This is a genomic window from Anaerolinea thermolimosa (assembly GCF_001050195.2).
In the GTDB taxonomy this organism is placed as follows: domain Bacteria; phylum Chloroflexota; class Anaerolineae; order Anaerolineales; family Anaerolineaceae; genus Anaerolinea; species Anaerolinea thermolimosa.
The window spans coordinates 1971480-2027862 of the sequence record NZ_DF967965.1; the positions used below are offsets into that span (position 1 = coordinate 1971480).

60 protein-coding genes (1 of these 60 running past the window's edge) are annotated in these 56383 nt (G+C 52.6%); 36 read left to right on the top strand and 24 right to left on the bottom strand.

What is annotated here, in order from left to right; genetic code table 11:
- On the top strand, positions 1 to 970 hold a 970-nt coding region (locus tag ATHL_RS08895; RefSeq protein WP_062192399.1), incomplete at its 5' end, for a TolB family protein.
- A gap of 26 nt (positions 971 to 996) precedes the next feature.
- On the opposite strand, the gene ATHL_RS08900 is transcribed toward ATHL_RS08895, so the two are convergent.
- The 8 genes from ATHL_RS08900 to ATHL_RS08935 form a co-directional block, all read right to left on the bottom strand.
- Positions 997 to 2070 (bottom strand): lipid II:glycine glycyltransferase FemX, encoded by a 1074-nt coding sequence (locus ATHL_RS08900; protein WP_162787648.1) that lies wholly within the window; start codon positions 2068 to 2070, stop codon positions 997 to 999.
- Positions 2071 to 2114: 44 nt separating this feature from the next.
- On the bottom strand, positions 2115 to 3104 hold the full coding sequence (locus ATHL_RS08905) for a lipid II:glycine glycyltransferase FemX (protein WP_084001307.1): 990 nt from the start codon (positions 3102 to 3104) through the stop codon (positions 2115 to 2117).
- Positions 3101 to 5008: a nucleoside-diphosphate sugar epimerase/dehydratase gene (locus tag ATHL_RS08910; protein ID WP_062192407.1), complete on the bottom strand. Its 1908-nt coding sequence runs from the start codon at positions 5006 to 5008 to the stop codon at positions 3101 to 3103. Before ATHL_RS08910 ends, ATHL_RS08905 begins: the two co-directional genes overlap by 4 nt.
- 10 nt (positions 5009 to 5018) lie before the next feature.
- Positions 5019 to 6428: a sugar transferase gene (locus tag ATHL_RS08915; RefSeq protein ID WP_062192410.1), complete on the bottom strand. Its 1410-nt coding sequence runs from the start codon at positions 6426 to 6428 to the stop codon at positions 5019 to 5021.
- A gap of 3 nt (positions 6429 to 6431) precedes the next feature.
- Positions 6432 to 7424, bottom strand: a complete 993-nt coding sequence (locus ATHL_RS08920) for a glycosyltransferase family 2 protein (protein ID WP_062192412.1) — start codon at positions 7422 to 7424, stop codon at positions 6432 to 6434.
- Between the two features lie 24 nt (positions 7425 to 7448).
- The gene (locus tag ATHL_RS08925) at positions 7449 to 7877 is read right to left on the bottom strand and encodes a RidA family protein (RefSeq protein WP_062192415.1); all 429 of its coding nucleotides are present in this window, start codon (positions 7875 to 7877) and stop codon (positions 7449 to 7451) included.
- Between the two features lie 228 nt (positions 7878 to 8105).
- Positions 8106 to 9119 carry a cytochrome d ubiquinol oxidase subunit II gene (gene cydB, locus ATHL_RS08930; RefSeq protein ID WP_062192422.1) on the bottom strand — a complete coding sequence of 338 codons (1014 nt, stop codon included), beginning with the start codon at positions 9117 to 9119 and terminating at the stop codon, positions 8106 to 8108.
- A 9-nt stretch (positions 9120 to 9128) separates the two neighbouring features.
- Positions 9129 to 10508: a cytochrome ubiquinol oxidase subunit I gene (locus tag ATHL_RS08935; RefSeq protein ID WP_062192425.1), complete on the bottom strand. Its 1380-nt coding sequence runs from the start codon at positions 10506 to 10508 to the stop codon at positions 9129 to 9131.
- A 195-nt stretch (positions 10509 to 10703) separates the two neighbouring features.
- On the opposite strand from ATHL_RS08935, the gene ATHL_RS08940 reads away from it, so the two are divergent.
- Positions 10704 to 11270, top strand: a complete 567-nt coding sequence (locus tag ATHL_RS08940; RefSeq protein WP_062192428.1) for an FKBP-type peptidyl-prolyl cis-trans isomerase — start codon at positions 10704 to 10706, stop codon at positions 11268 to 11270.
- Positions 11271 to 11365: 95 nt separating this feature from the next.
- Here ATHL_RS08940 and ATHL_RS08945 read toward each other — a convergent pair whose 3' ends face one another.
- Entirely contained in the window at positions 11366 to 12604 is a 1239-nt protein-coding gene (locus ATHL_RS08945; RefSeq protein WP_236822357.1) for an MFS transporter, read from the bottom strand.
- A gap of 347 nt (positions 12605 to 12951) precedes the next feature.
- On the opposite strand from ATHL_RS08945, the gene ATHL_RS08950 reads away from it, so the two are divergent.
- The 3 genes from ATHL_RS08950 (at position 12952) to ATHL_RS08960 (ending at position 14129) form a co-directional block, all read left to right on the top strand.
- Positions 12952 to 13443: a DUF4395 domain-containing protein gene (locus tag ATHL_RS08950; protein WP_062192431.1), complete on the top strand. Its 492-nt coding sequence runs from the start codon at positions 12952 to 12954 to the stop codon at positions 13441 to 13443.
- Positions 13436 to 13846, top strand: a complete 411-nt coding sequence (locus tag ATHL_RS08955) for a thioredoxin family protein (protein WP_062192444.1) — start codon at positions 13436 to 13438, stop codon at positions 13844 to 13846. Before ATHL_RS08950 ends, ATHL_RS08955 begins: the two co-directional genes overlap by 8 nt.
- A gap of 100 nt (positions 13847 to 13946) precedes the next feature.
- Entirely contained in the window at positions 13947 to 14129 is a 183-nt protein-coding gene (locus ATHL_RS08960) for a hypothetical protein (protein ID WP_062192448.1), read from the top strand.
- 6 nt (positions 14130 to 14135) lie between these two features.
- Here the strand turns inward: ATHL_RS08960 and ATHL_RS08965 are convergent, their stop codons facing one another.
- Positions 14136 to 14924 (bottom strand): GNAT family N-acetyltransferase, encoded by a 789-nt coding sequence (locus ATHL_RS08965; RefSeq protein WP_062192451.1) that lies wholly within the window; start codon positions 14922 to 14924, stop codon positions 14136 to 14138.
- A 123-nt stretch (positions 14925 to 15047) separates the two neighbouring features.
- On the opposite strand from ATHL_RS08965, the gene ATHL_RS08970 reads away from it, so the two are divergent.
- Positions 15048 to 15608, top strand: coding sequence for an ECF transporter S component (locus ATHL_RS08970; protein WP_062192995.1), 561 nt, complete (start codon positions 15048 to 15050; stop codon positions 15606 to 15608).
- 8 nt (positions 15609 to 15616) lie between these two features.
- Here the strand turns inward: ATHL_RS08970 and ATHL_RS08975 are convergent, their stop codons facing one another.
- Genes ATHL_RS08975 through ATHL_RS08985 form a run of 3 tightly spaced genes read right to left on the bottom strand, consistent with a single transcriptional unit; the run spans position 15617 to position 19129 of the window.
- Positions 15617 to 16438: an energy-coupling factor transporter transmembrane component T family protein gene (locus ATHL_RS08975; protein ID WP_062192453.1), complete on the bottom strand. Its 822-nt coding sequence runs from the start codon at positions 16436 to 16438 to the stop codon at positions 15617 to 15619.
- Positions 16425 to 18176 carry an energy-coupling factor transporter ATPase gene (locus ATHL_RS08980; RefSeq protein WP_062192456.1) on the bottom strand — a complete coding sequence of 584 codons (1752 nt, stop codon included), beginning with the start codon at positions 18174 to 18176 and terminating at the stop codon, positions 16425 to 16427. The genes ATHL_RS08975 and ATHL_RS08980 overlap by 14 nt, the downstream gene beginning before the upstream one ends.
- Before the next feature lie 44 nt (positions 18177 to 18220).
- Positions 18221 to 19129, bottom strand: a complete 909-nt coding sequence (locus ATHL_RS08985; protein WP_162787650.1) for a hypothetical protein — start codon at positions 19127 to 19129, stop codon at positions 18221 to 18223.
- A 114-nt stretch (positions 19130 to 19243) separates the two neighbouring features.
- Between ATHL_RS08985 and ATHL_RS08990 the strand changes: the two genes are divergently transcribed.
- The 3 genes from ATHL_RS08990 to ATHL_RS09000 are packed head-to-tail and all read left to right on the top strand — an operon-like array spanning position 19244 to position 22428.
- Positions 19244 to 20677 (top strand): aspartate kinase, encoded by a 1434-nt coding sequence (locus tag ATHL_RS08990; RefSeq protein WP_062192461.1) that lies wholly within the window; start codon positions 19244 to 19246, stop codon positions 20675 to 20677.
- Entirely contained in the window at positions 20674 to 21729 is a 1056-nt protein-coding gene (gene asd / locus ATHL_RS08995) for an aspartate-semialdehyde dehydrogenase (protein ID WP_062192464.1), read from the top strand. The genes ATHL_RS08990 and asd overlap by 4 nt, the downstream gene beginning before the upstream one ends.
- Positions 21730 to 21771: 42 nt before the next feature.
- Entirely contained in the window at positions 21772 to 22428 is a 657-nt protein-coding gene (locus tag ATHL_RS09000; RefSeq protein WP_062192466.1) for a hypothetical protein, read from the top strand.
- Between the two features lie 47 nt (positions 22429 to 22475).
- On the opposite strand, the gene ATHL_RS09005 is transcribed toward ATHL_RS09000, so the two are convergent.
- Complete coding sequence (locus ATHL_RS09005) at positions 22476 to 23171, bottom strand: TFIIB-type zinc ribbon-containing protein (protein WP_062192469.1); 696 nt, start codon at positions 23169 to 23171, stop codon at positions 22476 to 22478.
- A gap of 104 nt (positions 23172 to 23275) precedes the next feature.
- Between ATHL_RS09005 and ATHL_RS09010 the strand changes: the two genes are divergently transcribed.
- The 8 genes from ATHL_RS09010 to ATHL_RS09040 are packed head-to-tail and all read left to right on the top strand — an operon-like array spanning position 23276 to position 30068.
- Complete coding sequence (locus tag ATHL_RS09010) at positions 23276 to 24868, top strand: DUF5597 domain-containing protein (protein ID WP_062192472.1); 1593 nt, start codon at positions 23276 to 23278, stop codon at positions 24866 to 24868.
- A 32-nt stretch (positions 24869 to 24900) separates the two neighbouring features.
- Positions 24901 to 25029, top strand: coding sequence for a hypothetical protein (locus ATHL_RS19510; protein ID WP_272897349.1), 129 nt, complete (start codon positions 24901 to 24903; stop codon positions 25027 to 25029).
- Positions 25030 to 25077: 48 nt separating this feature from the next.
- Positions 25078 to 25788, top strand: a complete 711-nt coding sequence (locus ATHL_RS09015) for a DUF4129 domain-containing protein (RefSeq protein WP_162787651.1) — start codon at positions 25078 to 25080, stop codon at positions 25786 to 25788.
- The gene (locus ATHL_RS09020; protein WP_062192477.1) at positions 25785 to 26456 is read left to right on the top strand and encodes a hypothetical protein; all 672 of its coding nucleotides are present in this window, start codon (positions 25785 to 25787) and stop codon (positions 26454 to 26456) included. Before ATHL_RS09015 ends, ATHL_RS09020 begins: the two co-directional genes overlap by 4 nt.
- Entirely contained in the window at positions 26440 to 27411 is a 972-nt protein-coding gene (locus ATHL_RS09025; RefSeq protein WP_236822358.1) for an AAA family ATPase, read from the top strand. Before ATHL_RS09020 ends, ATHL_RS09025 begins: the two co-directional genes overlap by 17 nt.
- Entirely contained in the window at positions 27411 to 28697 is a 1287-nt protein-coding gene (locus ATHL_RS09030; protein WP_062192480.1) for a DUF58 domain-containing protein, read from the top strand. Before ATHL_RS09025 ends, ATHL_RS09030 begins: the two co-directional genes overlap by 1 nt.
- Positions 28694 to 29212 carry a hypothetical protein gene (locus tag ATHL_RS09035; protein ID WP_062192482.1) on the top strand — a complete coding sequence of 173 codons (519 nt, stop codon included), beginning with the start codon at positions 28694 to 28696 and terminating at the stop codon, positions 29210 to 29212. Before ATHL_RS09030 ends, ATHL_RS09035 begins: the two co-directional genes overlap by 4 nt.
- Positions 29213 to 29234: 22 nt before the next feature.
- Complete coding sequence (locus ATHL_RS09040; RefSeq protein ID WP_062192486.1) at positions 29235 to 30068, top strand: sugar phosphate isomerase/epimerase family protein; 834 nt, start codon at positions 29235 to 29237, stop codon at positions 30066 to 30068.
- A gap of 1 nt (position 30069) precedes the next feature.
- On the opposite strand, the gene ATHL_RS09045 is transcribed toward ATHL_RS09040, so the two are convergent.
- The gene (locus ATHL_RS09045) at positions 30070 to 31005 is read right to left on the bottom strand and encodes an SMP-30/gluconolactonase/LRE family protein (protein WP_162787652.1); all 936 of its coding nucleotides are present in this window, start codon (positions 31003 to 31005) and stop codon (positions 30070 to 30072) included.
- An 84-nt stretch (positions 31006 to 31089) separates the two neighbouring features.
- Here ATHL_RS09045 and ATHL_RS09050 point away from each other — a divergent pair, with 84 nt between their 5' ends.
- The 3 genes from ATHL_RS09050 to ATHL_RS09060 are packed head-to-tail and all read left to right on the top strand — an operon-like array spanning position 31090 to position 32395.
- Positions 31090 to 31797 (top strand): AzlC family ABC transporter permease, encoded by a 708-nt coding sequence (locus ATHL_RS09050; RefSeq protein WP_062192491.1) that lies wholly within the window; start codon positions 31090 to 31092, stop codon positions 31795 to 31797.
- Positions 31794 to 32111, top strand: coding sequence for an AzlD domain-containing protein (locus ATHL_RS09055; RefSeq protein ID WP_084001308.1), 318 nt, complete (start codon positions 31794 to 31796; stop codon positions 32109 to 32111). Before ATHL_RS09050 ends, ATHL_RS09055 begins: the two co-directional genes overlap by 4 nt.
- A gap of 5 nt (positions 32112 to 32116) precedes the next feature.
- A complete protein-coding gene (locus ATHL_RS09060) occupies positions 32117 to 32395 on the top strand; it encodes a hypothetical protein (RefSeq protein ID WP_062192496.1) in 279 nt (92 codons plus the stop codon).
- Between the two features lie 34 nt (positions 32396 to 32429).
- Here the strand turns inward: ATHL_RS09060 and ATHL_RS09065 are convergent, their stop codons facing one another.
- The gene (locus tag ATHL_RS09065; protein ID WP_162787653.1) at positions 32430 to 32861 is read right to left on the bottom strand and encodes a DUF4870 domain-containing protein; all 432 of its coding nucleotides are present in this window, start codon (positions 32859 to 32861) and stop codon (positions 32430 to 32432) included.
- A 145-nt stretch (positions 32862 to 33006) separates the two neighbouring features.
- On the opposite strand from ATHL_RS09065, the gene ATHL_RS09070 reads away from it, so the two are divergent.
- On the top strand, positions 33007 to 33897 hold the full coding sequence (locus ATHL_RS09070) for an RraA family protein (protein WP_062192501.1): 891 nt from the start codon (positions 33007 to 33009) through the stop codon (positions 33895 to 33897).
- Between the two features lie 41 nt (positions 33898 to 33938).
- On the opposite strand, the gene ATHL_RS09075 is transcribed toward ATHL_RS09070, so the two are convergent.
- A complete protein-coding gene (locus ATHL_RS09075; RefSeq protein ID WP_062192504.1) occupies positions 33939 to 34844 on the bottom strand; it encodes a LysR family transcriptional regulator in 906 nt (301 codons plus the stop codon).
- A 133-nt stretch (positions 34845 to 34977) separates the two neighbouring features.
- Here ATHL_RS09075 and ATHL_RS09080 point away from each other — a divergent pair, with 133 nt between their 5' ends.
- From ATHL_RS09080 to ATHL_RS09105, 6 genes are all read left to right on the top strand, one after another.
- Positions 34978 to 36495 carry a catalase gene (locus ATHL_RS09080; protein ID WP_062192507.1) on the top strand — a complete coding sequence of 506 codons (1518 nt, stop codon included), beginning with the start codon at positions 34978 to 34980 and terminating at the stop codon, positions 36493 to 36495.
- Between the two features lie 247 nt (positions 36496 to 36742).
- The gene (locus ATHL_RS09085; protein ID WP_062192509.1) at positions 36743 to 37552 is read left to right on the top strand and encodes a sulfite exporter TauE/SafE family protein; all 810 of its coding nucleotides are present in this window, start codon (positions 36743 to 36745) and stop codon (positions 37550 to 37552) included.
- Between the two features lie 115 nt (positions 37553 to 37667).
- On the top strand, positions 37668 to 38624 hold the full coding sequence (locus tag ATHL_RS09090) for an AAA family ATPase (protein WP_062192512.1): 957 nt from the start codon (positions 37668 to 37670) through the stop codon (positions 38622 to 38624).
- A 74-nt stretch (positions 38625 to 38698) separates the two neighbouring features.
- Complete coding sequence (locus ATHL_RS09095; protein ID WP_062192513.1) at positions 38699 to 40075, top strand: vWA domain-containing protein; 1377 nt, start codon at positions 38699 to 38701, stop codon at positions 40073 to 40075.
- 155 nt (positions 40076 to 40230) lie between these two features.
- The gene (locus ATHL_RS09100) at positions 40231 to 40686 is read left to right on the top strand and encodes a hypothetical protein (protein ID WP_062192516.1); all 456 of its coding nucleotides are present in this window, start codon (positions 40231 to 40233) and stop codon (positions 40684 to 40686) included.
- A 69-nt stretch (positions 40687 to 40755) separates the two neighbouring features.
- On the top strand, positions 40756 to 41055 hold the full coding sequence (locus ATHL_RS09105) for a YtxH domain-containing protein (RefSeq protein WP_062192518.1): 300 nt from the start codon (positions 40756 to 40758) through the stop codon (positions 41053 to 41055).
- Between the two features lie 97 nt (positions 41056 to 41152).
- Here ATHL_RS09105 and ATHL_RS09110 read toward each other — a convergent pair whose 3' ends face one another.
- Positions 41153 to 42769 carry a bifunctional ADP-dependent NAD(P)H-hydrate dehydratase/NAD(P)H-hydrate epimerase gene (locus ATHL_RS09110; protein ID WP_062192521.1) on the bottom strand — a complete coding sequence of 539 codons (1617 nt, stop codon included), beginning with the start codon at positions 42767 to 42769 and terminating at the stop codon, positions 41153 to 41155.
- Positions 42770 to 42816: 47 nt separating this feature from the next.
- On the opposite strand from ATHL_RS09110, the gene ATHL_RS09115 reads away from it, so the two are divergent.
- Positions 42817 to 43371 (top strand): peroxiredoxin family protein, encoded by a 555-nt coding sequence (locus ATHL_RS09115; protein WP_062192524.1) that lies wholly within the window; start codon positions 42817 to 42819, stop codon positions 43369 to 43371.
- Positions 43371 to 44129 (top strand): prolipoprotein diacylglyceryl transferase, encoded by a 759-nt coding sequence (locus ATHL_RS09120; RefSeq protein WP_062192526.1) that lies wholly within the window; start codon positions 43371 to 43373, stop codon positions 44127 to 44129. Before ATHL_RS09115 ends, ATHL_RS09120 begins: the two co-directional genes overlap by 1 nt.
- On the opposite strand, the gene ATHL_RS09125 is transcribed toward ATHL_RS09120, so the two are convergent.
- Together ATHL_RS09125 and fni are read right to left on the bottom strand one after the other, a co-directional pair.
- A complete protein-coding gene (locus ATHL_RS09125; RefSeq protein WP_062192528.1) occupies positions 44126 to 45139 on the bottom strand; it encodes a polyprenyl synthetase family protein in 1014 nt (337 codons plus the stop codon). The two genes, ATHL_RS09120 and ATHL_RS09125, sit on opposite strands and share 4 nt — an antisense overlap.
- A gap of 3 nt (positions 45140 to 45142) precedes the next feature.
- A complete protein-coding gene (gene fni / locus ATHL_RS09130) occupies positions 45143 to 46180 on the bottom strand; it encodes a type 2 isopentenyl-diphosphate Delta-isomerase (protein ID WP_062192531.1) in 1038 nt (345 codons plus the stop codon).
- Positions 46181 to 46362: 182 nt separating this feature from the next.
- Between fni and acpP the strand changes: the two genes are divergently transcribed.
- Positions 46363 to 46599 carry an acyl carrier protein gene (gene acpP, locus ATHL_RS09135; protein WP_062192533.1) on the top strand — a complete coding sequence of 79 codons (237 nt, stop codon included), beginning with the start codon at positions 46363 to 46365 and terminating at the stop codon, positions 46597 to 46599.
- A 62-nt stretch (positions 46600 to 46661) separates the two neighbouring features.
- Here acpP and sucD read toward each other — a convergent pair whose 3' ends face one another.
- The 4 genes from sucD to ATHL_RS09155 all read right to left on the bottom strand — a co-directional run bounded on the left by sucD (position 46662) and on the right by ATHL_RS09155 (position 50438).
- The gene (sucD, locus tag ATHL_RS09140; protein WP_062192536.1) at positions 46662 to 47531 is read right to left on the bottom strand and encodes a succinate--CoA ligase subunit alpha; all 870 of its coding nucleotides are present in this window, start codon (positions 47529 to 47531) and stop codon (positions 46662 to 46664) included.
- 2 nt (positions 47532 to 47533) lie between these two features.
- Positions 47534 to 48670, bottom strand: coding sequence for an ADP-forming succinate--CoA ligase subunit beta (gene sucC / locus ATHL_RS09145; RefSeq protein WP_062192538.1), 1137 nt, complete (start codon positions 48668 to 48670; stop codon positions 47534 to 47536).
- Between the two features lie 152 nt (positions 48671 to 48822).
- A complete protein-coding gene (locus ATHL_RS09150) occupies positions 48823 to 49866 on the bottom strand; it encodes an SPFH domain-containing protein (RefSeq protein ID WP_062192541.1) in 1044 nt (347 codons plus the stop codon).
- A gap of 38 nt (positions 49867 to 49904) precedes the next feature.
- Positions 49905 to 50438, bottom strand: a complete 534-nt coding sequence (locus ATHL_RS09155) for a hypothetical protein (protein ID WP_162787654.1) — start codon at positions 50436 to 50438, stop codon at positions 49905 to 49907.
- Between the two features lie 205 nt (positions 50439 to 50643).
- Here ATHL_RS09155 and ATHL_RS09160 point away from each other — a divergent pair, with 205 nt between their 5' ends.
- From ATHL_RS09160 to ATHL_RS09185, 6 genes are all read left to right on the top strand, one after another.
- The gene (locus ATHL_RS09160; protein ID WP_236822359.1) at positions 50644 to 50823 is read left to right on the top strand and encodes a Flp family type IVb pilin; all 180 of its coding nucleotides are present in this window, start codon (positions 50644 to 50646) and stop codon (positions 50821 to 50823) included.
- 229 nt (positions 50824 to 51052) lie between these two features.
- On the top strand, positions 51053 to 52180 hold the full coding sequence (gene cpaB / locus ATHL_RS09165) for a Flp pilus assembly protein CpaB (RefSeq protein WP_062192549.1): 1128 nt from the start codon (positions 51053 to 51055) through the stop codon (positions 52178 to 52180).
- Positions 52181 to 52278: 98 nt separating this feature from the next.
- Positions 52279 to 53514 (top strand): CpaE/TadZ family protein, encoded by a 1236-nt coding sequence (locus ATHL_RS09170; protein ID WP_062192552.1) that lies wholly within the window; start codon positions 52279 to 52281, stop codon positions 53512 to 53514.
- 31 nt (positions 53515 to 53545) lie between these two features.
- On the top strand, positions 53546 to 54958 hold the full coding sequence (locus tag ATHL_RS09175; RefSeq protein WP_062192554.1) for a TadA family conjugal transfer-associated ATPase: 1413 nt from the start codon (positions 53546 to 53548) through the stop codon (positions 54956 to 54958).
- A gap of 57 nt (positions 54959 to 55015) precedes the next feature.
- A complete protein-coding gene (locus ATHL_RS09180) occupies positions 55016 to 55981 on the top strand; it encodes a type II secretion system F family protein (RefSeq protein WP_162787655.1) in 966 nt (321 codons plus the stop codon).
- A 24-nt stretch (positions 55982 to 56005) separates the two neighbouring features.
- Positions 56006 to 56383, top strand: partial view of a type II secretion system F family protein gene (locus tag ATHL_RS09185; protein ID WP_062192560.1) — the 5' end (the start) only. 582 nt of this gene lie beyond the right edge of the window; 378 of the gene's 960 nt are visible here — the first part of the coding sequence; the start codon lies at positions 56006 to 56008; the stop codon falls past the right edge of the window.

Consider the following 56383-nt stretch of genomic DNA (forward strand, 5'->3'; position numbering starts at 1 on the left):
TTGCCCGCCCACACCGGAACCTACCCTGACGGCCACAGTGGTAACCATGGACGATCAGGACAGCTCTCCCGGGATAATCCTTTCTTCCACCTCAACCCGCGTTCCAACAGATACCCCTGTGCTTACTCCAACCTCTCCTCCCCAATTCAATCCAACGCCGGAAAAAGAACCGGAGCTGGCCTTTGTTTCAGATCGTACCGGAATCCCCCAAATATGGATCATTCGTTCTGATGGAAGTGACCTTCGGCAAATCACCCATCTTCCAGAAGGTGCCTGCCAGCCCGATTGGCATCCCGGAAGCAACCGGCTGGTATTTGTCTCGCCATGCCGTGACACCTCCGATGAACACCCGGGGGCTGGTCTTTTTATCATCAACGCAGATGGCACCGGTCTGACACCCCTGCCAACCCTGCCCGGCGGTGATTTCGACCCCGCATGGTCACCGGATGGTCAGATCATCGCCTTCTCTTCCATTCGTAATGGGCGCCCTAACATTTTCCTGATCCATCTTCCCGATTTCAACCTGCAACAGCTCTCCAGTCCGGTAAATTCCGAGAGGCATCCTTCATGGTCACCCGATGGTAAGTTTTTAGCCTATGAAACGACCCGCAGTGGGTTCAGGCAGGTGTGGATCATGCAATCCGACGGGAAAAATGCCAGAGCGTTCACCGAGAACCGGGGAGCATTGCCCACATGGACTCCGGATGGCCTGCGTTTGGCTTTCCTTCGCGGAACCTCAGCTCTTGTGGTTGTGGAGAAGCCTTTCAACGAACCCCTGGGCGAAGAAAATCCGTTAACAGAACCCGTAGTTAACCTTTCCAATCCGGCTTTTTCTTCTGATGGTGCCTGGTTGGCCCTCGACCGAATTGTGGATGGAAATCGAGACCTGTATCTTTTCAACCGCGACAGGCAAGAATGGATTCGGCTGACCGATGATCCGGCTGCCGATTTCGATCCTGTCTGGCGCTGATGGCGGAGAATGCCCCTGTGAAGCCTCTAGACCCCAACATCGCGTCGAGTACGCGCCTTGCCACGCCGACGCATCCATTCCAATACACGGGGAAGAATTTGAGTATACATCCGGTAAGAAAGTGGACGGGCGGTATAATCCCAGGCCCCAAGGGTCCGCACCACCCTGGCGCCTAATCCTTCTTTGAAACGAAATACCCCCCACATAGAGTCGCTTTCATTAAAAACATCCGGCGCCCCCCATAAATCATAGGATGAGGCTCCCTTCGCACAGGCCAGACGCATGGCTTCCCATTGTAAAAGGTAATTCGGCATCTTTTCCCGGTGCAGATCGCGTGACATGCCATAAAGATACCAGGCTCTGCCGGCAAACACGAATAGCACCAGCCCTGCTACCGCCTCGCCCGATACCTCTGCGATCAATGGAAAACACATTCCCCTCCGGGAAAAAGTATTCCAGACCATCCGATAATATTCAAGAGGTCGGATGACAAACCCATCTCGCACAGCGGTTTCGGCATACATCCGATAAAGCAAGTCGAAGTCATCCTCCCCTCCCAACCGCACGGTTACTCCCTTGCGCTGCGCAAGCCGCAGGTTATACCGGGCCTTGGGTTTCATCCTTCCCAGCCAGTCCGCCTCGTCTCCTAATAAATCCAACACAGCAGTGTTTCGAAACTGAATTTGTTCCTTCGAGAATATCCAGCCCCGCTCGTTCAACTCATTCCGAAGCGCTGCACCAGCCTCAACTTCAACGGCACCTTCAGTACCGGGTACCCCATACCCTAAAGGTACCTCTGGATCGATCTTCAGGAAAATTACTCCCCGTTGCCGCGCCAGAGCTTCAAGAGTATTGATTACTTTCTGCCTGTGGCCAGGGTGCGTCCAGTCCAGCAAAGGGCCACGTGGCACATACAGCACGCTCCAACCTCCAGCCATTCCCGGAAACCGCACCCGCCTGGAGAGGATCATCGCCGCGGCAAATATTTCTCCCCGTTCATTTCTCCAAACCTGCGGACAGGCTTCCCACCCGTATTTTCCTTTAAGCTCAGCCCATTCCCGTGTTTGCAAGATGTTCGCACCCGGGAGTTTAGCAATCATTTCGTTCCACGAATTGAGATCCACCGATAGCAAAGGCCGCGCTCCTATTCCATGCTTCGCTTACGCGCCCACCAGCGATACAACCAGAAAAATGGGGCGAGCAGGGGTTTCTCATAGGTCGCATGAGCACGCTTTAAAACCCCTCCAAAACCGCGTTTAAAGCGGTAAACTCCCCACAAACCATCCTTTCGCCGCTCGAAATCCGCTTCCAGAACGGCCTCATCTTCATCAGGCACCCCCCAGAGGTCATAAGAAGTACACCCTCTCGCCGATGCCCACAACATCGCCTTCCATTGTAAAAGATAGGTGGGCATTCGGTTACGTTCCTCTTCAGTTGAAGCCCCGTAAAAATACCAGGCCCGGCTCCCCCTGGTGAATACCATCAACCCGGCCAGCGGCCGTTCCTCGTATTCCGCCATGAGTAACTCAACCGCCTGCTGGGGATATAATAAGTCATACGCCTTTTGATAATACTCCAGGCTATGCACACCGAACCCGTCGCGTTTCCCGGTTTGTAGCATCATCCGGTAAAAGGTCTCAACATCTGAAGAAGGCCTTACTGTAACCCCTTTCTTCTCAGCCAGGCGAATGTTATACCGGGTCTTCTGTTTCATCCGTTCGAGCCATGCATCCGGAGCGCCCTGCAGGGACACTACCAGTGTGCGGCGGGGTTGTACGGAGATGCCATCACAACGGAAACCGGTAAGCGCTCCTTCAGGGATGCTCTCTTCTTCCCAGCCATCCGGTTCAACTTTTAACAGGATGGCATGCTTTTCGCGGCATACTTTTTCGACCTCTGGCCACAGGGAGTCCCATGCCGGTCCAACCGGTCCTTTGGGAATATAGGCCAGTGTCAACCCCCCGGGCAACTGACGAAAGAGAACCTGTGCTCCAGTTACCCCAACGCATATCCGCTCCACAGTCCAGCCAAACGAACGCTTTAATTCGCCCCAGGCCGCACTCTGCAACACGTGCGTATCTGGATAAGCCCTTAAAAATGACTCCCATTCCGAAGCCGAAAGTCGCGCCATCATTCGATCGCTGTAAGTTCAGGGGGTGGAGTACGCCGGATAGACGCAAACGGGATCAGTTCATCAAGCAGCGTTATAATGGCCTGCGATTCCCCCTCTCGAGCCAGGCGAACCAGCTCCTCCACCATCGAATGTAACGCTTCGCTATCCATATCTTGAACCTGACCCTCAATCTTAAAGATATCCGGGTGGCTGGTCTTCTGGTACAGGTTTCCTTCATCCCAGAGATCTTCACTGAGTTTTTCGCCAGGACGAATCCCCGTGAATACAATTTCAATGTCCTTACCCGGTTCCAATCCCGAAAGGCGGATCAAATCCTCTGCCAGATCCAGAATACGCACCTGCTCACCCATGTTCAACATAAAGGTTTCGCCGCCTTTACCCATCGCCGCGACCTGCAATACCAGATGAACCGCCTCAGGAATAGTCATAAAATAACGACGCATTTCTGGATGAGTCACCGTCACTGGCCCGCCGCGGGCAATCTGGCTTTTAAAAAGAGGAACTACACTTCCCCGGCTTCCCAGAACATTTCCAAACCTGACGACCGAATAAGCCCTTCCCGACCGATCCGCAGCATCCAGGACGATCATTTCTGCCACCCGCTTGGTAGCGCCCATTACATTGGCAGGCCGAATGGCCTTATCCGTGGAGATCATCACCAGCCGGTTGACATCAGCCTCTAATGCTGCACTGACCACATTCATGGTTCCAAGAATATTATTCGTTACCGCCTCTTCAACGTTGGACTCCATGAGAGGGACATGTTTATGCGCTGCTGCATGGAACACAATATCTGGCCGGTGCCGGTTGAAGATTGAACGAATACGCGGATAATCCCGAACATCCGCAATGACCGGCCTCACCAGCAAAAGGGAAAAATTCTCCCGCAGCTCCAGCATGGTTTCAAAAATGCTATTTTCCCCATGCCCTAGCACAATCAATTCAGAAGGCCCCCACCGGGCAATTTGACGGCACAATTCTCGGCCAATCGAACCGCCTGCACCGGTTACCAGCACCACCCGTCCACCCAGTGTTGCGCCAACCAGTTCTTCCTCAATGTGAGCCGGTTCACGCCGAAGCAAATCGGAAATATCTACTTCACGCAACCGGCTGACACTCACCTTTCCCCCCAGCAGTTCATAAATGCCCGGCATCGTGCGGAAAGGAATACCCTTGGGGCGGCACGCTTCTGCAACCAGACGAACCACACGCCCCGGCGCCGATGGAATGGCAATAATCACCTGATCTGCACCGGTCTGGTCGATCACTTTAGACAGGTCACTCAAAGTACCAATGACCGGCACGCCGTAAATCTGCTGTTTAAGCTTGGATGGGTTATCATCCAGAAAGCCCACCGGCGTCAAATAAAGCTGCGGATTTTTCTGAAGCTCACGCACCACAAGTGCCCCGGCATCTCCAGCACCCACGATGAGCACTTTCTGCGTCCGGCGTCGATCCAGCCCTGAATATAAAACCTGATTGACGCGATTCTCGGCAAGTAGACGAAGCACAAAGCGTAATCCGCCAGCCAAAACTACGGAGAGGAAAAAATCAAAAACCAGAACCGGGCGGGGAAAACCAATAAATAAACGAAGGGAAGCCAATGCCACCATCACCGCAGAAAGAATGACCGATGAGGTAGCCACCGCCGAAACGATCAACACCACCTCTCTCGTGCTGGCGTAAATCCACATTCTGCGGTACATACCAAAAAAATAATAGACAAGCGGCTTAATGATTAAAGCCGCACCTGCCATCCAGTATGCAGAAGGAAGATAGAAAAAAAACAGGTTTCCCAGCTCAAAGCGTAACGCGTAGCTCCCCATGACCGATAAAACAATCAGGATCAGATCGCCCAGCAAGAGGTAACGATTGCGAATATTCGGCACCGGCTTGGATTTCATGGCTACACCTTCACTGTCCCTTCAACCCGAGAACCGTTCCCACCGTGCGTAAAAGGATCAATAAATCCAGAGCCAGATTACGATGTTTGATGTAATACAGGTCATATTCCAATTTAATGCCGGTGTCTTCTACCGTCGCCGCATAACCAAAATTGACCTGCGCCCAGCCGGTAATCCCCGGTTTTACCAGCAACCGGGCGCGGTAAAAAGGCACCTTGGTCTGTAATTCTTCAACCAGTTCGTTGCGCTCAGCCCTCGGGCCGATCAGACTCATCTCACCGCGTAACACATTAATAAACTGAGGAAGCTCATCTAAATGGCTCTTCCTTAAAAAACGCCCGACACGGGTAATCCGTTCATCGTTTTCCAGAGTGACCCGTGCCTTGCCATCGTTTTCAGAATTGTTCCGCATGGTCCGGAATTTAATAATAGTATATTGTTTTCCACTTAGACCAAGGCGATTTTGGGTAAACAGCACCGGCCGACCATTATCCACCACAATGGCCAGTGCAATAAAGGGGAACACGACCAGCGTTATCAGAGTCCCGATCAACCCCCCCACGATATCCATCAATCGTTTCACCAGCTCATACAGCCCGCTGGCATGAGCCTGATCAACAAAAGATCGCAATATCCAGTCGGACTGGAGTAAAAAGATCGGCACCCGCCCCAGAAGCCTCTCGTACATGGTGGGCATGGTCACAATCTCTACTCCCATTTCCTCCACCTGCAACAACGCCTGAAATAATTCCGGGCGCACATCCTGAGAGATGGCCAGAACCACATCGGTAATGTGCTTCTCCTCGATGGTCTTCAACAACACATCCCATCCCCCCAGCACCGGATAGTTCTCCACCGTGGATCCTTTTTTCTCTTCATCATCATCCACAAAACCAATCACCTCAAAGGGGTGCGGGGTAAGCTCATTGACCACCTTCGCCAGGGTGCTTCCAGCCCGTCCTGCGCCGACTATTAACACCCGCCGTAAAAATTCCGGGGATGTGAAGACTGTGATATAGATATTCCGCCAGAGAAGGGTTAACAGTGCACTGGCAACCACAAAAACCCCCACCCCCACACGGGGTAGCGATTCCGGTGGAGCCAGGAAGAAAACCAGTAAATACACGGCCAGCCCAACCCCGGCGGAGAGTAATATTCCCTTCAACGTTTCATCCCGGCGGCCAGCCCGTTTCATGTCATACATTTCGACATTCAACAGCAACCAAGCAAACGGTAAAAAATAAAACCAGGATGGAATCCGCTCCAGTAACAATTGGCGGGAGAAATCCAACCAGTCACGTTGTCCCCAGGCAACCATCGCCAGAGCCAGGCCCAACCACGCGGCGAGAAAATCACCGGCCAACAGGATCAGGCGCCTTTCTTCCGGGCGCATCCGCCAACGAGAGGTACGTTGTTCCATAGGTTACTGTTTCATTCCTTTGAGCATACTAAAAAGTAGTCCGCTGCCCCATGTAATGTGCATGGTAGCTATAGCCAGAGGTACCCCTATCACCAGCAGTGGGTCTTTCTTCTTCCATGCCTGGGGCAAGCTGGCAAGTACCAGCGCCAGAAAATATAACCCGACCATCAACAGGAGCATCCAGCGTGCCCACTCCCACCAGAGCGCGCCTATCCCAAGCCCAATGATCCCGGCCACAAAAAGGGGCGGCAGGGCCTGCCGCCAGCGTAAAGTGCCCGGATACCTCTGCAACATCCGCCATTTCCAGAAACCATACCGCCAATATTGAGCCGCCAACGCCCGAAGGGAAGGGCGCGCCAAATAGACCGACCGGATGGCAGGATCAAGCCAGATTTTACCGCCGTTTTGCCTGAGCCGCGCATTAAGCTCATAATCCTCGTTCGTTAAAAGCGTTTCATCAAACCAGCCAATCCGCTCCAGTGTTTCTCGCCGAAAAGCCCCGAAAGGCACGGTATCTACATAAGCTGATCGATTGGTATAGCGATACGCGGCATCCCCTACTCCCAGCGGATGCGATGCGGCCACAGCAATGGATCGGGCAATCCAACCAGAACCTCCGGGGTGGATTTCCCACACGCCGCCGACGTTTTCTCCCCTGCCTTCGCGTAAAGCAGCCACACAGCGCGCCACATATTCTGGCGACGGTGCAGAATGAGCATCCAGCCTTACCAGCACCTCCCCGCCAGAAGCCTCAATCGCCCGGTTTAGACCACTGGGAATGATACGCCTGGGGTTATCTACCAGCTTCACCGATAAATCAGGGTGTTCCTGGATGAACTTTTTCACCACATCCCGCGTTCGGTCTTCCGACATCCCGTCGGCCAGTACAACTTCCATCAGCGAACGCGGATAAGTCTGCCGGTAGATAGCCTCCAGCAGCCCATAGATCGTTCGTTCCTCATTATAACAGGGGATAATTATGGATACGAAAGTCATTGGAGCCGAAATCGCCAGGCTCTCCTAACCACACGAACAACCGCAATCGCAGGTAGAAGACGCCAGAGCGATCGCTTCAATTTCTACCGCCGCCCCACGGGGCAATGCGCCAACCTGAAAAGCCGATCTGGCCGGTGGATTTGCCACAAAAAACTCGGCGTATACACTGTTCATTTTCTGGAAATCTTGAATATCCCGCAGGAAAACTGTAACTTTTACTACCTGGTCCATACTTGAGCCGGCAGCCTCGACCAAATGCTTCAGATTGGTCAAAGCCTGCCTTGTCTCGGCTTCAATCCCCCCTTCGACCAGGTTGCCGGTCGCCGGATCCATGCCAAGTTGCCCGGCAATAAAAACCAACCCACCTCCTTTGACCGCGGGTGAGTAAGGCCCCTGGGCTTTGGGAGCTTTTTCAGAAGTATAAATTCGTTTCTCTTCACAACAGCAGGCCATGGCGAACTCCTTTTATATCCTTATAAATGCTTCAGGCTATTCTCGCAAAAGAACTCACTCCAATGTAGATAGCATTCTGATTCTAATCCAAATGTTCCGAAATAGCATACCCCGTGAACTATCTTGATAGACCTGGGGCTGACCCTATCAAGATAAGAGGGTGAGATTGGATCATCATTCAATACTCACCCTCACTCAAGGTCCAGTGGAAAGAAGCTATATCTTCACCTAATAGTGAAGATCTGATTGTCCTCCCACACGTTTCCGGAAAATCCAGTATGACCAGGCCTGATAAGCCAGTACAATGGGTACGAATATCAGAGCCACAATAGACATAACCCGCAGTGTATATGGGCCAGAGGAAGCGTTATAAATGGTCAGGCTATACGCGTTGTCAAGGCTCGAAACAAGCACCCGCGGGTAGAGCACCATGAAAATCGTCGTCACGGCAAAGACAATCGCCAGAGACGTCAGGAAAAAAGCCCAACCGCTTCGCCTGGTATAGATCAAGTACCCTGCCGCTAGCAGAGCAACCCCTGCTCCTACTGGTATTGGCCCGGGGTTAATTCCCAATTGTCGCAGGATATCGGTCAGAAAATACATCCCCACCGTATACAATACCATCGTGACCACCGCTGCTGGCCAGGCTTTCCAGGCGGCATCCTCGGCTGCTTTACGCAGAGCGCCATCGGTCTTCAGGCTCAAGAAAATCGCTCCATGTAAGGTGAACCCTGCAACCGCCACCAAACCACCTAAAAGAGCAAACGGGTTGAGCAAGTTCCAGAATCCACCCACATACGTCATCGTTTCGTCGATGGGCACCCCGCGGATGAAATTGGTGAAGGCTACTCCAAACAGGAATGCTGGAATCAGGCTTCCAAAGAAGATAGCCCAATCCCACAGGCTGCGCCATCGCGGATGATCATCCTTGCTCCGAAATTCGAAAGCCACTCCCCGAACGATCAGCGCCAGCAAAATCAAGAACAGAGGCAGGTAAAAGCCGCTGAACAGCGTTGCATACCAGTGTGGGAAAGCCGCAAAAGTAGCCCCACCGGCGGTGATTAACCATACTTCATTGCCATCCCAGTGAGGGCCAATGGTATTGATCATCATCCGTCGTGTTTGGTCATCCTTCCCGAGCACCGGTAAAAGAATGCCCACCCCCATATCAAACCCCTCCAGCACAAAGAAACCGATATACAACACCGCAATTAAAATAAACCACAATGTATTCAGATCCATGTTGGCCTCCTACGCCGCCGTAGATTCAGAAATGGTTGAAGCTGGTTCATTCGATCCGTCACCCGGGCCAGCTTTGGCGTATTTCACCAGCAGGTAAACATCGGCCACCATCAGTGACCCGTAGACGAGGGTAAAAGTGATGAGTGTGGTCAGCACCATCCCTGCCGTAAGGTTGGGCGAGAAAGCATCCCGGGTTTGCATCAACCCAAACACCACCCATGGTTGCCGGCCCATCTCGGTTAAAATCCAGCCGGTCGTATTGGCCACATAAGGAAGCCCGATTGCCAGGGGGAGATACCGGGTAAACTTAATAGAGTCGAGCGGCCTATTCCGAATGATTAAATACAATGCCAACAACATGATCCCCAGCATCAGGAACCCCGCCCCTACCATGATCCGAAACGTCCAATAGGTAGTGAACACTGAGGGCACATAGTACCCGGGCCCATACTTTTGCACATACTCTTCCTGTAAATCACGAATCCCCTTAACCAAACCACTGGGACGGTTATAGGAGAGAATGCTCAATAAATAAGGGATTCGGATAGCGAAGCGATCCCGCAGGTTTTCCTGGTCACCCCAGGTGAACAACGAGAAAGACGCCGGATCCTCAGATTCCCACAACGCCTCAACCGAAGCCATCTTCATTGGCTGAACCTGTACCATTTGTTGGGCCTGACTATGGCCGACGAAGATCACCAGTACAATGGAAAGCGAACCAAAAACCACAGCAAGGTTGAAAGATCGTTGGAAGAATTCCACATTTTTCTTTCGCAACAGATGATACACGCTAATCCCAAACACAAAAAACGCCCCGGTGACAAAGCCTGAAAAAACAGTGTGCGGGAACTGCGTCCACACATATCGGTTAGCCACCAGCGCCCAGAAATCCGTCATCACGGCCCGGCCATTCTCCAGAGCATATCCGACCGGATGCTGCATGAATGAGTTGGCTATCAGAATCCATAGAGCAGAAATATTCGCCCCGATTGCCACCAACCAGATACATGCCAGGTGCAATTTCTTGGAAATTTTATCCCAGCCAAAGACCCACACCCCCAGGAAGGTTGACTCCAGGAAAAACGCCAGCAGCGCTTCGATTGCCAGGGGAGCACCGAAGATATCCCCCACATATCGCGAATATTCCGACCAGTTCATCCCGAACTGGAATTCCTGGACAATACCGGTCACCACCCCCATAGCAAAGTTAATCAGGAAAAGGGTGCCCCAGAACTTTGCCATGGATCGATACAGTGTTTGCCCGGTTGAGACATAAATGGTCTCCATGATGGCAACCAGCACAGATAACCCCAGCGTCAGGGGTACGAAGAAAAAATGATATACCGATGTAATGGCAAACTGCCATTGCGAAAGTGTGAGAACGTCCATTGAAGGCTCCTGGTGAAAAGATAAAACAGCTTTGGAGTATTTCGCCTGACGATGTCAATTTTATTACAAGTCTAAAATTACCCTTCTGCCCGATCTATTGTTTTTTATCACCTGAAAAAACGAAGATTGTCATGATAGTATGATATAATCCCTTCGTTGTTCGGATTGAGTAATAAGTTAAGGAAAGTAAAATCAATGGATAAAAGCACAAAGCCCACAGTTGTGGCAGACGACGTGGTAGTCAGCATGGACTACACCCTGACGGTAGACGGCGAAGTGGTCGACACCACTCAGGGAGACGAACCTATTCAGTTCATCCAGGGACATGATAACATCATTCCCGGCCTGGAACGCGAGCTTTACGGTATGGCTGTAGGCCATTCGAAAAAGGTTCGCGTGGCTGCCCGGGATGCGTATGGTGAAATTGACCCCGATGCGATCATCGAAGTGCCCCGCGACGAAATCCCCAAAGAGATTCCCCTTAAACTTGGCGTTGAATTAACCGTCACCGATGAGAACGGGGATTTGATGGAAGCCAGAATTGTATCCCTCAGCAAGGATACGGTTCAACTTGATTTCAACCATCCTCTCGCAGGCAAGGATCTCGAATTTGACGTCACCATCACCGATCTGCGCCAGGCCAATGAAGAAGAACTGGAGCATGGCCATGTTCACTCCGATGACGAGGAAGAGGACATGGACGATGAGGAATTTGAATTCTTCATCGATGAAGAAGACGAAGACGATTCTCCTGAGAAATAAACAGGTTCGTTCCTCCGTTTAACCTAACTGGAGAGCTCAGCCCCTGATGGCTGAGCTCTCCAGTTAACGGTTTACTTCGAGTAAATAACAGCCATCTACGAGGGCTTCCACGCAGCAAAGAGCACCGCCGCCAGCAGAGCCATACTCGCTCCAAACAGGAAGGGCGCCGAGGCACCGAAACCCTGCCACCCCCCTACACCCTGCCACAAAATGCCAGCGATGAGGGAAGCAGGAAAATCTAAAATTCCCAGAACGGCATTATAGGTGCCGTACGCCGTACCGCGCAAATTCTCCGGCACCAGATCGGCCACCATGGCCTTGGTCGTTCCATACGTCAGGGCATAATACACCCCGTAGGCAAGGTAAAACACAACAATATGCCAGGCATTGCGTGCCAGGGCAAAACCCAGGTAAATGATCCCATAAACCAACCAACCACCGATAATCATCCGGCGGCGCCCGATCTTATCCGACAGCCCCCCCGCTGGAGCTGAGAGTACTGCATAGATCAGGTTAAACGCCGCCAGCATAGCCAGAATCCCAACCACATTTAAACCACGCTCCTGGGCCCGCAATGTCAGGAAAGCATCCGATGAATTACCGAGGTCAAAAATCCCCACGATGATCATAAAGATCATGAAGGGTTTCCCAAGTGACCGGAAAGCAAACCGGGGCATTTCATGACCATCAGCCACAGGCACATCCTTTGCCCCAAGGATTAATGCCAGAACGGCCAAAAACCCGGGCACCAGGCTGATCAGCACGACCGTACGGAAGGTACTCGCCCCCAATTCAACCCGGCTCGACTGAGCCATCCATACAATCACCAATGAAATTAACAAACCCAGCATCGCTCCGGCGGTATCTGCCGCCCGATGGAGACCAAAAGCAAGACCCCGTACCTCAGATTTCACCGAATCCGCTACCAGGGCGTCTCGGGGCGCAGTGCGAACCCCCTTACCCACCCGATCGATCCAGCGAACCGCGGCCACCGTTGCCCATGAGTTGGCAAAATAAAAAAAGGGTTTAGCCAGAGCCGATAATCCATACCCGGCCACCGCAATCCATTTGCGGCTTCTCAGCTTATCTGATAACCACCCAGAAAAAAGCTTCAACAGACTGGATGTGGCTTCCGCAATTCCCTCAATGATTCCGATAATATTGGTCTTTACCCCCAGAACATTGGAGAGAAACAACGGAAGAATGTTGATGACCATTTCACTGGAAATATCCATTAAGAAACTGGTCACACTCACAGCCCAAACATTACGTGGCAAATTACGCACCCCTCCCAATAGTCCACGGGAGGGAACTTTTTTCGCCATCTCGTCCATGCCATCCTCCGCGCGAAAAGAATAAAAATTATTGTACTCCCCTTCCTGGAAGTTCAATAGAGCTTACCTACCGCTATTATCTCTTCTTCCACTACAAAGAAAAACCGGCAGAAAACCTTGACAACAACACAAACAAGAGTATTATTATCCAAATACTATGGATCAAGTCATGGAACGAATTCCTTGCATGTGTTGTTTCCGGCGGAGACTGAAACCGCCGCCGGTATAAAAATCCGACGATTGCTCAAAACGGGCGGTTGCAGTCTCTGCACATTGCGGAACAGCAACTGCCCGTTTTTTTTTCGTAGAAGTGCATTAGCCGGTTTTTCACCCAACGGAGGATCTGTATGACTTCTCTGGTTCCCATGGATCATTCTTCAATTAAGACCAATCAGGCACTGGTCATGCTCCTTCCAACCCTCGCGTTTATCTTCGACTGGCCCTGGCTGGTCGCCTTAACATCTGCGGTTATGTTGATTGGCTCATTTTTTCTGAAGCGACCTGGTTTCAGCTTCTTATATACAAAGCTGCTTCAACCTGTACATCTTGTAAAACCCAACGTACTCCTCGACCATCGAGAGCCTCACCTCTTTGCACAGGGAATGGGCGGAGTATGCCTGGCGCTCTCTGCCCTGGGTTTGGCATTTGGGCTGGTATGGCCGGGCTGGTTGTTAAGCTGGATCGTGGTAGGACTGGCAGCCTTAAACTTTTTTGGCGGGTTTTGCGCCGGTTGTGCCATTTATTACTGGCTGAACCGTTTGCACGTCCCCGGTTTTACTCAGTCTCCACCCCCTGATACTCCCCCAGGTATGCGCCCCAGGAGTTCTGCCCATGAATGAACCCCTTTTAACGCGCCTGCTCTGGAGTCTGGTGATCATCGCAGGAGCTTATCTTTTGTTGCGCCTAATCCGGTGGTGGATGCTTAACCGCGTTCAGAACACCACTCATCATTCCCCCGCCATTGAACCAGGTCGCCCTACCGTGATTTACTTCACCACTCCAGATTGTGCCCCCTGCAAAACAGTTCAACGACCTGCCCTGCAAAAAGCCTTAAGCCAGCTGGGGGAAGCATGTCAACTCATTGAGGTGAATGCCTACGAGAAGCCCGATCTGGCGCGGCAGTGGGGTGTGTTGAGCATTCCCACCACCTTTATCCTCGATTCCACCGGTAAGCCCCGGCACGTTAATTACGGAGTAACACCGGCCGAAAAGCTGGTTCGACAACTCAAAGCACTTTTATGAAGCCCTTCCAGGTAAAAGCATACAACTTTCCAGGTACGCCTCCGTATACTTCTATAGATCATCCACCATTCTGATTTACTGGATGATCCTGGAGGAAACCATGGGTTTGCTTGAATTTATCTTCAATTTGGTGGGTGGCATTATCGGCCTGGCCTTTGGACTGGTAGGCGGAGTACTGGGATTGGTTGTGGGCATTATCGGGCTGGTCATTGCCCTGGTGATCGGGGTACTTTTACTGATTCTGCTCGGCCCCATCATCCTGCTTCTGGTGCTCATTTTTTAAGTAAACTCATTCGCCCAGCAATCGAATGACCCACCAGATATGGTTACCTGAAAAGCCACATCGCCGATAAAGGTGCTCGGCATCCGATGGGTTATCAGCCCCTCCCGATACCGTCACCAGTTGTGCTTTTCCTTGAATCAACATCAGGAGGTAACTGATTAACGCTCGAGCTACCCCCCTGCCACGATATTCCGGGATCACCTGGATCCATTCCAGAGAAGCCTCCCTTCTCACAGGGTCAAAATCGGCAATTCCCAAACCCGCGGGTTGATCGGTAAGCCGATCAATGACCCATACCCACAACTCAGGCGTGAACACTGGCTGCCGGGTCCATCGCAGCACTTCCTCATACGATGGATGAAGATGAGGATAACACCGGCCAATCACCTCGGTAGCCAGGAGAACATCTGCGGGGACTCGAACCGGTGCAAAGGCAAACTCCCCGGGTAAGGGATAAACCGGAAAAGATTCCCCCAGCTGGAGGCGAAAATATCTTTGAATGGAATATTGAGAGGAACGCGGAAATTGAGCCGCATACTGGCTGTACACCACCGCGAATTTAGGAGACTTCCAAAATGCTTCAGGGGCATCGGGTCGCCATTCCCCTGTGCGGTCCCAGTACACCTGATACCCGGATTCATTCCAGGCTTCCAGGTGATCTACTGAGCCATCTCCCCTCACCCGGCAGGAATAAAACACACCGCCGAGCATGGACTCTGCTTTCCAAAAAGGAACGAGAAGCACCCTGCATGGATCGTAGAAATAGACCTTTTCCAGCGCTTTTAAAAATTCCATCCTCTGAATCTCAAAACGAACCGTTGTATCCTGGGTTAATCATATCGCAGGAGTTGCCAGAATGGAAAACTTCCCGGTAACCCTGCTATGTTACAATCAATGATCATCTGCATGGAGGAATTTATGCCACAGGAACGCACCCGTAAAATCGTCGTCACTGGCATCATGGGAGCTATTGCCATCTTTTTAGGATTAACCCGCTGGGGATTTATTCCCTGGGTTGCGGGAGCCTCACTCACGATCATGCACGTACCCGTTATTATCGGTGCCATTCTCGAGGGACCGGTTGTAGGCTTGTTGATTGGTCTGATTTTCGGGCTATTCAGCCTGATTCAGGCCGCCGTTGCTCCCAACGGCCCGGTGGACATCTGGTTTACCAACCCGTTACTCTCTGTTTTACCTCGCCTTTTTATCGGACCGCTGGCCTGGCTTGTATGGCGTGCATTGCGACAATGGCCGGTCATTGGGTTAATCATTGCCGGGATCGCCGGCAGCCTGACCAACACCGTCCTTGTACTTGGAATGATAGGCGTACTGGGGTTTCTCCCGTGGGCAGCACTTGCGCCGATCGTGGTTGCCAACGGTCTCCCTGAGGCCGGTTTATCTGCTCTGCTCGTTCTGATCGTTGTGGCCGCCTGGATGCGCATTCGGGTTGGGGCAAAACGGGGAGCCTCTCTGGAGTAAAACCGCACCTAAAAAACGAGGATAGCCGCCCCGGTAAGGAACGAGATCCCCAGGAGTAACCCATCCACCGCTTTTAACCGCAGTTCCACCAGTGATGTGCGTTGCGTGGAGCTCCCATACGCTCGTGCGTCCATGGCAAGTGCCATATTTTCTGCCCTGTGAAGGCTGGAGAGGAAAAGTGGGACAACCACCGGGATAACCTGCCGCACCCTGGCGATGATATTGCCGGGGCGGCTGTCCCAATCTGCCCCTCGTGATGCCTGCGACTTGGCAATTCGCTCAGCGGTTTGGGCCAGCATAGGTAAAAAGCGCAGTGTAACCTGAACCATCATGACCAGATCCTGAGCAGGAAACCCCATTTTCGCCAATGGTTGAAACATAATATTTAAACCCTGGGTCATTTCAGCGGTAGAGATGGTATAGGTTGCCAGCCCAATTGCCAGAATCAATCCAGTAAAGCGAATAAGCAACTTCGCACCGGCCGCTAAATCTGAAGGGGTAATCCTTACCGGTCCAATTACGGCCAGAATCGACTCGTCAGGCGAACTGACATTTAAGAATACCTGAAGAATGGCTAACAAAAACAAAAAAGGCAAGGGCGGCAACAACCCCCGAAAGGCAAAGCGGTAAGGAATTTTACCTACCCGTAAACCCACGAGCACCACAGCACAACCGATCAGCAAGCCAACCAGACTGCGGCTGAAGGTCAGGGCCAGCACAATTACTGTAAACGCCACCATCCGCGCGCGGGGATCCAACCGGTGTAAAAAAGAACCCACCGGCAGGTATTGCCCGAAAGGTATCGAGCGTAAAAACTCAAACTGGCTCACCCTGAACCTCCACACACCTCTCAAGATGATCCATCAGCATTTCTGCGGTAACGACACGGGAAGGTACTCCCCACCCCAGGGTACGAAGGCGTGCCGCCACCAGAGCCGCGACCGGGGGCTCCAGCCCAAGCTCACGAACCGCCTCAAATTGCCAGAAGACCTCTGCCGCCAAACCTTGAAGCGCATTTCGCCCTTTACGAAAGGCGGTCAGATCATGAGCGAGCATGGCCACATCTTCCATTTGATGGGATGAAAGGACGATTTCCATCCCTTCACTGACCATCCTGCGTAACGTTAATAAAATTTCTTTTCGAGAGCGCGGATCCAGCCCGGCTGTCGGCTCATCCAGCAAGAGAAAACGTGGTTTAATCGCCAGAATGCTTGCCAGAGCAACCTTCCGTTTTTCTCCACCGCTCAGGGTATCGGTGAAGCGGTCTTTAAAGGCCAAAAAATCCAATCCCACCTGCTCCATTGCCCAGCGGACTCGGCTCGCAAGGGGCTCATCACACCCTAATTGACGTGGCCCATAGGCAATTTCATCTCCCACAAATTGCTCAAAAAACTGGCTTTCCGGGTTTTGCATCACCAATCCGGCCAGGCGAACCACCTGCCGGGTAGACACAGTCGGATCGTCCAGCTGAAAGGGCCCCACCCGCACTTTTCCCTCCTGCGGGCGGAGTATTCCATTGAGATGCTGGAGCAGGGTCGACTTGCCAGAACCAGTGACTCCCACCAGCGCGTGCGCTCTTCCTGCGGCAACCTGAAGACTGGCATTCTGGAGAGCCTGGTGTGCCAGTGGAGTGCCGAGCATATACGTATGATTCAACCCCTGCACTTCGATTACCCACTCTCTCCCCTGTTGGTCGGTACCGCCATCTACTCTATGTTCTGGTGGTTCACAAGGGCGTTGTGGTGATGGAAGACTTCCAAGAAGCTCCTCCACGGTGAGTAGATCCTCAGGCAGGTGAGGGAACAAACGCCGCAACCGTCCCCCAAGCTCCACCACCGGAGGGGGTTCCAGCCCCCAGTCTTCCAGAGATTGCCTGGTAAAGAGTTCTCGTGGTGCACCATCGAACACCACACTCCCCTCACTCAATACCACCGCCCGGTCGGCAAGTGCCGCCTCTTCCATGTTATGGGTCACAAAAAGAACGGCCATACCGGAGGCCCGCAATTCTGCCATCAACGCGAGCGCCATTCTCCTTCCTGCCGGGTCAAGCATGGTGGTGGCCTCATCAAACACCACCACACGCGGACGCATGGCCAACACCCCTGCCAGTGCCAGGCGCTGCATCTGACCGGAAGAGAGCATGTGAGGCGGACGATGACGGTGGGCTTCCAACCCCACGGCTTCAATGGCTGCATCCACGCGCTGGCGAATTTCCGACGGAGGTAGCCCCAGGTTCTCAGGTCCAAAGGCTACATCTTCCTCCACCGTAGTGGCCACAATTTGATCTTCCGGGTGTTGAAATACCATACCCACCCGCTGCCGGATTATTCCATGATAGGAACGATCCCGTGTATCCAGATTAGTGACCAGCACCCGCCCCAGAGTGGGTAAAAGCAGGCCATTTAAATGGCGCGCCAGCGTGGTCTTTCCGGAACCATTCGCCCCCAGGATAACCGCAAATTCGCCCTCATGGAATTGTAAAGTAATATCCTTCAGTGCCGGATGAGGATCCTTTGGGTCTCCAGTATATGAAAAAGTAACCTTATCCAGTTTAATGAGTGCAGTCATTGGGGGGTATTATACGTCAACCTTTTCCCCCTCGCGCTGTGGATTCAGGTAGACCTCCTGGTAAGGAAGAGCCTTCTACCAGATCTACGCCAGTAAACCACCACGATTCCCGAAACAACCATCAACAGAAGCACCCCACGCACCCACATGGGTGGCTGGATGAATGTCAGAATAAAGAGGATGATTATCGCTTCCAAACCCACCCCCAGCGCATGGTATCCCGAAGGGTATCGGACAAAATCCACCGCGGCCACTACCCCCAGAGCAAATACCAGTAACCAGATTGCCGCCCCCAGCGGTTCCTCCCACGAAGAAGGAAGGTGGCCCTCTGATCGATCTCGAATACCCAGCATCATCGCGCGTTCCATGACGTAACCCATATTCATGATCCATGTAAATGCCTGACGGGGAAACTCCTCTGGTACATCGATCCGGTGCCGGACAATCAATCGTGAGGTAAGCTCATTAACCGGCTGGATGTACCATAACCACGTCCACTTCAGGGGCATTTTATCCGTGGCAGTTGCCAGAACATACTGGTCAGGCTGATAATCATGGATCACGAGAAAATCCATAATTATTCCCTGTTTCCCCTTGACTGGATTCTGCCACTCCTCATGAATCCGATCAGCATTCACATAGCGACATTCACCGCTTGTCATACAAAACAAGTTCTCGATGAAAGTAATGGAATAAAATGCCGCCCTGGAATCCCCCATCTGGATCAGCCAGGGATAGATAGCCTTTGCAGGTGCCCGAATGGTGATCGCATGATTCCAGAGAATGTCGGGGGTTGGCACCAGCTTGTCTCCCGGCAATTCCAATGCCACTTCTTGAGATGTGCTTCCCCAGGTAGGGATCATTGCGGCGACCCAGGAGAATCCCACGATCACCACAATCACCATCACCAGAATACCTATCCCCAATCGAGCCCATGGCCTTTCAATTTTCATATAACCCTCCCCGAAAAACATCGATTCAACCCGGACGTCATCAAGAGATTGATCAAAAGTCATGTATAATACCCAATTATTTAATTTTACCCCCATCCTGCGGTCGAGGTTTTTATGGTCGGTTCTTCTCCCAGTACATTGGTAATGAAATTCGGTGGAACATCCGTAGGCACCGCCGAAGCCATGGCTCAAACAGCCCAGATCGTTCAACGCCAGCGCTCACTGACACGGCGCCTGGTGGTGGTGACTTCCGCTTTATCCGGCGTAACGGACCTCTTGCTAAGCAGCGCCATGGCAGCCGCCAGAGGCGATACTACCACTTACAACCAGGCCGTTCAAACCCTGAGAAATAAACACGAAGCCATCTTAAAATCTCTCATTGATGACCGCTCCCGTCAGGAAGAAGTCCGCAGTGCTATCACTCTCCTGATCCTGGATTTTGCCAATCTTTGCCAGGCTATCGCCATTCTGGGAGAGGCAACCCCGCGCGCCCTCGATGCTGTGGCTTCGCTGGGCGAACGCATGTCGGTACGCCTGCTGGCCGCTGTGCTCGAAAACATCGGGGTAACCGCACAATTTGTTGAGGCTACCCGGCTGGTAGTTACCGATGACCATTTTCAGGCCGCTCATCCCGACCTTGACGCCACGCGTATGGCCACCCGCGCCGTCCTCAATACGCTTCTGGATCAAGGCATCGTCCCGGTAGTAACCGGGTTTATCGGCGCCACCCCTTCCGGTGTGACCACCACCCTTGGGCGAGGCGGGAGTGACTACACCGCCGCATTGCTGGGGGCTTCCCTCCCGGCCGATGAAGTCTGGATCTGGACCGATGTGGACGGCGTGATGACCGCCGACCCGCGAATCGTCCCCCAGGCCACCACGATTGAAGAATTGACCTATCGCGAAGTTTCTGAACTGGCTTATGCCGGAGCTAAAGTCCTCCATCCGAAGACGATCCGCCCGGTCATTGAAGCCGGTATTGGCCTGCGGGTTCTCAATACTTTCAACCCCGATAATCCCGGTACTCGCCTCGTATCTGAGCTTCCCATCACCGATCATCACGTCGTTAAATCGGTAACCGCCATTCGTGGGCAAAGCCTGATCACTCTGGAAGGCCGCGGGATGCTAGGTGTACCGGGTGTAGCCGCACGCACATTTTCAGCGATTGCTTCTACAGGCACAAGCGTTACCCTCATTTCCCAGGCTTCATCCGAACAATCCATCTGCTTTGCAGTTCCTCTTGAGGCTGCCGCGAAGGTAGTCTCGGCGTTGCAGAAGGAATTCTTCCATGAGTTCCAGCGGAAGGATATCGATCGTGTCTGGTCAACTGAAGAAGTGGTGATTGTAACCGTAGTAGGAGAAGGCATGAAAAGCACCCCGGGGGTGGCCGGCAGAGTGTTCTCTGCCCTGGGAGACAAGAAGATTAATGTGATTGCCATTGCTCAGGGATCTTCAGAAGTGTCCATCAGTTTTGTCCTCCGTGCCGAAGAAGTACGCCCTGCGGTTCAGACCTTACACGATCTCGTCATTCGCAAAGAGGTAGTATGAATAAAATTCCTGTTGCAATCCTTGCTGCTACCGGTAGTGTCGGCCAGCGCTTTGTACAGCTACTCGATCAGCACCCCTGGTTTCAGGTCGTAGCGCTCACCGGGTCGGAACGTGGACACGGAAAACCCTATGGCGAAGTCTGTCGCTGGTTACTGGCCGAACCCATGCCAGAATGGGCTCGTGATTTACCCGTTCTTCCGTCCACCCCTGAAGCAGTTCAGGTGCCTCTTGTTTTTTCCGGCCTTCCAGCGGATATCGCCCGTGAAGTGGAACCACTTTTTGCCCGTACAGGCACCGCCGTCTGTTCGAACGCCTCCGCGTACCGACGAGACCCTACCGTCCCAATCCTTTTACCAGAAATCAATGCCGGGCATGCTCACATCATTCCAGCCCAGCGCGCCACTCACGGCTGGAATGGCCTGATTGCCACCAATCCCAATTGTACGAGCACAGGAATGACCATAGTCCTCAGAGCACTCAAGGATGCCTTTGGGCTTCGACGGGTGTTCGCTGTTTCAATGCAGGCTCTTTCTGGAGCTGGCTACCCCGGTGTTCCTTCTATGGACATTACGGATAATGTCATCCCTTATATTGGCGGTGAAGAAGAAAAAGTGGAATGGGAGCCGCGAAAGATGCTCGGTCAGATCATCGGAGACCAGATCGAGCTGGCAGATTTTACCATCTCCGCTCATACCAACCGGGTTGCTGTCACCGATGGCCACACGGTATGCCTCACCATCGAGTTCGAACATCGCGCCACACCCGCGCAGGTTGAAGCATGCCTCGCCGCATTCCAGGCAGATGAGCTGGCCCGCGATCTGCCATCGGCCCCTCACCCCCCTATTCTGGTACGTCATGAAGAAAACCGGCCTCAACCTCGCCTCGACCGCATGACCGGCCACGGGATGACCACCGTCGTTGGACGCGTTCGCAGCGATTCGCTCTTTGATATTCGCATGGTCGTCCTTTCGCATAACACCATCCGCGGTGCTGCCGGTGGATCCATTTATAATGCTGAGTTGTTGTATCAACTGGGGTATATCAGGCAGTAACCAGAACCATCCCGGCCATGGTATTTAACGGAGGTAAACATAATGCTTTCCCCCGCAGTAACCCAATTCCTTAAAGCTCTTGATCCGGCATCAAGAGACAAAATTCTGGCGATTAAAAACCCCTTCCAGGTTCAGGCTCTCCTGGATGAAATGCCTTATGTGGGAGAAGATCGCAACCGTTCTCCCCTGCAGGTAATGCAGGATCGCCAGTGTCATTGCCTGGATGGCGGTTTACTCGGCGCCCTGGTGCTCAACCTGATTGGCTTTCCTCCGAGAATCATCGATCTGATACCTCAGCCTGACGTGGACGATGATCATGTCCTCGCCATTTTTCAGATTGACGGCTTCTACGGAGCAGTGGCTAAATCTAATTTCAGCGGGCTGCGCTTCCGTGAACCTGTTTATCGCACCTTACGTGAACTGGCAATGAGTTATTTTGAGGTGTTCTTCAACATCCAGGGCGAAAAGACCCTGCGTGCCTATACCCGCCCTCTCAACCTGATGGTTTTTGATCGTTTTAACTGGCCCATTGATGAACAGGGGGTTCATTTGATAACCCGGAGGTTATACTCACTTAAACCCATTCCCCTGATCAACCCCCTACAGGCCGCCAGACTTTCAAAATTGGATGAACGCTCTTACCAAACCAATATGATGGGCGTGAATCTGGAAGGTCTGTTCAAAGCTCCTGCGCATTAATCTACCGCAGAGTGCATCACCTGCAATCAGAGTGTCCGGGAATCTGATCAACGCCCGAGTTCCCCTGCAACGGGGCGATCAGGTATCTTTAACCAATCTTCAATCTGTTGCTCGAAAAACAGGGCGATGTCGGGAGTGTCCAGGGTAGATAACAGTTCCATCTGATGTCCATCCTGAGTGACGGCCATGAGTTTATATTGATGATTGGTGCCATTCTCAGAACGCTGGGTCTTCTCAACGCAGTATAGCTGTTTAAGCTGCCTGACCGGCACCGTTTTCTCTCCCAGCCAGGGAAGGGGCTCGAACCAGACCGAGAGCTCTTCGGGGGTCACCTCAAGAACCGTTCGGTTTAAAAAACCACAAAGAGTGGAATACGTCAGGCCGATGCCAACCGCCAGATGAGCGATTGGAAAAATAATAAAAATCCAGGGAGCGTGGTTCCCCAGCGCCATGCCGTACCAGAAGCATAAAAAGCTATCCCAGGCGACAGAGAAAAAGGCCATGGGAATATACTTTACAGAAAACCAGCGTTGAACAATGCGTGCACTTTTCCCCTCTTTTTCAATCCGAACCATGGCAGGCACAGGTATCCGTGGCCGAATGGGTTGAGCTGCCGCGAGGGCTGAAGGTGAAAGCACATGCTCATTTCCGCAGTATTCGCAGCGATAACGGCTGGCTTCGTCTGAAACGCTAACCGCCGCTCCGCAGGATGGACAGGAAAGGGTAACCCAGTGCGTATTCATGGTCGGTAGTATACATCAGCCCTCTGCGAAAAAACCATTCACGGGCACTCTACAAATTTGCAAATTGTGGTAGGATAAATTAATCCCCCACCCCGGAGAACATTATGCTTCAATCGATCTTCAAGCGGAATGGAATTCCTTTCTTCGTATTAGGCGGTCAGGTGCACAACTCGAGCGCCTATAACCTGACGGAGATGGAAACCGCCTGGAAAGCGCTCGAAGCACTCCATGCCAATACAGCTGAAGTACCTGTCTACTGGAGCCAGTTCGAACCCCGCCCGGGGAAATATTCTTATCAACAGATCGATCAACTGATCCAGGCCGCACGTGAACACAAGTTAAAACTCATCCTGCTCTGGTTTGCCACCTGGAAGAATGGCTCGATGCAATACGCCCCCGAATGGGTAAAACTGGCTCCTGATCGCTATCAGAGGGTGATTACCCATGCAGGTAACCGTCTATGGGTGCTCTCTTCCCATGCCGAAGCCAACTGGGAGGCCGATCGAAACGCCTTCTGTGCTCTTCTGAACCACCTGAAAGAAGTCGATGGTGACCAACGTACGGTCATCGGCGTGCAAATTGAAAATGAACCAGGCATCCTGGGCGCAGTACGTGATCACAGCCCACTTGCCGAGTCAGAGTTTTCAGGCCAGGTGCCTGATGAACTTATGCAAAAGCTCCAGATAACCTCAAAAGGACCAGTACGAGATGCCTGGGCCCTGGCCGGTAAGCGCAGCCAGGGCAGCTGGCAACAGGTGTTCGGACCCCACGCCGCGGAATATTTCTCCGCCTGGAGTATTGCCCGTTACATCGATCGAATCGCAGAGGCAGGCAAAGCCGTCTATGACCTGCCATTTTATGTCAATGTTTGGCTGGGCGAAAATGGCTGGCAGCAACCCGGAATCAGCTACCCGAGTGGAGGGCCAGTATCCAGAGTGCTGGATCTTTGGAAATGGGCTACTCCTCACCTTGATCTAATTGCACCGGATATATACATTGACACTCCTGATACCTACCGTGAGGTATGCCAGGCTTATGCAAGAGAAGACAATCCTCTTTTCATTCCAGAATCTGCCCTTTCACCGGGTAATGCCCTGAATGTATTCGAGGCCATCCACCGCTATCACGCGGTTGGATATGCAGTATTTGGCATCGAAAGCTTGCTGGATGCCCAGGGGACTGTCAAAGCATCGGCTCAACCCCTGGTTGATAGCTTCCGCATTCTGGCTGCGGTTCAGCCTCTCCTTCTTCAATTTTGGAAGACCAGCCGCATGACTGCCATTATCCAGCGCGAATTTCAATCTGAGCAGCTGCTCGACCTGGGAGAGTATCTGGCACTGGTCCAGTTTGGCCCCACTACCAATACCGGGTGGATGCATACCGATTACCGCCACTCACCGGCAGACTTCAACCAGCGTGGACGTGGTTTGCTCTTCCAGGCTCCCAATCGAGAATTTTTCGTGGCCGGGGCTGGCTTCGCCCTGCAAATCAAACGGAAGCGCGGTGAAACCAGTGAATTTTCAAAGGCCCACGATCGTTTCGACGCCCCTCTCACTCCCTATTTACGGGTCGAAGAAGGACGCTTTGGTGCTCTCGGCGAGTGGATTCCCACCCGCGAGCGCAACGGAGATGAAATTACCGCGGGCATCTGGGTCACCCCTGATATTGGTGTGGTGCGATTTGTCCTGGCCGAGTAAGTGAGGTTACTTCAGAAACAGGTGATTTACCCGTGACCATTGAACCCGAAAAACGTCGGGCGCTTGCGCTCCTGATCATTTCTATCCTCCTTCTCCTCATCTTATCGATGGGACTTACCGGGCTGAAGCTTTCCCCCGGATTGTTAATGAATTTCACTTGAAGCACTCCCATAAGCAACGGGGCAGATAATTTGACTGGCGCGCAGGGATTGATCGACTTCGTTCGCATTGTGCTGGCTCTGGCGCTCGTATTCTTCCCCATTTACCTTGTTTACATGCTGATCCACCCGCAGCGACGGAAGAAACTGCTCCGCGATTTACTGATTTTTGGTATGTTGATCTTCTTTTTTGACCGGTTGCGTGCTATCGCAAGCAATATGGAGAGGCAGGGTGTCGAAGTCGAAGGTCCTGCGCCCGCTGAAGGCCTCCCCCCGATGGCAACCATCCAGCCTTTGAGTGATTATGTGCAAAACCCTCCTAACTGGATTGTAGGCATGGTGATCGGGGTTGTGGTCATTGTCCTGGCAACTGCTATTTTTGGCGTTCTCTGGTACTGGGCACATCGCCGTCCTGGCGAACCTGATACCATTTCCCGGGTTTCACGCGAAGCTGAAGGTGCCCTGCTCTCCATTCAATCAGGCAGTGACCTGCGCGACACCATCATCCAGTGTTACCGAAGTATGGTCAGGGCTGTACAAGAAGAGCGTGGCATTCATCGTGACGTGGCAGTCACCCCTCGCGAATTTATCCACATCCTCACCAGCCGCGGTATTCCCTCCCGCCCCGTTGAGAACCTGACCCACCTTTTCGAAGATGCACGCTATGGAAAAATTGAAGGGGGAATGCGCCAGAAACTGGAAGCGGTTTCCGCACTGGAAGAAATCATCGAAGCTTGCCGCAAACAGAAGGAGGCCTCGTGAAGCCCCCTCGCTCCCGTTCCCTTCTCATCGGATTGATCGCCCTCTCTATCATTGGCAGTATCACCATAACCGTAATCTTCCGTCAGCAAATTCGCTCCTGGCTGGTCACACCTGTCTCTTACGTAATCTGGTACATCAACCTGATCCTTGAAACAGTTCCCCAGCCCATTTTCTGGGTCATTCTGGTGCTGGGAGGATTCTTTCTTTCCATTCGCACCATCCTTAAGAACCTTCCCCAGCCCGAATTTCCTCCTGAACCGACCTATTCCGGCCTTAGTGCTTCCCGCTATCAATACTGGTTATGGTACATTTCAACCTATCAGATCAGCCCTTTTTCAAGCGAAAATCTGGCGCGCAACCTTTCGCGTCTGGTGATGGATGTGCTGGCATATCAGGAGCATCTCACCATCAGCGAACTGGAAGAGATGATCCGTACAGGAAAACTTAACCTGCCAGAAGATATTCGGGAATTTTTAATCACTCGCAGGCTCGCCCCTGCACAACCTGCACCTCCCCTCATGCTTCGCTGGTTTGATCGACTCTTTTCCCGTCGAACTCGACAGAGAAGGTCACCCTCTCCCGAATCCCTTAAAGCGCAGCAAAAGCTAGAACGCGTGATCCAATTCATTGAAGAACGTCTGGAGTTACAACATGGAATCAACCTCTGAGTTAATGTCTATTGCTGAAGTTGCCACCCGCAGCCAGCGTATTATCCAGGAAGTCAGTAAAGCCATTGTTGGAAAACAGGCCGTCCTGGAAAAGATCCTCGCCGCTTTTCTCGCAGGTGGACATGTCCTTCTCGAAGATTTCCCGGGCCTGGCCAAGACTTTGATTGCCAATAGCTTTGCCCAAACGCTGGGAATGGGTTTCAAGCGCATTCAATTCACCCCCGATTTACTTCCCGGCGACATTACCGGCGGGTATATTTACAACCGGGCAGAGAATAAATTTGTTTTGCGAGAGGGCCCCATTTTTACCAACCTTATTCTTGCAGACGAAATTAACCGTGCTTCACCAAGAACCCAGTCAGCGCTTCTAGAAGCCATGCAAGAATACCAGGTCACCCTTGAAGGTGAAACTCTCAAGCTGCCTGATCCTTTTATCGTCGTTGCCACACAGAATCCTATCGAATACGAAGGCACTTTCCCTCTCCCCGAAGCACAGCTGGATCGTTTTATCCTCAAGTTAAGCGTGGGATATCCTACCCCTGAGCAGGAACAGGAAATTCTCCATCGCCGACGCGAACGCCGACAGGATGCCATCACTCTCCAGGCTGTGACCGATGCTCAGACATTCCTTGCCATGCGCCGTGCTATCGAAGAAGTCTACCTCGATCCTGATATTGAAAAGTACATCGTGGAACTGGTCACGCGCACTCGCACCAATCGTCAGGTTGCTGTTGGATCTAGCCCCCGTGGCGCCCTGGCTCTTCTCAAGCTCAGCCGGGCGTACGCTGCCATGCAGGGGCGCGCCTACGTCATTCCGGATGATGTCAAACTCTTTGTCCGCCCGGCATTGCAGCACCGGCTCATTCTGCAACCCGATCTGTGGAGCAGCCCGCAGGCGATCGATCACATTCTCAATGATATTATTACAGCGGTTCCGGTTCCGGTCGTGGAATAATGAGCGGTCGTGGTTTCTTTCTTGCCCTGGTGATCTTCACCCTGTTATTGGTTGGTCTGGCAACCCTCAATGGTGGGGTCATTGCTCTTGCGCTCCCCCTGGTGCTCTACTTTACCGCTGCCATCTACTACCGGCCTACTGTTCCCCAGTTAAGCGCACAGAGATTCCTCTCCACCGATCGGATTTTTCCCGATACACCGGTGACCATCAGCCTGATCATTCGCAATGAAGGCCCCCCCCTTGAAGAAATCCACATCGAAGACGCTCTCCCGCGTGGCCTGGAATTACTTCAGGGCAACACCGAATTGTACACTTCACTGGATTCCGGCCAGGAAGTGACCCTCGAATACACCGTTCGGGGAAAGCGCGGTGATTATCGCTTCAGTGGCTTTCGCGCCACATATCGCGAGGGGGCTGGCCTTTTTGAAGCCACATCCCCGGTACAGGCCTCTCATCGCTTAATCGTTCGCCCCCGGCCCGCACGCCTTAAGCCTATGCGCATTCGTCCCCCGCAGACTCGCGGTTTTGCTGGCCCCATACCGGCCCGACAGGGAGGGGCAGGGGTAGATTTTTTCACCGTCCGTGAGTACCAGCCCGGCGACCAACAACGCCGCATTAACTGGAAAGTCGCCGCCCACTCAGAGTCAGACCTTTTTACCAATGTTTATGAACAGGAGCGCGTGGCCGATGTGGGAATCATCCTGGATGCCCGCGAACAAAGTTATGGCGATCTCCCCGATCATCCTCTTTTCGAAAAAGTGGTTCAGGCCACTGCTTCTATCTGTGAAGGCTATCTGAATGATGGCAACCGGGTAGGGCTCCTGGTGTATGGCGGTGGAATCGAGAGTGCCTTCCCCGGCGTCGGAAAGACCCAGCGTCAGCGCATTTTACAGGTTCTGGCACGGGCTCGACCAGGACGTAACTTTGCTCTCGAAACCCTGCGTTACCTCCCAACCCGCTTTTTCCCTCCGCGCTCCCAGATCATCCTCATCAGTCCCCTGCTCCAGGCAGATGTGGACGTATTGATCAGCCTGCGTGCCCTTGGCTACGCCGTAATGGTCATTAGCCCCAACCTCCTCCTCTTTGATGCCACTCAGGAAGACAAAGCCCCCGACCCTCTGGCTTTGCGTCTGGCACTGGCAGAACGCGCTTTGCTCCTCCAGAAAGTACGTCGGGCGGGGGTGCAGGTCATCGACTGGAATACTGAGGTGCCCATCGAGCAAATTTCCCGCCGCTATAGCGTTCGCAGTCTGGCGGTAAACCCCACCGTGGAGGCCAGCCGATGACTACCCGGAGGCTCTTGTTTAGCGCCCTGATTCTTTCTACCTTCTGCCTGGTAGTCGGGAGCCTCCTGAAAGGCTTTATCGCAGGCGCACTTGTTGTCCTCGTTTTCGGTGCCGTTGGAGTAATCAGCCTGTGGCAGCGCTGGCGGTGGATGATATCCCTCTTGTTCCTGATCTTCGCCTTCTACAGCGCCATCCTGATGCTTCTTCAGGTGCCGTTTTACCTCCCTGTCCTGGCAGTCGCCTTGATGCTGATCACCTGGGATCTGGAGTACTTTCGGGAACGGCTAGAACGAATTCGTTCACCTGAAACAGCCCGTGCCGTTCAGCGGTACCATTTCCTGCACCTGTTTCCGGTTGTGGCCGGTGGCGTTCTACTTTCAATGGTCGCTCTGGTCATTCATTTTCAGCTTCGCTTCGCCGCCGCGCTCATTCTGGCCGCTTTGGCGATCTTCCTCCTGAGCCGGTTGGTGGCCCATCTGGCCGGGCGGTCAACTCCACCGCCGGGTATCTCGTGATGATCATGTCCGGGAGGTTTCCATGAGACTGGGTGGACCCATTTTTGATTCCTTCGACGATCCAGATGCCTGGGTCGCAGCTGTTCGGGCGGCAGGGTACAGGGCAGCCTATTGCCCTCTATCTCCGGATGCCGACGAAGTGACCATTCAGGCCTTTACCAGAGCCGCCCGTTCTGCTGATCTTCTCATTGCCGAGGTTGGAGCATGGTCTAACCCGATCAGTCCTGACGAATCAGAACGTCAGCAGGCCATTGAACGGTGTAAACAGAGCCTCTACCTTGCCGATCGCATAGGCGCGAGTTGTTGCGTCAATATAGCCGGATCGCGCAGCCTGCAGTGGGATGGGCCTCACCCCGCAAATTTCTCTCCTGAAACCTTTGAACAAATCGTGATAACCGTCCGCGAAATTATTGATGAAGTGCAGCCCACTCGCACCTGTTATACCCTTGAAACCATGCCCTGGATCTTCCCAGACTCACCCGACAGCTATCTGGAACTGCTCCACGCGATTGACCGAGTGGCCTTCGGCGTTCATCTTGACCCGGTAAATCTTATTTCCAGTCCACAACGGTATTATCATAACACCGCCCTTCTTCACAAATGCTTTGAAAAATTAGGGCCATACATACGATCCTGCCACGCAAAGGATATCCTTTTGCAACCCCGCCTCACAACCCACCTGGATGAAGTTATTCCCGGCCAGGGTGGGTTAAACTATCGCGTTTTTCTTAAAGGGGTAGCCAGCCTTCCACGGGATGTGCCCATTATGCTGGAGCATTTGAACACAGCGGAGGAATACTACCGGGCGGCAGCGTTCATCCGCTCTGAAGCTCAGGCCCTGGGATTAAGCCTCTAAGTTAAGACCATATCTCTCCGGCCAGAAAAATTGCCGGCCCGGGTTGAATATCTGGAATACTCAACAGGAGCCCTTTTTCAGCTTCTGTCACCACCAGCCCCAGTTTCCCACCGGGATCAATAGCTACATTGGTCGGGTTTTTCCCGGGCAAAGAGAACTTTTCCACGGTCATTCCATCTGGGCCAATGACCCGCACCATTCCATCGCCATATATAGCCTGGTACAGATAACCATTGGCACCGGGAGCCATTCCATCAGGCCCCTCAGCTCCGCCTACCTGCGCCCACAGGTGAACATCATCCCAGGTACAACCTTTGTCATCCCATCGTCCTTTAAACAGAGCTTTCTGGTAAGTATCCGCCACTACCAGAGCTTTCCCACCATCCACAATATCTATCCCGTTTGGACGGTAATACCCCTCTGCAATTTTCCTTGCGCTCCCATCCGGCTGTAAACAAACCACATAACCCGTTCGCTCTGTAGTGGCGTAATTGGGACATGTGAAAATCAAGTTTCCCCGCGCATCAAAAGTCAGATCATTCGGTGCCTGAAGCGCCATGCCATCCACACGTTCCAAAATAGTCTCCCAGAGGCCAGTTTCCGGGGTGTACCGACGGATTGCATTTAACTGAGAATCAGGCACCCAGGCTCTTCCCTGCCGGTCAAAAGCCAGGCTGTTGGGGCGCCCACCGGTGGGAATACGCTCCACCTGACCATCCTGCCAGCGAACCAGATTACCTGCACCCATCTCGGTACACCATAGCACCCCTTGAGGATCAAAAGCCGGCCCTTCAGGAAAATTCAACCCCTCTGCCAATACCCTGACTTCCGGCGGAACAGACTGGGTGGCGTAAGGTTTTACTCCTTTAGAACAGGCCGCAAGGGCACCGGCAGTAGAAAGCACGATTGAAAAATGAAGAAACTGGCGACGATTCATTCCCTTTTCCTTTCCAGAACCCTCTTCAAGATGAGTATAATAGGCGAAATTTGGCTCCACTGTACCATAAATTCCTGAAAACCTATGACCACTTCTTCTCCTGCTGAATCCCTGACCAACCGGCAACAATTCTGGCGTGGCGTTCGGGGTGTCTTGCCCATCCTTCTGGGGGTTTTCCCGTTCGGGATGATTTACGGAGCCCTGGCACGGCAATCGGGTATCTCGGTTCCAGCAGCTCAGGCGATGTCTTCGATTGTTTTTGCCGGAAGTGCCCAGTTCATCACCACCCAGTTGGTACGCCTGGCAACGCCAGGAATAATGATTGTGCTGACCATTGCCGTGGTCAACTTACGCCATGCGCTCTACAGCGCTTCCATCGCCGGATTTGTCCAGAACTTGCCTTCGCACTGGAAGTTAATCCTGGCCTATCTGCTGACAGATGAAGCCTATGCCGTGGCCATTACTAACTACAATCGTGAAGGTGCTCAAGGTAATCAGCACTGGTTCTTCCTGGGTGCCGGTTTGGGTTTGTGGAGTTGCTGGCAACTTAGCACCTTCATGGGCATCTTTCTTGGCACTCTTATCCCTCCGCACTGGCCGCTGGACTTTGCCCTTCCTCTGACCTTCATCGCTCTGGTAGTTCCCAATCTTAAAGACTCAGCTGCAACAACTGCCGCACTGGTGGGAGGAATAGTGGCCATTCTCACCTTCAGTTTACCGTACAGGTTAGGGCTCATCGTTGCTGCACTCGCCGGAATTCTTGCCGGATTATGGATGGAGAAAACCCCATGAACCTCTGGATGGTGATGTTAGCAGGGGGGCTGTTAACTTTCCTCACCCGCCTTTCTTTCATCTGGCTTTTTGATCGCCTCACTCTCCCCCGGTTGTTCCGCCGTGCTTTACGCTTCGTCCCTCCAGCAGTTCTTTCGGTCATCATCTTTCAAGAATTATTAATCCGAGATGGTTCTCTCTTTCTCAGCATCTCAAACGCCCGTTTACTCGCCGGTATTCTGGCCATGGGCGTCGCCTGGAGGACTCGTAACACCCTGCTCACCATCATCGTCGGCATGGCCGCCTTATTATTCCTCCAAATCTTCATCTCATGAACCGGATGGACGAATATCATCTCCTCTGGAAGTTGGAGCAGGCCCGCGAGATCGTTCGACGCATCGAGCGCATTTCGGCCGACTCGTGCTGGGCACACCAGTCCAGCGGTGTGCGGGGAGCTCTCTTACGGGCCATTGACCGCCTGGAACGCAGTTTCCGTGGCAAAGCCCGATTTACCGAACAGGATCTGGCCGCACTCAACCACCTGATTGAGGAAGGCTACGCCGTGCTCATCCAGGCCGCCCGCGAAATCCCCTATAAAGAAGACCCCCGCGCCCGGTAAGGATGCGGGGGAAATCGATTGGGTCTCGAAAGCCTCAGCCTGTGTACGTACTGCGTACCCAGTCACCAATCAGCCAGTAGCGAAAATCCTCACCCTGGCTTGTCTTGATTGCACCCACTACCCCATACACCGGAGCAACCAGCGGTAGCGCCGAGAGTAAAATGGCAAAGGGGATCAAACACAGACCGATGATGACCAGTGACAAAAGGCCAGTGATGACCCACGCGATCGCAATGAATGCACCACCACCCACCCAGACAACCAGCTGGAGCAGTAAGGCCTGGAGTGATTGATAGGCGACATAGCGCGACTTATCCTTGTGAGCGAGATAAATCACCAGAGCAATCACTGGCCCCAGCACACCAGTGAAAAGATTGACCAGCACGCTGAGATGAGCCAGAGTCGCCCAGGTTTTCTCATCAGAGGTGGGCTGGTACACTGTGGAGGTTAAGCTTTCAGAAGTCATGGGGTTATTTTCCTTTCTTTTCGTAGTTCCATTCATTCTACGCATATCTTTCCTGAAGGTTGCAAAAACCGCCCCTTCCACCATGCACCCTCCCTTTTTATTTTTGTTATAGAATCAATCCCATCTCTGACTTGATGGAGGAATCATGCGTTTCGACAACCGCGAAGATATCATTCAACTTACCCCCCTATGGAAAGGTGAACGTTTCGAAAACGGACGACCGAAGGTACCCGATGACATTTTACGTCGGTTTCAACGGGTGACCACCGAAGAGGCCTGGGGGGTACTCTGGGAACATGGATATAAGTATCAGTTTCAGGGAGACTGGAAAGTGATTCATCCGGGGAAAATCCTGGTCGGGCGGGCAGTGACCGCTGTAATGGTTCCCAAGCGGCCAGACCTTGATACCTACCTGCTTGAATACGGGCAAAAAGAAGAAGGCCGTAAAGGGTTCTTCAATTCCTGGGTCATTGAAAGCCTGCAAGAAGGCGATGTGCTGGTAGTAGATATGTTTGATAAGGTCTATGAAGGCACCTTCGTTGGGGGAAATCTGTCTACCGCTGTGTCACGCCGGACCAAATACGGCGGGCAGGTGATCTGGGGAGGAATCCGCGATGTGCAACAGGTAATGGAGATCACCAATATTCAAACCTTTTATCGTGGCAACGACCCTACCCCCATCCGCGATGTAACGCTGGTCGGTATGAACGTACCCTGCCGAATCGGGAATGCCATTTGCATGCCCGGAGATGTTGTCCTCGGTACACCAGCCGGGATCATCTTCGTACCGCCTCACCTGGCGGAGGAATGCTGCATTAAAGCTGAAAAAACTGCCATGCGTGATCGTTTCGGCCTCCAGCGCCTGCGCGAAGGAAAATATACCACTGCCCAGATCGATTCGCTCTGGACCGACGAAATCTGGCAGGACTTCCACAACTGGCGGAAAGAGAATACACCACCCGAATACGCCCATCTGGACTGGAGCGGCGAAGAGGAAGAAATGCGTAAGCGCCAGACCGGCCCAACCATCGCCTGACCTGTTCGTGTTCCTTCAAGAATATTTCCGCCCTGCGCTGGCTATGCGCAGGGCGGTTGGTTTTCTTGCGGGTATTCCTGCCGCACCAGACGAATCAACTCACGTGCCAGAAAAGAGAGACGCCTGCGTACATACCAGGCCGCAGCAATTTTTCGCTGCGGAACAGCATCCGTCACCCGTCGGTACACCACCTGACCGGAATCATCACTCACAGCCAGTGCCTGAGGAACCAGCGAGATACCCAATCCAAGTACCACACAGCTCTGGACCGTTGAAAGTTGCGCAGTATGACAGACAATCTGTAAATCAACATTTTGTTGAGAACAGAAAGCCCGCACCTGCTCACCCAGGCAATGCATCTCGCTCAGAGCAATAAATGGATACCGTTCCAATTCATGAACCGTCAAGTCATCGCTTTGCGCTGCCAGATGCTCTCTGGGAATGGCCACCATGAGAGTTTCTGTAAGCAATTCATCAGTTTCGATTAAAGGGTGATGAACCGGCAAACTGGTGATGGCCACATCCAGGCTGCCCTCGATCAGCCCACTCACCAGAGCCTGGGTCAGGTCTTCGTGAACAGCCAGCGTTGCACCAGGGTACAGCGTTCTAAAACTACGAATAACACGGGGTAAAACGAAAGGCGCAACGGTTGGAATAAATCCCACCGAAACCTTGCCTTTTCCCTCCTGAACCTCCCGCTCCAGGTTCGGACGGATATTTTGAATTTCGGCCAGAATGGCATGCGCCCGCGGTAAGAGTAACTGGCCGGCTTCCGTCAGGCTCACTCCCTTGCGAGAACGATTGAAGAGCGGTTGACCGATTTCCTGCTCCAGTTTCTTGATCTGCTGACTGAGAGAAGGCTGCGCCACATGACAGCGCTCAGCCGCCCGGCTAAAACTCCCGGTCTCAGCTACAGCAATAAAGTACTCAAGTTGATGCACTTCCATAGCGCCGATTTATCTCACATGTATAGTTTATAACAATCGATCCTATAAGCAATGTATATTTTACATCAATACAACCATCGCATACAATGAAGTCCAGTAACAATTTACCTGTTGACCACGAAAGGAAGCTCAAATGAGTAAGAAAAAACAACTCACCACTGCCCACGGTAACCCCATTGCAGACAACCAGAATTCGCTTACCGCCGGCCCGCGCGGCCCACTGTTGATGCAAGATTATCAACTTTTAGAAAAGATGGCCACCTTTAACCGCGAGCGAGTTCCAGAGCGCGTGGTACATGCCAAAGGTTCAGGGGCTTATGGCACCTTCACAGTCACCAATGACATCACCCGCTACACCAAAGCCAGGATTTTTTCCGAAGTCGGGAAGAAAACCCCTTGCCTGGTGCGTTTCTCCACGGTAGCCGGTGAACGCGGCGCCGCCGATGCTGAACGTGATGTCCGCGGGTTTGCGGTTAAGTTCTATACTGAAGAAGGTAACTGGGACATGGTTGGAAACAATACCCCCGTCTTCTTCATCCGTGACCCATACAAGTTTGGTGACTTCATCCATACCCAGAAGCGCGATCCTCGAACCAACCTGCGCTCCCCTACGGCCATGTGGGATTTCTGGTCCCTTTCTCCTGAGAGTTTACACCAGGTGACCATTCTCTTCAGCGATCGAGGACTTCCTCAGGGTTATCGCTATATTAATGGGTATAGCAGTCATACCTATAGCTTCATCAATGCTCAAAATGAGCGTTTCTGGATTAAGTTGCATTTCAAAACCCTTCAGGGCATTCGCACCTGGACAAACGCCGAAGCCGCCGCGGTGGTGGGTCAAGATCGTGAAAGCTCTCAACGCGACCTGTTTGAAGCCATCGAGCGAGGCGATTACCCGCGCTGGCGACTTTTTGTTCAGGTTATGCCCGAAGCTGAAGCTGAAACGTACTCCATCAACCCCTTTGATTTAACCAAAGTCTGGCCTCACGCCGACTATCCCCTGATTGAAGTAGGCGTCATGGAACTTAACCGGAACCCCGAGAATTATTTCGCCGAAATCGAGCAGGCCGCCTTTGAACCTTCAAATATCGTACCCGGAATCAGCTTCTCTCCGGATAAAATGCTTCAGGCGCGGATCATGTCTTATGCCGATGCACACCGCTATCGCATCGGGGTGAACTATGCTGCCTTGCCGGTCAATCATCCCCATAGTGAGGTTAATACCTATCACCGCGATGGGGCAATGCGTTTTGACGGGAATTACGGCGGCGCCGTCAATTACGAACCCAACAGCATGGGCGGCCCCGTGGAAGATAAACGCTTCCTTGAACCCCCGTTGAAAATTTCCGGCGATGCCGCTCGTTACGATCATCGTCAGGGTAACGATGACTATACCCAGCCGGGCAATCTTTTCCGCCTCATGAACGACCATCAGAAAGAACAGCTTTTCAGCAATATCGCCGAAGCCATGCAAGGGGTTCCTGAGCGCATCATTGTCCGCCAGCTGGTTCACTTCTATAAAGCTGATCCAGCTTACGGTTACGGTGTTGCCAAAAAACTTGGCATCGACATGGAGCGTTTTACCTCCTGGGCATCCTTGCCTCTTGAAGATCTATTCCGGAAAACCTCTCAAGAAGCCTATCCTGATTAGTCCACCTTAATCAGTAAACTATAATCCTGGCCTTCTTTGGACCAATTAGAAGGCCAGGATTTATATTCTTCCTTGATGAATGATCCATGGAAGGATAAGCCCCTTTTTGGTTATGTTCTTCCCGATCGAATGGCCCCCCTGCCAATCTATGCTATAAATGAATGAATGGTATCTATTTACAAACATACCTTTAAAAAATCATTCAACCGTGAGCTCCATTCCATCCAAACCGGGAACAAACAACCCTATGAAACCAGATCGAACACCCTTTCTTCCGGGAACAATCGTTGCGTTCCTTTTTTCCATTCCCATCGGCACACTGGGTGGTTTGATTGGTCTTGGCGGAGCTGAATTCAGGCTGCCTGTGCTGGTAGGGATTCTCAAAAAACAGATCAAAAGCGCCCTGCCCATCAACCTGGCCATCAGCCTGGTCACAGTAGCCAGTTCCCTGCTTTTCCGCAGCCGCAATATTCCCCTTGAGAAAATTGCCGGTTATCTACCCGTCATCCTTGCCATGGTATGCGGTGCCATCCCTGCCGCTTACCTCAATGCGGCCATCACGCAAAAAATTTCCACTGCCCAACTGAGAAAGACGATCTTCGTGATCCTGTTGATGATCGGCATGTTACTTGTCGTTGAAGCCTTCCTTCACCCGAACAACGTCAGGTTGCTTCCTTCCATTCTGCTCATAGAATTAATTTCCGGAGTGCTCTTTGGCATGCTTATCGGGGTGTTCAGCAGTACGCTGGGGGTGGCCGGTGGAGAACTGATCATACCAACGTTGATCTTTATGTACGGCATCGATGCGAAAACCGCGGGCTCAGCATCGTTGTTGATTAGCCTGCCGACCATCCTCTCTGGAATAACACGCCACTCAACCGCGGGTAATTATCGGGAACTTAACGAATTTCCTCAAACCATTATCCCCATGAGCCTTGGCTCAATCATCGGGGCATTGGCTGGAGGTGTCCTTGTCGGGTTCGTTTCAGCCAATCTCATTAAATTGATCCTCGGGTGTATCCTGATCTATTCGGCCTGGCACGTCTTCCATAAGTAAACCTGCATTTTCCAATCCGGCCATTTCCAGGAAATCTCTTTCGATCTACTGGTATTTTTAATCCTCACCTGATATACTGACTATTATTATCCATGTAATACACAAAGGACGAGCCATGACTCTCTTTTCGAACCCCCATGAATTGAAAACGGCCCTTGGTAAACAACAATACATCGCCAGCGAGGAAATTGCAACCGTTCTCTTCCTTGCCCAGCAATTGGGAAAACCCGTTCTCACAGAAGGCCCCGCTGGCGTTGGAAAAACTGAGCTCGCAAAAGCACTGGCCGGTGCCACCGGTTTTGAGCTGATCCGGTTGCAGTGCTACGAAGGGCTGGATGAAACCAAAGCTCTCTACGAATGGGAATACGCCAAACAACTGCTCTACACACAATTACTGCGCGACAAACTGTCAGATACTCTGTCTGCCGCTCAGAGTCTCCGCGAAGCCGCTGATCGGCTTTCAGCCGAGGAAGATATATTCTTTTCCATGCGTTTTCTCCTCCAAAGGCCACTTCTCAAGGCGATCCTCAACGAGAAACCCACCGTGTTGCTCATCGACGAAATCGACCGCGCCGACGCCGAGTTTGAGGCCTTTCTCCTCGAAGTGTTGAGTGATTTTCAGGTATCCGTCCCTGAGATTGGCACATTGCAGGCAGTGCACCGCCCTCTGGTAATCCTTACCAGCAACAATACCCGCGAGCTCAGTGAAGCCCTCAAACGAAGATGCCTCTATCTGTTTATCGATTTCCCCTCTCTCGAACAAGAACTGGCAGTGGTACGGCTCAAAGTACCGGGGCTCCCCCCAAAACTTGCCCGCCAGGCAGTGGAGCTCGTTCAACGATTACGAACCATGGATTTACGAAAAGTACCCTCTATCAGCGAAACCCTGGATTGGGCAAAAGCTCTTGTCACTTTGAATGCCAGCCACCTTGATCAGGAAACCCTCGAAACTACCTTGAGCGTGTTATTAAAACATGAAGTCGATCTTCAGCGAGCCAAGCGTCAGTTATTCGCGCCTTCTCCGCGAGATAAACACTCTGATAATCCTACCCTGCCACGCTGGCAAAATTGATGGACTCCTTTCAACCCTGATACGCTCATGGAAGTAGCGCCTTTTCCGACTTCTTCTTAAGTGGGGTATCAATTATGGACCAGAGAATTACCCAGTTTATTGCTGCTTTACGTGCCAGTGGGGTTCGCATCAGCCTGGCCGAAAGTGCTGATGCTTTCCGCGCCATCGACGTGCTCGGAGTGCAGGATCGCGACCTTTTCCACGACAGTCTGCGATCTACTCTGATCAAAGAACAACAAGACATTCCTGTCTTTGAGAAACTATTTCCTCTATTCTTCCAGCATGGAAACCCTCCGGCCATGCAGGATGGTACCCGGAACCTCACCGATAAAGAAGCCCAGATGCTTGCCGAAGCCCTTCGGCAGTTTAATCAGAAACTCCGTGACCTGATGGAAAAACTGATAGAGGGAAAGCCCCTTACCCCCCAGGAACTGAACCAGCTCGATCAAATAATCCATTCTCAGAATTGGGACGATATGCGTTACCAGAGCTGGATGGCGCGCCAGCTTGAAGCGGCACTGAACTTTCGCGAAGTCAGGCAGGCCTTGCAGGAATTACTCCGATTGCTCAATGAACTGGGAATGAACCGCCAGCGCCTTGATCAATTACGCCAGGCCATCCAGGCCAATCAGCGTGCCCTTCAGGAGCAAATCCGCCAGCACGCTGGCGAACGAATTTTACAGAACATGATAGAGAATCAATCCCGCCAGCCCCAGAACGATTTACTCAATCGCCCTTTTCATGCTTTCAGTGAAGAAGATATGCGGCAGTTAAGAGACGAAGTTCGGCGTCTGGCTGCTGCCCTGCGTACTCGCCTGGCATTACGCCTGAAACGCGCCCGCAATGGACAACTGGATCTAAAAACCACCCTGCGTGCCAACCTTAAACATGGTACCGTTCCCATCGAGTTGCGGCACCGAGATCATACCCGTAAGCCCAAACTTGTCATTTTATGCGATATTTCTACTTCCATGCGCTTTTGCTCAGAATTAATGTTAAGTCTGATCTATGCCATCCAGGATCAAATCAGCAAAACCCATGCCTTTGCGTTCATTGACCACCTGGAATACGTGTCACCCTTCTTTGAACATCAACAGGCCAACCAGGCTATCGAACAAGTACTCCGACGTATGCCTGGCGGTCACTACAACACCGACTTGGGGTTTTCTCTGGAAAACCTGCAAAAAGAATATCTCGACACGATTGACCACCGAACCACATTCATCGTCGTGGGAGATGGGCGTAATAACTTCAACGATCCACGCCTGGATATCTTTCAAAAACTTACCCGTCGTGCCTGTGCGACCATCTGGTTGAACCCTGAACCTCCCATTCTCTGGTCTACCGGCGACTCAGATATGTATCGTTATGCACCTTTTTGCACCCGCACTTTTCAGGTCAGCAACCTGCGGCAACTTGCCGCTGCCATTGATCAGCTTTTGCTTCATTGAATCCTCTCTCTTCACTTCTGTTATAATAAATTTAAGCAATCTGGTCAGAAGAACCCATCCGCTGGTCAGAACACCAATGTATCCAATCCACCGGAATCACCAGGAAGACCGGGGACTCAATAACTCTCACCCAACGTGATATAATGGGAGCTATAATGGAAGAAAATCAGCCGGTTTCACAGACATTCTCAACACCAACACTTCCTGCCGGCGAGTCAATGCAACCCACCGGATCACGTAAGGCTCCGATAGGATGGATCATCGGGCTGGTTGTGGTATTGGCGGTAATCATCACCGGAGTGGTGCTTCTCCTTCGCGCCGATAATGACACTACAGCCCGGGTCAGAGACGTTTTTATCATCTTCATGGCCCTGGAGTCTCTGGTCATTGGAGTCGCACTGGTCATCCTCATTGTCCAGCTTGCCACCCTCATCAACCTTCTCAATAATGAAATTCGGCCCATCATTCATGCCACCAATGACACTGTCAACACTATCAAAGGCACGGTGGTCTTCCTGAGTGACAACCTGAGTGAACCAGTGATAAAGCTTAACGAAACTCTGGCAGCCATTGCAAAGTTCTTCCAGATCGTCTGGCCTCGCAAGCGGTGAGTGGTGAGCCTCTCACACCGTTTGAGCAGGTCAATTCAAGAGTAAAACCAGACCGAAAGGAGTAAGATAATGTCAGAACGAGATGAATTCGGCGCCTTCATGATCGGATTCGTAGTTGGAGCGCTCACCGGCGCGGTAGTCTCTTTGTTATTTGCCCCGCAGAGCGGTGAAGAAACCCGTGTTCTTATCAAAGAGCGTGCCATCGAATTGGGAGACCGTGTTTCCGAAGAGATTCAGAAGGTCGGCAGTGAAGTCGAAACCCGATCTGTTGAATATCGCCAGAAAGCGGAAGAACTGGCCTCCAAAGCCCGCACAGCGGTAGAAGAAGCCGCGAAAAAAGGTCAGGAAGTGATCGGCCCGTGTGACTGAGGCCGTACAATCGGTGGCCAAACCCAAAGAGGAAACCCCTCTATAGAACAATCCGAGATACCCAAGATCCGGCCTTGAAGGCCGGATCTTGTTATTTTTACCAGACCAGAGAAAGCACTTCAGGAATGGCATCGATGAGGTCACTGGCCTGAACCGAGGCCGTATGCCCCAGATGATCCGCAGCGGTCAGCCCCGCCCGTGCATGAATCCAGGCCGCGGCAGCCGAAGCTTCATAAGACGGCATTCCCTGGGCAAGTAAGCCAGCGATCATCCCCGCCAGCACATCACCCGTTCCCCCGTGTGCCAGAGCATCGCTCGCCACCGGGATCACTCCCACCCGACCATCCGGACTGGCAATAACGGTAAACGCTCCTTTCAGCACCACCACATGACCCCAGTCACGGGCAAAACGCTGAGCCACGGCTATCCTGTCAGCCTGGATCTCTTGCACCTGAAGACCGGTCAGGATAGCCATTTCACCGGGATGAGGAGTAAGCACCGTCTCCGACGGCAGGAGTTTTGGCCATTCGGGAATCTTCGCCAGGTGCTTCAGACCATCGGCATCAAAAACCAGAGGTGGAAGTTGCCGCGGGCTACTTTCTTCAAGATTGGGCTGGGCCACAGAGACAAAACCCATACCCCGACGGGGCTGAGCGACTTTCCGGGCTTCAAGCAATCGCCGCACAAATTCACCGGTACAATCCTCCAATCCCAATCCAGGCCCCACAAGCAGGGAAGTCGCCCTTCCAAGCGATCGGATCACAATATCAGCTGCCTCTCCATTGATCACGCCCATCTGGTGAGGAAGCAATACCCACGTCACATTCGGGTTGGCTCCAGCCAGCGCCCCGTGAAGCGCCGACGGCACTGCCAGCTGCACCAGCCCTGCGCCTATATTTGCCGCTCCCCCGGCAGAGAGAAGCGCCGCGCCACTAAAATTTAAAGAACCGGCCACGACCATGACAGTTCCGAATGTCCCCTTATGCCCCTCAACCGAACGTTCCGGTAACCATTCATGAACCAGATCTTCCGAAACGACCTCTCTCTGAATTGCACTCCAGGAGGGCAAATCCTCAGGCAGGCCAATATCGACCACCTGTATTTCTCCGCAGTAGGTAAAAGCCGGGAATCGCAATAACCCCATTTTTACCGCCGCCATGCACACAGTAACCTCAGCCGGGATGGTTTCGTCGGCCACCGCCCCGCTGTTGCAGTCAACCCCCGACGGGCAATCTACCGCTACTACCGGGGGGCACACCGATGACTCTCTGACGTGCAACAACACCCCCGCGATCTCCGCTTGCAAAGGCAACCGGGCTCCAGTTCCCAGCACGCCATCCAGCACCACGGTTGAATCTGCCAGCCAGGCCTCGAGCTGCCCGAAGCCCGAATCTCCATCGGCTTCAGCCACAAGCCCTCCCGCCTCAACCACTCGCTGTACAAGGGGATCATCGGAAGGACGAGGTCGCACAAGATAGGCTCTGACACTCCACCCCACACTGGCCAGTTCTGCCAGGGCCACCAGCGTATCGCCCCCATTATTTCCTGGCCCTATCAATCCAAGCGCTACCAGACGGTCCTCATACCCAAAAAGCGAATGAACCACTTCAGCCAGGCCAAGGCCGGCTCTTTCCATCATGTCCGCATACGTCCAACCCCGGGCGTCCGCTTCTCGTTCAATCGCTCGCATTTCATCAACACTAACCAGTTTCATCACAACACCTCACAATCTTGACCTGACGCATGAATTATAATACCTCCATGCTCACCCCCCGCACTTTTACCATCTTCAGCCTGGTCCTTTTAGGATTGAGCGCCACCTGGATCGTCCTCACTCGCCCTGCGCCCGGGGTACTGGAAAACCCAAGTCTGACACTGGCTCGTCCGGGATTTCAGGCGCCTGACTTTGAACTGCAAACCCTCACTGGAGAGAGCGTGTCTCTCTCTTCCTTACGCGGGAAGCCAGTTATCCTCAACCTCTGGGCATCCTGGTGCCCGCCCTGCCAGGCCGAAATGCCTTCCTTTCAGCATGTGTATGAAGATTATCATGAGAGAGGGGTAGTCATTTTAGCAGTCAACCTCACCCTTCAGGACCGCGAGGAAGATGCCCGCCAGTTCGTGCTTAAAAACCATCTTTCTTTCCCTGTCTTGCTGGACTCTGGTGGCAATGTTGAAAGGCTATATTCTACGCGCGCTTTACCCACCACTTACTTTATCTCTGCGGATGGAATCATTCGCGAAAGAGTAATCGGGGGGCCCATTGCTGAAGCCCTGTTGCGAGCCCAAGTTGAGCGTTTACTCCACGAGGCACCCTGATGTTCCCCGTCCTTCAACTAGGTCCACTGGTCATCCAAACCCCGGGATTGGTTCTGCTCTTGGGATTCTGGGCTGGTATGGAGCTTGCTGAACGTCATGCCGTTCAACGAGGCATCCCTGAAGGTCGGGTGTATAACCTCATCTTGGTTAGCCTGATCACCGGTCTGCTCGGTGCGCGTCTGGGTTTTATTGCTCAATACCCGTCCGCCTTTGCTTCCTCCCCACTCAGTATATTCGCTCTTAGCCCTCAAATGCTATCGGTACCCTCTGGGTTGCTTGTCGCTTTCCTGACTACCCTGATCATCACCCAGCGTAAAAAGCTACCAGCCTGGACCACCCTGGATAGTCTGGTCAGTTTACTGGCAATGATGACTGTAGCATTAGGCATAGCGCATCTTGCGTCAGGAGACGCCTACGGTCTACCCACAGCGCTTCCCTGGGGAATAGAACTCTGGGGCGATCGCCGTCATCCAACCCAGCTTTATGAAACAGTGCTGGCGCTGCTGGTACTGGCTTTACTCTGGCCAGCCAGGAAATACCGCTACTCAGCATGGATTCAACCTGAAGGAACACGCTTCTGGGCGTTTCTGGCGCTTTCAGCGGTTTCCTGGATCATTACCGAAACCTTCCGGGCTGAAGGCACATTAATCTTTGGAGTGCGCCAGTCTCAGATCGTTGCCTGGCTGATTCTCGGTATCAGTGTATGGGGGTGGAGAAAACGTCTTTTCCCCGACCAAACCTCGCCGGAACGCTCCTAGCGACGTCTAGCCAGCAGGCGTTCGGCCAATTCCTCCAGGCAGGCAGCCTTGCAGTCTTCTCCAACGGCATCTTTCAACGCCTGCTTTGCCTCAAGGGTTAATTGCTCTGCCGTCGAGAGGGTAAACTCTTGAGCCCCTGCAGAGTCTAACATTGCTACAATTTCGCTCACTTCAGATGGCCGAATTTCACCCTGCTGCCAGCGCCTGGCAAAGGTGTGGTCTTTTTCCAGAGCATATAACACCGGAAGTGATTTCTTCCCTGAAACCAGGTCACTCTCGGTAGACTTGCCAGTGAGGGCCGCATCTCCCCAGATTCCCAGCCAATCATCCAGAACCTGAAAAGCCAATCCCAGCTTCACCCCAAATTGAGAGAAAGCCCTGCGTCGTTTTTCATCAGCTCCAGCAATCAATGCCCCCAACTCGGCACATCCACCGAGAAGAGCAGAGGTTTTACCGGCAATCATCGGCCAGTAATCTTGTAAAGACAGGTCATGTCGGGTTTCATAGGCCAGGTCGAGGTATTGTCCCTCAGTCAAGCGTAAGCAAACGTCCTGGAGAATACGATGTGCTTCCAGCGCAATCTCTGAAGAGGTGGTTTTAACCAGACCATGTAACGCCCGAAACGCCAGTGTGAACATAACATCTCCGGCGTTGATCGCCTGTGCAACCCCCCACTTAACCCATACCGTAGGCCTCCCCCGGCGAACCTCACTGTGGTCTTGAATATCATCATGAATCAGGGAGAAATTGTGCAGCAACTCAACCGCAATAGCAGCAGGAAGGGCGTTGTGCCAGTCTCCATCCGCCGCCTGGGTGCTTAAAAGGGTCAGTACAGGCCGAATACGCTTTCCCTGTGCTTCCCTGCCAGATCCTTCTCCTTCCCACCCCAAATGATAGGCCAGCATTCCGCGAAGTTCAGGATATTCCGGGTTGCACCCATCCGTAACCACCTGTTTTAGCCCTGCTTCAATCTCCGGAAGCATTTCTTGAATCACATTATCCAGGCTCATGCTCTACGCCTCTCCTTCCCGAATTAATGGAGTTTCCGATAACGCCCGGAGAGAAGCCGCCCCAACCCCAAACATACAGATACGGATCTCACGGCTGATCTCCTCAATCGTATCTACCACCTCTTCAACCGATTGATTAGCGGCTTTAAGAAATGGACCGGCCATTCCCCCCAGTGTCGCTCCCAGAGCGATGCATTTAGCAATGTCTACCCCATCTCGCAGCCCTCCTGATGCAAACACCAGCACATCCGGGGCTGCCTGGCGCACCATGGAGATCGATTCGCTGGTGGGAATTCCCCATCGGCGGAACGCTGCAGCAACCCGGCGCTGACGTTCTGTGGGCAAGCGGTACATCTCAACCTGCGTCCAGGAGGTGCCACCCGCACCTGCCACATCAATCGCTGCCACGCCTGCCTCTGCCAGCAACCGGGCAGTTCGTTTAGAAATTCCCCAGCCTACTTCTTTCACAACCACAGGTACCGATAATTCACGACACACCTTCTCAATTTTGCGGGCCAACCCTGCAAACCGGGTATCGCCCTCCGGTTGAATCGCTTCTTGCATCGAATTGAGATGTAAAATTAATCCATCGGCTTCAATCATCTCCACAGCCCGCTTGCATTCGTCAACAGTATACCCATAATTCAGCTGAACAGCCCCAAGATTGGCCAGCAGGAGAATATCCGGCGCGTAAGATCGCACCTGAAAAGAAGACTGCAGCTCAGGATTCTCCAGCGCAGCTCGCTGTGACCCGACACCCATGGCCACCCCACATTGCTGGGCGGCTTCGGCCAGTAGCCGGTTGATCATCCCGGCACGATCGGTTCCGCCGGTCATCGATGAAATGAGCACAGGAGCGTTGAGTTGTCTGCCAAACACGGACACTGAACAATCAATCTGTTCAAAATCAATCTCCGGCAGGGCTTCATGAACAAAACGGTAGCGTTCCAGGCCCGTGGTTAACCCTGACTGAACGTCTTCTTCAAGGTTAATGCGGATATGGTCAGCTTTTCGAGAGGAGGTAAAAGAAGTATCTGGCATAATCGGAGTCCTTATGGTAAAAGCAGTATACCAGAGGGACATTGCACCTGCAAAAGGCTGTAAAATCCCGGTGCGGCCTGATTCCCACGCGCCGAAACTTCCTGATCAAAGCAGCCTTGACAGATACTTAAGGAACGTTACAATTCAAACAACAACCCCTGATCTTACCCCGGAGGCTTAACATGAGCAGCACATTTGAAGACGTGAAGGCAGTCATCATGGACGTGATGAAAATCGACGGCGATGAAATCACGATGGAGACACGTTTCGTCGAAGATTTAAAAGCCGATTCAATGGATCAATTTTTTCTCATCGACGGCTTCTGCGAAAAATTCGGCATGACTATCAGTGATGAAGATGCTCGCACCATTCGCACAGTGGCCGATGCAGTGCATTACATCGACTCTCATCGCAGCTAATCTTGCCCGGGCTTTCATGGCTCGCGAACAGGCCGCCCATGGGCGGCCTGTTCGTTCCTTTTTCAACCTTTTACCAGCAAACCCGGGATCTCTTCTGGATGACGAGCCACGCGAACCCCGGCAGTCTCCAGTGCTCGAATTTTCTCACGGGCAGTACCTTCTCCTCCTTCAATAATCGCACCGGCATGCCCCATCCGTTTTCCAGGAGGGGCTGATTGACCAGCAATGAATGCTGTTACCGGTTTGGTCATTTTCCGAGAGATGTATTCAGCGGCTTTTTCCTCATCAGAACCGCCGATTTCACCGATTAACACTACCTGATCAGTGTGAGGATCGGCTTCAAACATTTCTAGCACATCAATAAAATTAGTGCCGTTGATCGGGTCGCCCCCAATGCCCACACACGTACTGGCCCCCAGGCCCACCGCCTTGAGAGCGTAAAGCACCTCGTAAGTCAGCGTTCCCGAACGAGACACAACTCCGATATTTCCCGGAATGGCAATGTTGTTGGGTATGATTCCAACTTTACACTCTCCCGGGGTCAACAAACCGGGGCAATTTGGCCCCACCAAACGGATTTTCCTGGTGTCCAGATAAGCCCGCACACGCATCATATCCAGAACGGGAATGCCCTCGGTAATACAGACAATCAGCTCAATCCCGGAGTCTGCGGCTTCCAGAATGGCGTCGGGAGCAGAGCGTGCCGGGACGAAAATGACGCTGGTATTTGCGCCGGTTGTCTGTACAGCACTGTGCACGGTATCAAAAACCGGAATTTTCCCATCCAGCACCCACTCACCACCGCGTCCCGGGGTAACTCCTGCCACAACATTCGTTCCGTATTGCACCATCTGGGTCGTATGGAATAAGCCTTCATTACCGGTGATTCCCTGCACCAACAAACGGGTGTTTTTATTGACCAGAATGCTCATCGCTACGCCCCTTTCGCAATTGCGACCGCCTTTTGAGCGGCCTCCAGTAATGTTTCTGCGGTAGCCATACGCGCTTCTGCAAGCAACCGCCGGCCCTCCTCAGCATTCGTTCCGACCAGGCGAACCACCATCGGCACTTTTGTCTCAACTTCGCCCAGGGCAGTGAGAATTCCCCGTGCCACTTCATCACACCGGGTAATTCCTCCAAAAATATTGAACAATACCGCCTTAACCCGGGCATCTGACAGGATAATTCGTAAAGCCGCTGCCACTTTATCGGCGCTTGCACCACCCCCGATATCCAGAAAATTGGCTGGCTCACCTCCACAGAGATGAATGATATCCATCGTGGCCATCGCCAGCCCAGCCCCGTTGACCATACAGCCAATTTCGCCGTCCAGACTAATATAAGAAAGGCCAAATTTACGGGCTTCCACTTCGGCCCAATCCTCTACATCCAGATCACGCATCTCGTCCAGTTCGGGATGGCGGAAAAGAGCATTATCATCCACCACCATTTTTCCATCCAGCGCCAGCAGACGCTGCTCCGAGGTGATCACCAGCGGATTGATTTCAGCCAGCGTAGCGTCGTTGGCCTGGTATGCCGCCCACAACCCGGCTGCAATTTCCATAAACGGTCGCCATAAAGAGCGGGGCAGGTCAATGCTAACGGCCAGGTCGCGAGCCTGGTAATCTCTCAAACCCAGGAGCGGATCAATATACACTTTAATGATCTTTTCTGGCGATACACGGGCCACCTCTTCAATATCTACCCCGCCGGCTGCCGAAGCCATCATCACGGGGCGTCTGGCGGCACGATCATTGGTGATTCCCAGATAAATTTCTTTGGTGATACTCACCGCCTCATCTACCAGAACTTTTCGCACCGGCAAACCTTTGATTTCCATACCCAGGATCATCGTTGCCAGTTCTTCGGCTTCCTTGGGGGTTTTCGCCAGGCGAATTCCACCCGCCTTACCACGTCCTCCCACCAATACCTGCGCTTTAATCACAACATGCCCGCCAAGCTCTTCTGCAAAATGGCGGGCTTCACTGGCAATGGAGGCAATCCGTCCGCGAGGGATCGGAATCCCATAACGACTGAACAGCTGTTTCGATTGATATTCGTGAAGTTTCATACCACTCCCAGTTAAGAAAACCCTTGGATAACGACCAGCCCAAATGAGGACAAACCCTATTATTTATAACATAAATCAGGCCGCTGACTGCGGCCTGACAATGGGTTATTGTTCCATATGAACCATCAATGGGTTGCATCCATGTGTGAGAGCTAACCTTTCAGGAATTCTTCCAGGGCTTCTTTGCTGATACGGAAGGCGCTCCCAATTTTCCGCGCTTTTAAATCGCCAGCATTGATCGCTGCCAGAACGTCTTCTTCAGAGACCTTGAGAATCGCCGCCGCTTCCGATGGAGTCATCACCGCCGGAATAACTGGAGCACCCGTCGAAGATCCACCACCTCCCTGTGGTTGGGCCTGGCTTTGCAAAGACTGTGAAAGCACATTCCCAATCCCCATTCCTGCTCCAATCCCAGCAGTTAATCCGGCACCGCCGCTTGGATTCTGCGCGGCATCTCGCATGGCATCTGCAGCCTGCAGACGGGTGTAGGTATCCATATCCAACACCCCCATGGCACGCAGTTCTTCGGCAGACTTTTCGGAGGGCTTCAGGTTAGCAATATAAAAACTCTTAAGCGTCAGACCAATGGCGGCAAAATCGTCCTGCGCTTTGGCTCGAACCCCGGCGCCCAGCTCTTCGGTAAGCCCGATTAATGCAGTTACATCCACTTTTGCCGCAGTCTCACCCAGCAGATCCTGGAGTTTTGAAAGGAGCATTGTACGTAATCGGTTCTCAATATCCGCTGTGCGATACATGCCCTGCGCGCCAACGATCTGAGTTACAAACTGTTGGGGGTCACGCACCTGGAAGCTATACGTTCCAAACCCTTGCAGAAGGGCCAGCCCCAGCCCCATACCCGGGTTGCGGACAAAAATGGGCTGAGGAGTGCCCCATTTTCGATCCGCAAATTCGCGCATCGAAACAAAATAAACCTCTGCCGTAAAGGGCGTTCGGTCTCCAAAGGCACGGCCCAACAAATCGGTTAACAACGGCACATTGGCTGTGCTGATGGTATGCCGCCCCGGGCCCAGCACATCCAGTGCGTGACCATCACGGAAGAAAACCGCCCGCTGTGCCTCACGAACGATCACCTGAGAACCAAAACGCAGATCGGCCACCCCGGTTTCGGGGAAACGATGGACGATCTCATCTGCCATTTCACTGGGGTATTCAACAACATCAAAAATTCGGGCCATAGAATCCTCAACTTCCTTTGATCACCAATCCCATCAGATTACGCCTGGGCAGGTTTTGCCCCACCGAGGATTACCTCAGTGCGTTTATCGAATGCCTCAATACATTTCTGCGCCTGTTGAGTCAACTGGCGGATCGCCGCTCCCAGCCCTTCTGTACCCATTGCAGCTTCCACATTGTCGATGGCGCGCTCCACTTCATCTCCTGCCTCGAGCAACGAAAGATCGTACTGGTATAGCATGGCCAGTTCATCCGAGTTAATCTTCACTGCATCAAAAAATCCCGCATACCCGTACGAAGCAGTGCGAACCCGGTCGGTAAAAGTGCGCAACTTAATGACCGCCGCCTCCAGATCATCCACCCAGGATAACCCACCCTGACTGATCAAATCACGTTGCAGAGCAGAAATCCTCTGGCCCAACGCATCAAAACGCCCGGCAATGGTCTCTCGTAACAGTTTGTCTGCGGCCCGCCGGTTTGTTCGATCCACATAACCCTTGAACCCCGGTACCTTACCAAGCAGTTTCTTGAAAAGATCCTGCTCATCCATTACACGACCGAGTATGTCACTCATGATTCCTCCTCATTGATCTACCCAGGATGCACTTGAATAGCCTGCACCTATTTGATTATAGCGACAAACCATCAAAGGAACAACAAAACTGCAATAAAACTCATCAAGGAAGTGTCAAATCTTGAGTGAGGCTGTAAGGTTCCTGTAATGTAAAAAGGATTGTAATCCACCTCCCACACGCTATAATAAAGTCAGGTTGAACCAAATGCAAATTCGCGACAGGAAGGAGGTGAAAACCATGTTGTTCGCACCGAAAGAAAAAGGTCAAGGACTGGTAGAGTACGCGTTGATTCTTGTTTTAGTTGCAGTAGTCGTCATTGTTATTCTTGCGCTGCTCGGCCCGGCCATTGGCAATATCTTCAGCAATATCGTCAATCGCATCTAGGCGGTTTTCTAAACCACTCTTCACGTCCAAAAAAGGCTCTGGCCAACAGGGCCTTTTTTAATAAAAAATTTCATGGTTGAATTCAGAAAACGGTGGTGGCAAGAGTATTGCAACTCAATGGGTAAATCAGAGATTAAAAGCTCCATTTCAGAATTGACGTATAATAAAGCATGTATTGGGAAGCTAAAATCTCATTTAACTCACCCTCAACACATATCAGGAGGCTAAAATGGCAGCAGGTGGGAGACGCCGGGGACGAGTTTTCATTCTGATCGCATTAATATTAATCCTGCTCCTGGTGCTGGTCTGGGCAGTTATGCGCTTAATGAGCCCCACTCAGCTCAGCTCGGGAATTCAGGAGCCAGTGGCTCAACCAACGCCAGTAGAAGAAATGGTAACCATTGTAATTTCGGTGCAACCCATCGCTCGAGGCGCTGAGTTCACTGATGCGGTCGTTACCACTTTACCCTATCCTAAGAAGGATCTGGTTGAGGGAGCTTTCATCACCGATATCAACGAAGTGCTTGGGAAACGGGCGCGGTTCAACCTGGAGGCCCGCACCCCCATCACCTCTTCCATGATTGTCGACCCAACCATGAAGAACTCCCCCGCCGCGTTCCAGATTCCGCCCGGTATGGTGGCCATTCCCATACCGGTGAGCCAGCTGTCGTCGGTGGCTTACGGGCTTGAACCGGGTGATCATGTCAATGTCATTGCTTCCCTGCTTCTGGTGGATATTGATCCTGGCTTCCAGAGCAAGCTCCCCAACAACATCGGAGTTGTCGAAGCTCCCGGAGCTGTCGAGGGTGGCCCGACAAAGTCTTCCTCCACCATCACCAAAACCGATGGCATGGCAGGTCGCACGGAGCTCGATCCAACCCTTGGGCAACCAGTCTATGTGATTCCCTCTGAACCACAGCGCCCACGCCTCGTCAGTCAGACGCTCATTCAGGACGCCATTGTGCTGCAAACCGGTAACTTCCCCCAGCCTGGTGAAACTGTGCTGCAACCGGGCCAGGCAGCTCCAACCCCTGTACCAGGGCAGGAAGCCCAACAGCAGACCACTCCCAAGTTACCAGATACCGTGACCCTGATTGTGACCCCGCAAGACGCCGTCACTCTTAACTATCTGATCCTGGCTGGTGGTAAACTGAACCTGGTCATGCGCAGCGCTGGCGACTCTCAACGCATTGCCACTGAGCCGGTGACCTTGCAGTTCATTCTGGATCAATACAATATCCCCAATCCTGCCAAGCTGCCTTACGGACTGGAACCCCGGTTGGATAGTATCCCCTCCACCGTCAGCCCCTTCCCATCTACATCGTCCAGCGGGCAACAGCAGGTTCCTCCGCAGTAGGTTTGAAACGAGAGGATGTCCGGTCATTTGAAATAAAGCATTGCACAGGTGCCGAGGGGGCAGGCGCCTGTGTATAAGTTAACGGATCAGGAGAATTTATGCCGCCACAGGAACGCATTCGGGTTTTAATTGTTGACGACATTGCTGAAACCCGCGAGAATATTCGCCGCATGTTGCAATTCGATGCCAATATCGAAGTTGTAGGTGCAGCGCGTACCGGGCGCGAGGCCATCGAAGAAGCCCAGCAAAACAAACCCGATGTCATCATTATGGACATTAATATGCCCGACATGGACGGCATAACCGCCACCCAGGAGATTAAACGCAAGCTCCCCTTCTGTCAGGTGGTTATCCTCTCGGTTCAGAGTGACCCCAGTTATATGCGGCGTGCCATGCTGGCCGGAGCACGAGATTTTCTCACCAAGCCCCCCATGATTGACGAGTTAACCGACGCCATTCGGCGTGCAGGGGCTCTGGCTCAGGAAGAGAAAAAGAAAACTGCTCAGGCCTTCCCGGTCATTTCGCCTGAAGGAGGTACACCCGCTGCCCCACAGGTGATCAGCCTGGGAAAGGTGATCACTGTATACAGCCCTAAAGGGGGCACCGGATGCACCACCCTGGCTACCAACCTCGCCATTGCTTTCAAAACAGAAGATCGGCGGGTAGCCCTCATCGACGCTAATCTGCAATACGGCGATGTGGCAGTATTCCTAAATGAGCAGGGGAAAAACACTGTTCTTGATCTGGCGCTCCGTGCCGACGAACTGGATCCTGACATTGTGCAAGAAGTCATGGTCACGCATCGCGCCAGTGGAGTTGATGTTCTGGCAGCCCCTTCCCGTCCTGAGCTGGCCGATAAAATTAATGGTGAGCAGTTTGCAAAACTGATAGAGTACTTGCGCCGCATCTACAATTACATTATCATCGATTCAGCAACCTTTTTAACCGACGTCGTACAGAGTGCCCTGGACGTTGCCACGGTCATTGTACTTGTCACCACCCAGGACATTCCTTCGATCAAAAACTGCAATCTCTTCCTCACCCTGGCAGATGCCGTCGGTCTAAAAAGAGAACGGATTATGTTTGTGATGAATCGTTATGATAAGAGGGTGGCCATCACTCCCGAGCGGGTTGGTGAAAGTCTGCGTCAGCCAATTGTTACCGCTATTCCCTTTGACGAAAAGATCCCCGTTAACGCAGTCAATCGCGGTATACCATTTATGCTGGATAACCGGACGCAACCCATCGGAAAGAGCATTCTGGCCATGGCAGATTTAATCAAAGAACGCATTCAAAAACTGGAGCTGGCAGAACTTGAGAACCCAAAAACTTAACGGTACGCTCCTTCCTGAACGGAGGTAACTTATGTCGATCCTGAAACGCATTCAGGGAAATAATAATTCGAATGGTGGCTCCGCTCCACCATCCACATCGGGCATCAACCCCCCGACGTCCCCCAACCTGCAGGCGGCCCGGCGGGTGGCTGCACCGAGCATCCCCTCCGCGCAAGACACCTATCAGGATCTCAAATCTCGTGTTCAAAGTAAACTGATCGCCGGGCTCGATCCAACCTCCGATCCATCCAAAGTTGCCGAAGTACGCCGAACGATCCAGGAACTCTTTGAACAAATTCTCACCGAAGAAAACATCGTTCTCTCCCGGCCTGAACGGGCGCGGATGTTCGAGCAAATCGCCGCCGAAATTCTCGGCCTTGGCCCCCTGCAACCTCTTTTGGATGATGACACCATTACCGAAATCATGGTCAATGGTGCCAAGAGTGTCTACATTGAGCGCGGTGGACGTCTGTATCGGGCACCGGTCACCTTTGAGAGCAACGAACACGTCATGCGCATCATTGAGCGCATTGTCTCACCCCTGGGACGCCGCATTGACGAGTCCAGCCCCTATGTAGATGCCCGTCTGGCAGATGGCTCGCGTGTGAATGCGGTCATTCCCCCCATCTCGTTAATCGGCCCGGTGCTCACCATTCGTAAATTCGCACGAAAGCCGATCACCGTAGAGCAATTGATCCAGTTCGGCTCGATCACCCCAGAAGCAGTCGAGTTCCTGAAAGCGTGTGTTGCTTCCCGTATTAACATTGTGGTTTCCGGAGGTACCGGTTCCGGTAAAACTACCCTCCTCAATGTCCTATCTGGTTTCATTCCTAACGATGAACGTATCGTCACCATCGAAAACGCCGCCGAGCTTCAGTTACGTCAGGAACATGTGGTGACTCTGGAATCTCGTCCACCAAACATTGAAGGCAAGGGAGAAATTACCATTCGGCAACTGGTAATCAACGCCCTGCGCATGCGCCCCGACCGCATCATCGTGGGTGAGTGCCGTGGAGAAGAAGCCCTGGACATGCTCCAGGCCATGAACACCGGCCATGACGGTTCCATGACCACCCTCCACTCCAACAGCCCACGCGACACCCTGGCCCGTCTTGAAACCATGGTTATGATGGCCGGGATGGACCTCCCCGTTCGCGCTATTCGCGAGCAGGTTTCCTCCGCCATTGATTTGATCATCCACCAGGAACGTATGCGCGATGGGTCACGTAAAGTAGTCAACATCACCGAAGTATCGGGCATGGAGGGAGACGTGATTACCACGACCGATTTGTTCGTCTTCGAGCAGGTGGGGTACGAAAACAATAAAATCATTGGGCGTCTCCGACCGACCGGCTTACGCCCGAAATTTATGGAAAAGATCGAAAGCTCAGGGATTCACCTTCCACCGAGCATTTTTGGTATTGGCGAACGCCGTCGATTCTAAAAGATGGTTCCTCACACTCTTCCCTGAGCAAGAAAGGACAAGAGCATGGTCCTCGATATGACCCTAATCCTGATCATCGGAGGAGCCCTGGCGGTTGTGCTCCTGATCGTCGGCATTATCGTGTCTGTAACCAGCGAACGTTCTCTGGTTGAAGAGCGCTTGGGACGATACGTAGAATCTCCCCGTCCGTCTCAGAAGGAACGCCAGGTGCAGGCTCCGGTCACGGAATGGCTCAATAAACAGGTGGCCAGCTCTTCGCTTGGCGAAAATATCAGTCGGGAACTCGCTCGAGCCGATATTAAACTGAAGGCTGGAGAGTACGTCGTCCTGATGGGCCTTTCGGGCTTCATAGTCGGCTTCCTTATTTATTTCATCGCCGATAGGAGCCTCCTTGCCTCGATGGCAGGCTTTGCTGTCGGGTTATTCCTGCCACGTTTTTATGTACGCTCGCAACAAAACCGCCGCCTGATCCGCTTCAACGAACAGCTTTCCGACATGCTTAACCTGATGGTCAATGGATTGCGGGCCGGATATTCCACCATGCAGGCCATGGAAGCGGTCAGTAAAGAACTGCCTCCCCCTATCTGCGATGAATTCCGCCGGGTGGTGCAGGAAATGCAGCTGGGTGTACCCATGCAAACCGCCCTCGAAAACCTCCTGCGTCGCATTCCAAGCGATGACCTCGACCTGGTGATCACGGCCATCAATGTACAACGCGAAGTAGGTGGTAACCTCGCCGAAATTCTGGATACCATTTCCTTTACCATTCGGGAGCGTGTGCGCATCAAAGGCGAAATCCGAGTTCTCACAACCCAGGTGATGTATTCAGGGCGCTTCCTTGCCATGATGCCAATTTTTGTTATGGGCATTCTTTACCTCTTAAATCGTTCCTACATGATGGAATTCTTCAAACCCGAGAACAACGCCAACCTGCCCTGCGGTTATATTGCCCTGGTATGTGCAGCTATTCTCATCATTAGCGGGTACGTAGTTATGAACAAGATCGGCGATATTGAGGTATAGTAATACTAGCAGGAGTGAACACCTATGAACTTCGTGACCATCCTCATCGGAGTTGTGGCTCTCATTATCATTGGCGTGGTAGCTCTGGTGTATATTGGTTTGCGTAATCCGCAAACTACCGACGAGCGCATTTTACAAGCCCGCCTGGAAGAGTTCAACCGACGAGGTGAAGAGGTAAACCTCGAAAAAATTGAGCTCTCTCTCCCTTTCCAGGAGCGTGTCATCTACCCAATGGCGCGCAAGCTTGGAGAGATTGCAGTTAAATTCACTCCCCAAAATGCCCTCCAATCCATTGCTCGAAAACTCGAACTGGCCGGAAGTCCGGGTCGGCTCGATCCAACGGTTTTCCTCGCCCTGCAATTCATTGCTGCCGGAACTTTCGGAGGCATTCTCTTTCTGGCC

Coding starts and splice junctions, on each gene's coding strand:
- ATHL_RS08900 (WP_162787648.1), bottom strand. CDS start 2,070: ATGATTGCTAAACTCCCGGGTGCGAACATCTTGCAAACACGGGAATGG.
- ATHL_RS08905 (WP_084001307.1), bottom strand. CDS start 3,104: ATGATGGCGCGACTTTCGGCTTCGGAATGGGAGTCATTTTTAAGGGCT.
- ATHL_RS08910 (WP_062192407.1), bottom strand. CDS start 5,008: ATGAAATCCAAGCCGGTGCCGAATATTCGCAATCGTTACCTCTTGCTG.
- ATHL_RS08915 (WP_062192410.1), bottom strand. CDS start 6,428: ATGGAACAACGTACCTCTCGTTGGCGGATGCGCCCGGAAGAAAGGCGC.
- ATHL_RS08920 (WP_062192412.1), bottom strand. CDS start 7,424: ATGACTTTCGTATCCATAATTATCCCCTGTTATAATGAGGAACGAACG.
- ATHL_RS08925 (WP_062192415.1), bottom strand. CDS start 7,877: ATGGCCTGCTGTTGTGAAGAGAAACGAATTTATACTTCTGAAAAAGCT.
- cydB (WP_062192422.1), bottom strand. CDS start 9,119: ATGGATCTGAATACATTGTGGTTTATTTTAATTGCGGTGTTGTATATC.
- ATHL_RS08935 (WP_062192425.1), bottom strand. CDS start 10,508: ATGGACGTTCTCACACTTTCGCAATGGCAGTTTGCCATTACATCGGTA.
- ATHL_RS08940 (WP_062192428.1), top strand. CDS start 10,704: ATGGATAAAAGCACAAAGCCCACAGTTGTGGCAGACGACGTGGTAGTC.
- ATHL_RS08945 (WP_236822357.1), bottom strand. CDS start 12,604: ATGGACGAGATGGCGAAAAAAGTTCCCTCCCGTGGACTATTGGGAGGG.
- ATHL_RS08950 (WP_062192431.1), top strand. CDS start 12,952: ATGACTTCTCTGGTTCCCATGGATCATTCTTCAATTAAGACCAATCAG.
- ATHL_RS08955 (WP_062192444.1), top strand. CDS start 13,436: ATGAATGAACCCCTTTTAACGCGCCTGCTCTGGAGTCTGGTGATCATC.
- ATHL_RS08960 (WP_062192448.1), top strand. CDS start 13,947: ATGGGTTTGCTTGAATTTATCTTCAATTTGGTGGGTGGCATTATCGGC.
- ATHL_RS08965 (WP_062192451.1), bottom strand. CDS start 14,924: ATGGAATTTTTAAAAGCGCTGGAAAAGGTCTATTTCTACGATCCATGC.
- ATHL_RS08970 (WP_062192995.1), top strand. CDS start 15,048: ATGCCACAGGAACGCACCCGTAAAATCGTCGTCACTGGCATCATGGGA.
- ATHL_RS08980 (WP_062192456.1), bottom strand. CDS start 18,176: ATGACTGCACTCATTAAACTGGATAAGGTTACTTTTTCATATACTGGA.
- ATHL_RS08985 (WP_162787650.1), bottom strand. CDS start 19,129: ATGAAAATTGAAAGGCCATGGGCTCGATTGGGGATAGGTATTCTGGTG.
- ATHL_RS08990 (WP_062192461.1), top strand. CDS start 19,244: ATGGTCGGTTCTTCTCCCAGTACATTGGTAATGAAATTCGGTGGAACA.
- asd (WP_062192464.1), top strand. CDS start 20,674: ATGAATAAAATTCCTGTTGCAATCCTTGCTGCTACCGGTAGTGTCGGC.
- ATHL_RS09000 (WP_062192466.1), top strand. CDS start 21,772: ATGCTTTCCCCCGCAGTAACCCAATTCCTTAAAGCTCTTGATCCGGCA.
- ATHL_RS09005 (WP_062192469.1), bottom strand. CDS start 23,171: ATGAATACGCACTGGGTTACCCTTTCCTGTCCATCCTGCGGAGCGGCG.
- ATHL_RS09010 (WP_062192472.1), top strand. CDS start 23,276: ATGCTTCAATCGATCTTCAAGCGGAATGGAATTCCTTTCTTCGTATTA.
- ATHL_RS09025 (WP_236822358.1), top strand. CDS start 26,440: ATGGAATCAACCTCTGAGTTAATGTCTATTGCTGAAGTTGCCACCCGC.
- ATHL_RS09030 (WP_062192480.1), top strand. CDS start 27,411: ATGAGCGGTCGTGGTTTCTTTCTTGCCCTGGTGATCTTCACCCTGTTA.
- ATHL_RS09035 (WP_062192482.1), top strand. CDS start 28,694: ATGACTACCCGGAGGCTCTTGTTTAGCGCCCTGATTCTTTCTACCTTC.
- ATHL_RS09040 (WP_062192486.1), top strand. CDS start 29,235: ATGAGACTGGGTGGACCCATTTTTGATTCCTTCGACGATCCAGATGCC.
- ATHL_RS09045 (WP_162787652.1), bottom strand. CDS start 31,005: ATGAATCGTCGCCAGTTTCTTCATTTTTCAATCGTGCTTTCTACTGCC.
- ATHL_RS09050 (WP_062192491.1), top strand. CDS start 31,090: ATGACCACTTCTTCTCCTGCTGAATCCCTGACCAACCGGCAACAATTC.
- ATHL_RS09055 (WP_084001308.1), top strand. CDS start 31,794: ATGAACCTCTGGATGGTGATGTTAGCAGGGGGGCTGTTAACTTTCCTC.
- ATHL_RS09060 (WP_062192496.1), top strand. CDS start 32,117: ATGGACGAATATCATCTCCTCTGGAAGTTGGAGCAGGCCCGCGAGATC.
- ATHL_RS09065 (WP_162787653.1), bottom strand. CDS start 32,861: ATGACTTCTGAAAGCTTAACCTCCACAGTGTACCAGCCCACCTCTGAT.
- ATHL_RS09070 (WP_062192501.1), top strand. CDS start 33,007: ATGCGTTTCGACAACCGCGAAGATATCATTCAACTTACCCCCCTATGG.
- ATHL_RS09075 (WP_062192504.1), bottom strand. CDS start 34,844: ATGGAAGTGCATCAACTTGAGTACTTTATTGCTGTAGCTGAGACCGGG.
- ATHL_RS09080 (WP_062192507.1), top strand. CDS start 34,978: ATGAGTAAGAAAAAACAACTCACCACTGCCCACGGTAACCCCATTGCA.
- ATHL_RS09085 (WP_062192509.1), top strand. CDS start 36,743: ATGAAACCAGATCGAACACCCTTTCTTCCGGGAACAATCGTTGCGTTC.
- ATHL_RS09090 (WP_062192512.1), top strand. CDS start 37,668: ATGACTCTCTTTTCGAACCCCCATGAATTGAAAACGGCCCTTGGTAAA.
- ATHL_RS09095 (WP_062192513.1), top strand. CDS start 38,699: ATGGACCAGAGAATTACCCAGTTTATTGCTGCTTTACGTGCCAGTGGG.
- ATHL_RS09100 (WP_062192516.1), top strand. CDS start 40,231: ATGGAAGAAAATCAGCCGGTTTCACAGACATTCTCAACACCAACACTT.
- ATHL_RS09105 (WP_062192518.1), top strand. CDS start 40,756: ATGTCAGAACGAGATGAATTCGGCGCCTTCATGATCGGATTCGTAGTT.
- ATHL_RS09110 (WP_062192521.1), bottom strand. CDS start 42,769: ATGAAACTGGTTAGTGTTGATGAAATGCGAGCGATTGAACGAGAAGCG.
- ATHL_RS09115 (WP_062192524.1), top strand. CDS start 42,817: ATGCTCACCCCCCGCACTTTTACCATCTTCAGCCTGGTCCTTTTAGGA.
- ATHL_RS09120 (WP_062192526.1), top strand. CDS start 43,371: ATGTTCCCCGTCCTTCAACTAGGTCCACTGGTCATCCAAACCCCGGGA.
- ATHL_RS09125 (WP_062192528.1), bottom strand. CDS start 45,139: ATGAGCCTGGATAATGTGATTCAAGAAATGCTTCCGGAGATTGAAGCA.
- fni (WP_062192531.1), bottom strand. CDS start 46,180: ATGCCAGATACTTCTTTTACCTCCTCTCGAAAAGCTGACCATATCCGC.
- acpP (WP_062192533.1), top strand. CDS start 46,363: ATGAGCAGCACATTTGAAGACGTGAAGGCAGTCATCATGGACGTGATG.
- sucD (WP_062192536.1), bottom strand. CDS start 47,531: ATGAGCATTCTGGTCAATAAAAACACCCGTTTGTTGGTGCAGGGAATC.
- sucC (WP_062192538.1), bottom strand. CDS start 48,670: ATGAAACTTCACGAATATCAATCGAAACAGCTGTTCAGTCGTTATGGG.
- ATHL_RS09150 (WP_062192541.1), bottom strand. CDS start 49,866: ATGGCCCGAATTTTTGATGTTGTTGAATACCCCAGTGAAATGGCAGAT.
- ATHL_RS09155 (WP_162787654.1), bottom strand. CDS start 50,438: ATGAGTGACATACTCGGTCGTGTAATGGATGAGCAGGATCTTTTCAAG.
- ATHL_RS09160 (WP_236822359.1), top strand. CDS start 50,644: ATGCAAATTCGCGACAGGAAGGAGGTGAAAACCATGTTGTTCGCACCG.
- cpaB (WP_062192549.1), top strand. CDS start 51,053: ATGGCAGCAGGTGGGAGACGCCGGGGACGAGTTTTCATTCTGATCGCA.
- ATHL_RS09170 (WP_062192552.1), top strand. CDS start 52,279: ATGCCGCCACAGGAACGCATTCGGGTTTTAATTGTTGACGACATTGCT.
- ATHL_RS09175 (WP_062192554.1), top strand. CDS start 53,546: ATGTCGATCCTGAAACGCATTCAGGGAAATAATAATTCGAATGGTGGC.
- ATHL_RS09180 (WP_162787655.1), top strand. CDS start 55,016: ATGACCCTAATCCTGATCATCGGAGGAGCCCTGGCGGTTGTGCTCCTG.